57 protein-coding genes and 1 pseudogene are annotated in these 56,029 nt (G+C 49.5%); 24 read left to right on the top strand and 34 right to left on the bottom strand.

The window, feature by feature from the left end; genetic code table 11:
• The 3 genes from EQG79_RS31245 to EQG79_RS28530 form a co-directional block, all read left to right on the top strand.
• A partial coding sequence (locus EQG79_RS31245) for a hypothetical protein (protein ID WP_206445618.1) occupies window positions 1-210 on the top strand: 210 nt, incomplete at its 5' end.
• A 1,663-nt stretch (window positions 211-1,873) separates the two neighbouring features.
• On the top strand, window positions 1,874-2,812 hold the full coding sequence (locus EQG79_RS28525; protein ID WP_129606302.1) for a helix-turn-helix domain-containing protein: 939 nt from the start codon (window positions 1,874-1,876) through the stop codon (window positions 2,810-2,812).
• A gap of 100 nt (window positions 2,813-2,912) precedes the next feature.
• Complete coding sequence (locus EQG79_RS28530; protein ID WP_129606304.1) at window positions 2,913-3,833, top strand: SDR family oxidoreductase; 921 nt, start codon at window positions 2,913-2,915, stop codon at window positions 3,831-3,833.
• A 324-nt stretch (window positions 3,834-4,157) separates the two neighbouring features.
• On the opposite strand, the gene EQG79_RS28535 is transcribed toward EQG79_RS28530, so the two are convergent.
• The 4 genes from EQG79_RS28535 to EQG79_RS31140 all read right to left on the bottom strand — a co-directional run bounded on the left by EQG79_RS28535 (window position 4,158) and on the right by EQG79_RS31140 (window position 8,102).
• Window positions 4,158-4,997 (bottom strand): nucleotidyl transferase AbiEii/AbiGii toxin family protein, encoded by an 840-nt coding sequence (locus EQG79_RS28535; RefSeq protein WP_129606306.1) that lies wholly within the window; start codon window positions 4,995-4,997, stop codon window positions 4,158-4,160.
• Entirely contained in the window at window positions 4,990-5,997 is a 1,008-nt protein-coding gene (locus EQG79_RS28540; protein ID WP_240699491.1) for a type IV toxin-antitoxin system AbiEi family antitoxin, read from the bottom strand. Before EQG79_RS28540 ends, EQG79_RS28535 begins: the two co-directional genes overlap by 8 nt.
• Before the next feature lie 91 nt (window positions 5,998-6,088).
• Window positions 6,089-7,171: a hypothetical protein gene (locus EQG79_RS28545; protein WP_206445619.1), complete on the bottom strand. Its 1,083-nt coding sequence runs from the start codon at window positions 7,169-7,171 to the stop codon at window positions 6,089-6,091.
• Window positions 7,155-8,102 carry a hypothetical protein gene (locus EQG79_RS31140; protein ID WP_165358975.1) on the bottom strand — a complete coding sequence of 316 codons (948 nt, stop codon included), beginning with the start codon at window positions 8,100-8,102 and terminating at the stop codon, window positions 7,155-7,157. Before EQG79_RS31140 ends, EQG79_RS28545 begins: the two co-directional genes overlap by 17 nt.
• Window positions 8,103-8,307: 205 nt before the next feature.
• On the opposite strand from EQG79_RS31140, the gene EQG79_RS28550 reads away from it, so the two are divergent.
• From EQG79_RS28550 to EQG79_RS28565, 4 genes are all read left to right on the top strand, one after another.
• Complete coding sequence (locus EQG79_RS28550) at window positions 8,308-8,526, top strand: hypothetical protein (RefSeq protein WP_129606313.1); 219 nt, start codon at window positions 8,308-8,310, stop codon at window positions 8,524-8,526.
• A gap of 20 nt (window positions 8,527-8,546) precedes the next feature.
• Window positions 8,547-10,466, top strand: coding sequence for a nucleotidyltransferase (locus EQG79_RS28555; RefSeq protein ID WP_129606315.1), 1,920 nt, complete (start codon window positions 8,547-8,549; stop codon window positions 10,464-10,466).
• 167 nt (window positions 10,467-10,633) lie between these two features.
• Window positions 10,634-11,209, top strand: coding sequence for a 3'-5' exonuclease (locus EQG79_RS28560; protein WP_129606317.1), 576 nt, complete (start codon window positions 10,634-10,636; stop codon window positions 11,207-11,209).
• A gap of 453 nt (window positions 11,210-11,662) precedes the next feature.
• Window positions 11,663-12,142, top strand: coding sequence for a DDHD family phospholipase (locus tag EQG79_RS28565; protein ID WP_240699492.1), 480 nt, complete (start codon window positions 11,663-11,665; stop codon window positions 12,140-12,142).
• A gap of 27 nt (window positions 12,143-12,169) precedes the next feature.
• Here EQG79_RS28565 and EQG79_RS28570 read toward each other — a convergent pair whose 3' ends face one another.
• The 3 genes from EQG79_RS28570 to EQG79_RS28580 form a co-directional block, all read right to left on the bottom strand.
• Window positions 12,170-12,943, bottom strand: coding sequence for an ImmA/IrrE family metallo-endopeptidase (locus EQG79_RS28570; protein ID WP_129606319.1), 774 nt, complete (start codon window positions 12,941-12,943; stop codon window positions 12,170-12,172).
• Complete coding sequence (locus tag EQG79_RS28575; RefSeq protein ID WP_129606321.1) at window positions 12,940-13,359, bottom strand: hypothetical protein; 420 nt, start codon at window positions 13,357-13,359, stop codon at window positions 12,940-12,942. Before EQG79_RS28575 ends, EQG79_RS28570 begins: the two co-directional genes overlap by 4 nt.
• 170 nt (window positions 13,360-13,529) lie before the next feature.
• Window positions 13,530-14,129 carry a hypothetical protein gene (locus EQG79_RS28580; RefSeq protein WP_129606323.1) on the bottom strand — a complete coding sequence of 200 codons (600 nt, stop codon included), beginning with the start codon at window positions 14,127-14,129 and terminating at the stop codon, window positions 13,530-13,532.
• A gap of 121 nt (window positions 14,130-14,250) precedes the next feature.
• Between EQG79_RS28580 and EQG79_RS28585 the strand changes: the two genes are divergently transcribed.
• The 4 genes from EQG79_RS28585 to EQG79_RS28600 are packed head-to-tail and all read left to right on the top strand — an operon-like array spanning window position 14,251 to window position 16,897.
• A complete protein-coding gene (locus tag EQG79_RS28585) occupies window positions 14,251-14,952 on the top strand; it encodes a multiubiquitin domain-containing protein (RefSeq protein ID WP_129606325.1) in 702 nt (233 codons plus the stop codon).
• A gap of 12 nt (window positions 14,953-14,964) precedes the next feature.
• A complete protein-coding gene (locus EQG79_RS28590) occupies window positions 14,965-15,300 on the top strand; it encodes a hypothetical protein (RefSeq protein ID WP_129606327.1) in 336 nt (111 codons plus the stop codon).
• Window positions 15,301-16,638, top strand: a complete 1,338-nt coding sequence (locus EQG79_RS28595) for a ThiF family adenylyltransferase (protein ID WP_240699493.1) — start codon at window positions 15,301-15,303, stop codon at window positions 16,636-16,638.
• A gap of 25 nt (window positions 16,639-16,663) precedes the next feature.
• Window positions 16,664-16,897 carry a hypothetical protein gene (locus EQG79_RS28600; protein ID WP_129606329.1) on the top strand — a complete coding sequence of 78 codons (234 nt, stop codon included), beginning with the start codon at window positions 16,664-16,666 and terminating at the stop codon, window positions 16,895-16,897.
• A gap of 98 nt (window positions 16,898-16,995) precedes the next feature.
• On the opposite strand, the gene EQG79_RS28605 is transcribed toward EQG79_RS28600, so the two are convergent.
• The 10 genes from EQG79_RS28605 to EQG79_RS28660 form a co-directional block, all read right to left on the bottom strand.
• Window positions 16,996-17,667 carry a hypothetical protein gene (locus EQG79_RS28605; protein WP_129606331.1) on the bottom strand — a complete coding sequence of 224 codons (672 nt, stop codon included), beginning with the start codon at window positions 17,665-17,667 and terminating at the stop codon, window positions 16,996-16,998.
• A gap of 1 nt (window position 17,668) precedes the next feature.
• Window positions 17,669-18,883, bottom strand: coding sequence for a hypothetical protein (locus EQG79_RS28610; protein ID WP_129606333.1), 1,215 nt, complete (start codon window positions 18,881-18,883; stop codon window positions 17,669-17,671).
• On the bottom strand, window positions 18,880-20,220 hold the full coding sequence (traM, locus tag EQG79_RS28615; protein ID WP_129606335.1) for a conjugative transposon protein TraM: 1,341 nt from the start codon (window positions 20,218-20,220) through the stop codon (window positions 18,880-18,882). The genes EQG79_RS28610 and traM overlap by 4 nt, the downstream gene beginning before the upstream one ends.
• Window positions 20,217-21,227 (bottom strand): DUF4138 domain-containing protein, encoded by a 1,011-nt coding sequence (locus EQG79_RS28620; protein ID WP_129606337.1) that lies wholly within the window; start codon window positions 21,225-21,227, stop codon window positions 20,217-20,219. The genes traM and EQG79_RS28620 overlap by 4 nt, the downstream gene beginning before the upstream one ends.
• A gap of 24 nt (window positions 21,228-21,251) precedes the next feature.
• Window positions 21,252-21,890: a hypothetical protein gene (locus tag EQG79_RS28625; RefSeq protein ID WP_129606339.1), complete on the bottom strand. Its 639-nt coding sequence runs from the start codon at window positions 21,888-21,890 to the stop codon at window positions 21,252-21,254.
• A 41-nt stretch (window positions 21,891-21,931) separates the two neighbouring features.
• Window positions 21,932-23,080, bottom strand: a complete 1,149-nt coding sequence (locus EQG79_RS28630) for a hypothetical protein (protein WP_129606341.1) — start codon at window positions 23,078-23,080, stop codon at window positions 21,932-21,934.
• Window positions 23,081-23,092: 12 nt separating this feature from the next.
• Window positions 23,093-25,564, bottom strand: coding sequence for a TraG family conjugative transposon ATPase (locus EQG79_RS28635; RefSeq protein ID WP_240699494.1), 2,472 nt, complete (start codon window positions 25,562-25,564; stop codon window positions 23,093-23,095).
• Window positions 25,565-25,855: 291 nt separating this feature from the next.
• Window positions 25,856-26,152: a hypothetical protein gene (locus tag EQG79_RS28645; RefSeq protein WP_240699495.1), complete on the bottom strand. Its 297-nt coding sequence runs from the start codon at window positions 26,150-26,152 to the stop codon at window positions 25,856-25,858.
• A gap of 744 nt (window positions 26,153-26,896) precedes the next feature.
• Complete coding sequence (locus EQG79_RS28655; RefSeq protein WP_129606349.1) at window positions 26,897-27,274, bottom strand: hypothetical protein; 378 nt, start codon at window positions 27,272-27,274, stop codon at window positions 26,897-26,899.
• A 3-nt stretch (window positions 27,275-27,277) separates the two neighbouring features.
• Window positions 27,278-27,937, bottom strand: coding sequence for a ParA family protein (locus tag EQG79_RS28660; protein ID WP_129606351.1), 660 nt, complete (start codon window positions 27,935-27,937; stop codon window positions 27,278-27,280).
• 260 nt (window positions 27,938-28,197) lie between these two features.
• Between EQG79_RS28660 and EQG79_RS28665 the strand changes: the two genes are divergently transcribed.
• The 3 genes from EQG79_RS28665 to EQG79_RS28675 all read left to right on the top strand — a co-directional run bounded on the left by EQG79_RS28665 (window position 28,198) and on the right by EQG79_RS28675 (window position 29,842).
• Window positions 28,198-28,476 (top strand): hypothetical protein, encoded by a 279-nt coding sequence (locus tag EQG79_RS28665; RefSeq protein WP_129606353.1) that lies wholly within the window; start codon window positions 28,198-28,200, stop codon window positions 28,474-28,476.
• Between the two features lie 89 nt (window positions 28,477-28,565).
• Window positions 28,566-29,213: a hypothetical protein gene (locus EQG79_RS28670; protein ID WP_394343329.1), complete on the top strand. Its 648-nt coding sequence runs from the start codon at window positions 28,566-28,568 to the stop codon at window positions 29,211-29,213.
• 257 nt (window positions 29,214-29,470) lie between these two features.
• A complete protein-coding gene (locus EQG79_RS28675) occupies window positions 29,471-29,842 on the top strand; it encodes a DUF3846 domain-containing protein (RefSeq protein ID WP_129606357.1) in 372 nt (123 codons plus the stop codon).
• Between the two features lie 363 nt (window positions 29,843-30,205).
• Here EQG79_RS28675 and EQG79_RS28680 read toward each other — a convergent pair whose 3' ends face one another.
• Both EQG79_RS28680 and EQG79_RS28685 read right to left on the bottom strand, forming a co-directional pair.
• Window positions 30,206-30,622 carry a hypothetical protein gene (locus EQG79_RS28680; RefSeq protein ID WP_129606359.1) on the bottom strand — a complete coding sequence of 139 codons (417 nt, stop codon included), beginning with the start codon at window positions 30,620-30,622 and terminating at the stop codon, window positions 30,206-30,208.
• Between the two features lie 374 nt (window positions 30,623-30,996).
• Window positions 30,997-31,386 carry a hypothetical protein gene (locus EQG79_RS28685; protein WP_129606361.1) on the bottom strand — a complete coding sequence of 130 codons (390 nt, stop codon included), beginning with the start codon at window positions 31,384-31,386 and terminating at the stop codon, window positions 30,997-30,999.
• 1,060 nt (window positions 31,387-32,446) lie between these two features.
• On the opposite strand from EQG79_RS28685, the pseudogene EQG79_RS28690 reads away from it, so the two are divergent.
• The 4 genes and pseudogenes from EQG79_RS28690 to EQG79_RS28705 form a co-directional block, all read left to right on the top strand.
• Window positions 32,447-33,103 (top strand): annotated as a pseudogene (locus EQG79_RS28690) (recombinase family protein); the annotation flags it as partial.
• A 116-nt stretch (window positions 33,104-33,219) separates the two neighbouring features.
• Window positions 33,220-33,495 carry a hypothetical protein gene (locus tag EQG79_RS28695; protein WP_129606366.1) on the top strand — a complete coding sequence of 92 codons (276 nt, stop codon included), beginning with the start codon at window positions 33,220-33,222 and terminating at the stop codon, window positions 33,493-33,495.
• Window positions 33,496-34,157: 662 nt separating this feature from the next.
• Window positions 34,158-34,631 (top strand): hypothetical protein, encoded by a 474-nt coding sequence (locus EQG79_RS28700; RefSeq protein WP_129606368.1) that lies wholly within the window; start codon window positions 34,158-34,160, stop codon window positions 34,629-34,631.
• 119 nt (window positions 34,632-34,750) lie between these two features.
• Window positions 34,751-35,431 (top strand): hypothetical protein, encoded by a 681-nt coding sequence (locus EQG79_RS28705; RefSeq protein WP_129606370.1) that lies wholly within the window; start codon window positions 34,751-34,753, stop codon window positions 35,429-35,431.
• Window positions 35,432-35,803: 372 nt separating this feature from the next.
• Here EQG79_RS28705 and EQG79_RS28710 read toward each other — a convergent pair whose 3' ends face one another.
• Window positions 35,804-36,631 (bottom strand): hypothetical protein, encoded by an 828-nt coding sequence (locus EQG79_RS28710; protein ID WP_129606372.1) that lies wholly within the window; start codon window positions 36,629-36,631, stop codon window positions 35,804-35,806.
• Between the two features lie 717 nt (window positions 36,632-37,348).
• On the opposite strand from EQG79_RS28710, the gene EQG79_RS28720 reads away from it, so the two are divergent.
• Together EQG79_RS28720 and EQG79_RS28725 are read left to right on the top strand one after the other, a co-directional pair.
• The gene (locus EQG79_RS28720) at window positions 37,349-38,452 is read left to right on the top strand and encodes a replication initiation protein (protein ID WP_129606374.1); all 1,104 of its coding nucleotides are present in this window, start codon (window positions 37,349-37,351) and stop codon (window positions 38,450-38,452) included.
• A gap of 156 nt (window positions 38,453-38,608) precedes the next feature.
• Window positions 38,609-39,580: a site-specific integrase gene (locus EQG79_RS28725; protein ID WP_129606376.1), complete on the top strand. Its 972-nt coding sequence runs from the start codon at window positions 38,609-38,611 to the stop codon at window positions 39,578-39,580.
• 396 nt (window positions 39,581-39,976) lie between these two features.
• Here EQG79_RS28725 and EQG79_RS28730 read toward each other — a convergent pair whose 3' ends face one another.
• The 5 genes from EQG79_RS28730 to EQG79_RS28750 form a co-directional block, all read right to left on the bottom strand.
• Window positions 39,977-40,444, bottom strand: a complete 468-nt coding sequence (locus EQG79_RS28730) for an RES family NAD+ phosphorylase (protein ID WP_129606379.1) — start codon at window positions 40,442-40,444, stop codon at window positions 39,977-39,979.
• Window positions 40,445-40,447: 3 nt separating this feature from the next.
• Window positions 40,448-40,822, bottom strand: a complete 375-nt coding sequence (locus tag EQG79_RS28735; RefSeq protein WP_170315672.1) for an antitoxin Xre/MbcA/ParS toxin-binding domain-containing protein — start codon at window positions 40,820-40,822, stop codon at window positions 40,448-40,450.
• Window positions 40,823-41,095: 273 nt separating this feature from the next.
• Window positions 41,096-42,148 carry an alpha/beta fold hydrolase gene (locus EQG79_RS28740; RefSeq protein ID WP_129606382.1) on the bottom strand — a complete coding sequence of 351 codons (1,053 nt, stop codon included), beginning with the start codon at window positions 42,146-42,148 and terminating at the stop codon, window positions 41,096-41,098.
• 18 nt (window positions 42,149-42,166) lie between these two features.
• Window positions 42,167-42,742 carry a hypothetical protein gene (locus EQG79_RS28745; RefSeq protein ID WP_129606384.1) on the bottom strand — a complete coding sequence of 192 codons (576 nt, stop codon included), beginning with the start codon at window positions 42,740-42,742 and terminating at the stop codon, window positions 42,167-42,169.
• Window positions 42,739-43,791, bottom strand: coding sequence for a serine hydrolase domain-containing protein (locus EQG79_RS28750; protein WP_129606386.1), 1,053 nt, complete (start codon window positions 43,789-43,791; stop codon window positions 42,739-42,741). The genes EQG79_RS28745 and EQG79_RS28750 overlap by 4 nt, the downstream gene beginning before the upstream one ends.
• Before the next feature lie 108 nt (window positions 43,792-43,899).
• Between EQG79_RS28750 and EQG79_RS28755 the strand changes: the two genes are divergently transcribed.
• Window positions 43,900-45,093: a helix-turn-helix transcriptional regulator gene (locus EQG79_RS28755; RefSeq protein WP_129606388.1), complete on the top strand. Its 1,194-nt coding sequence runs from the start codon at window positions 43,900-43,902 to the stop codon at window positions 45,091-45,093.
• Between the two features lie 282 nt (window positions 45,094-45,375).
• Here the strand turns inward: EQG79_RS28755 and EQG79_RS28760 are convergent, their stop codons facing one another.
• The 7 genes from EQG79_RS28760 to EQG79_RS28790 form a co-directional block, all read right to left on the bottom strand.
• Window positions 45,376-45,912 carry a cupin domain-containing protein gene (locus tag EQG79_RS28760; protein ID WP_129606390.1) on the bottom strand — a complete coding sequence of 179 codons (537 nt, stop codon included), beginning with the start codon at window positions 45,910-45,912 and terminating at the stop codon, window positions 45,376-45,378.
• A 31-nt stretch (window positions 45,913-45,943) separates the two neighbouring features.
• Window positions 45,944-46,501 (bottom strand): DapH/DapD/GlmU-related protein, encoded by a 558-nt coding sequence (locus EQG79_RS28765; protein WP_129606392.1) that lies wholly within the window; start codon window positions 46,499-46,501, stop codon window positions 45,944-45,946.
• A 7-nt stretch (window positions 46,502-46,508) separates the two neighbouring features.
• Window positions 46,509-46,904 (bottom strand): (R)-mandelonitrile lyase, encoded by a 396-nt coding sequence (locus tag EQG79_RS28770; protein ID WP_129606394.1) that lies wholly within the window; start codon window positions 46,902-46,904, stop codon window positions 46,509-46,511.
• Window position 46,905: 1 nt separating this feature from the next.
• Window positions 46,906-49,146: a xanthine dehydrogenase family protein molybdopterin-binding subunit gene (locus EQG79_RS28775; RefSeq protein WP_129606396.1), complete on the bottom strand. Its 2,241-nt coding sequence runs from the start codon at window positions 49,144-49,146 to the stop codon at window positions 46,906-46,908.
• 2 nt (window positions 49,147-49,148) lie between these two features.
• Window positions 49,149-50,168 carry an FAD binding domain-containing protein gene (locus EQG79_RS28780; RefSeq protein WP_129606398.1) on the bottom strand — a complete coding sequence of 340 codons (1,020 nt, stop codon included), beginning with the start codon at window positions 50,166-50,168 and terminating at the stop codon, window positions 49,149-49,151.
• The gene (locus tag EQG79_RS28785; RefSeq protein ID WP_129606400.1) at window positions 50,165-50,812 is read right to left on the bottom strand and encodes a (2Fe-2S)-binding protein; all 648 of its coding nucleotides are present in this window, start codon (window positions 50,810-50,812) and stop codon (window positions 50,165-50,167) included. Before EQG79_RS28785 ends, EQG79_RS28780 begins: the two co-directional genes overlap by 4 nt.
• Before the next feature lie 64 nt (window positions 50,813-50,876).
• Window positions 50,877-51,374 carry a cyclophilin-like fold protein gene (locus tag EQG79_RS28790; RefSeq protein ID WP_129606402.1) on the bottom strand — a complete coding sequence of 166 codons (498 nt, stop codon included), beginning with the start codon at window positions 51,372-51,374 and terminating at the stop codon, window positions 50,877-50,879.
• Window positions 51,375-51,581: 207 nt separating this feature from the next.
• On the opposite strand from EQG79_RS28790, the gene EQG79_RS28795 reads away from it, so the two are divergent.
• The 3 genes from EQG79_RS28795 (at window position 51,582) to EQG79_RS28805 (ending at window position 53,971) form a co-directional block, all read left to right on the top strand.
• Window positions 51,582-52,469: a helix-turn-helix domain-containing protein gene (locus tag EQG79_RS28795; protein WP_129606404.1), complete on the top strand. Its 888-nt coding sequence runs from the start codon at window positions 51,582-51,584 to the stop codon at window positions 52,467-52,469.
• Window positions 52,470-52,844: 375 nt separating this feature from the next.
• Window positions 52,845-53,408 (top strand): Crp/Fnr family transcriptional regulator, encoded by a 564-nt coding sequence (locus EQG79_RS28800; protein ID WP_129606407.1) that lies wholly within the window; start codon window positions 52,845-52,847, stop codon window positions 53,406-53,408.
• A gap of 101 nt (window positions 53,409-53,509) precedes the next feature.
• The gene (locus EQG79_RS28805; RefSeq protein WP_240699497.1) at window positions 53,510-53,971 is read left to right on the top strand and encodes a RidA family protein; all 462 of its coding nucleotides are present in this window, start codon (window positions 53,510-53,512) and stop codon (window positions 53,969-53,971) included.
• A 607-nt stretch (window positions 53,972-54,578) separates the two neighbouring features.
• On the opposite strand, the gene EQG79_RS28810 is transcribed toward EQG79_RS28805, so the two are convergent.
• Together EQG79_RS28810 and parS are read right to left on the bottom strand one after the other, a co-directional pair.
• Window positions 54,579-55,079, bottom strand: coding sequence for an RES family NAD+ phosphorylase (locus tag EQG79_RS28810; protein ID WP_129606409.1), 501 nt, complete (start codon window positions 55,077-55,079; stop codon window positions 54,579-54,581).
• 17 nt (window positions 55,080-55,096) lie between these two features.
• A complete protein-coding gene (gene parS, locus EQG79_RS28815) occupies window positions 55,097-55,534 on the bottom strand; it encodes a type II RES/Xre toxin-antitoxin system antitoxin (RefSeq protein ID WP_129606411.1) in 438 nt (145 codons plus the stop codon).
• Window positions 55,535-56,029: the final 495 nt, after the last annotated feature.

The raw sequence follows: 56,029 nt of genomic DNA on the forward strand, positions 1-56,029 counted from the left end.
GCCGATGACCTCCTAAACTATCCTTTACGGATTCACTCACTGACGGAGCAACCCGCTTCGGCAGACTCGTTGGCTACCCATTCTTCTGGGGCGATTGTGACGCACTACGATGACGTTGCTTCATTGCGGGTAGCCTGGCGCAAACACCAACTAGAGCCGGGCATCATCCTGTTTAAAGGACCAGATACGGACCAGACTGGAATAAGCTAGACCTAGCTCAGTCAGAAGCGAAGTTAAATTACTGAATCACGCTGGTTCTACGAATCAGCCCCTTCCCCATAGTGACCACTTAGTGATTAACAGCCAGATGGCCTGCCGCTAGTTAGAGTAATCAACATACTTGATCAGATGGAGCCGAGTCGCCGGGCCGTCTAACGGCTCGACTACCAGAAACAGGGGCATCAGAACGCCAGGATGATGGTATCCAGTGCGGTTTGATTGGGTCTGGGCACGTGTCACCTCAATTAATTCCGGATCATGGGTCAGTAACTCCTGTTGTAATTCAGGTTTCCTGACCTTCATAAGACTCACGACGTAGCCATCTGGCAGCTGCTGAGGGCCAGATGGCTTGGACAAGACTAAAAAAGGTAACTAGTCATAAGGCAACTACTAAAGCAAATGAATAAGGGCTTCTTCGTTTAACCTTGAGAAGCGTTTACCTAAACGCCCGACTACCTGAAGGATGCCTACTAGCAGGTTAACGCACCCGATAGCCGGACCCTCAATCGAACCCCCTGGAGGATGGCCGTTAACTGTACGTAGTAGGGAGGGAAGGGTGGGCGTAGTCAGGCATTCTATAAGCCGACCCGCGGTAAGCTCATTCACCAGACTGGCTATGAGATGCCAGTTGACCTGTCAGGGCCACTCTACAAGCTACTAAGCATCAGCTAGATGCGTAGCTGTAGGTTGCCTCCCATGTACAGCAACTACAATAAATGATAGCCTACTGACATACAGCTGTCACCAACTATCTGTCCTTTGCGTTACTTACCAACGCAAAAAAATGACAACATAAGTAGTACCAACCTTCATTACGACTTAGCCTAAAGAGGTGAGATTGAAAAGATCCATGAGGAGCTATAGGCTTTTCGTGCTGTGAGTATCGAACCTGACAACGACTCACAAGTATTACGCCAAGAGGAAGGATTAGAGGTCAGGCGGCAAAAAGAGCGTTTTGAGACATAGTACATCAATCATTATGACCACTTCAGACGCCTCCGTGGCCCGGCCCGGTCGACAATTTGCGCCTTACCCAAAATGGCTTATCAACCACCAATTTGTCCGTATCGTTTTCATGCCTGGGTGTTTTCTTCGCGAACGCAATACACTCATTGGTGAGCCAATTATCGAAATGCACCTGTTATGCTGGCTGATGCTAGTAAGCCCCAGTGGTCAGTGCCTGTACATCGGCTTTGCGCTGACCTTACCCCTATGCTTCATTACGCCCTGAAGTAGGCCTTCTTCTTCCAATGGGGCAGATTCACACGCTAAGCAACGGCTTTTATAGCTAATAGCTGGATGGGTATTGACAATCAGTCTGTTATCAAAAAGGCCGGGCCGCCCGTGCGGTATATTAAAAGTAGCCACAAAAATGGTCAATCAGTTTAATTAGAGGGCGTTGTTTACCTTATCAAATCGGGTCGCCGAAGCGAAGGATTTCCTAATTGGTATCTACTCACTAACTACTTAACAAACAGAAGTGAACTAAGGACTTAGTTAACTAACGTATAAATCTGCCCCGTTGTAATAAGAAGGCAATTCACGGAGTACCCGTTAGACAAACCACAACACCTACTGCTCGCTATACCGACGACATCGTTGTTTTTGGTTGCAATAGCTCCACAGGCTATCTTTGATTTCTACAAAACCTTTTATGAAATCAACTTCGCTTGACGAGCTTTATACGGTCCTTGACCCCGCTGGTGATGCAGCCGATGCCTTGCAGCCGCCGGACATCCAAACGGAGGTTGGACACTTCAACGTGTTCAAGGTGTCAGACCTCATGCGCGGATACCACAGTAAGCCACCGATGGCGTTCGACCGGCGAGCGTTCTATAAGATTAGTCTGATTCGCGGTCATAGCCGGATCGAGTATGCCGACAAAGTCGTTGACGTTGCCCAGCAGGCTCTGTGGTTTGCCAACTCGCAGGTTCCATACCGATGGCTTCCCGATGACGAAGCCCAAACCGGCTATTTTTGTATCTTCACGGAGAATTTCTTGCTTCCTGCCCAGGTAAGAACACGACTGAACGAGTTGCCTATTTTTCAGTCGGGTAGTTCATCGGTCCTGATGGTAGATAACGACGATTTTGCTCGCATAGAGACCATTTTCGAGCGAATGTCGGACGAAATTTCGTCCAGTTACCCCTACAAATACGATTTACTGCGGGCCTATTTGCTGGAGCTAATTCACCAGGGTCAGAAACTTCAGCCCTCCCCTGTATCGGCTTCACCCCACACCGCATCAGTTCGGGTAACGGCCCTGTTCACTGACTTGTTGGAACGACAATTCCCCCTGGCAACCCCGCAACAGCAGATACGCCTGCGTACGGCCAAGGAATACGCTGACCAACTAGCCCTGCATGTTAACCACCTCAACCGGGTGCTGCGCGAAACAACCGGCTATACAACCACTAAACTGATTGGTGATCGGGTGACGCAGGAAGCTAAAATGCTGCTCAGGCAAACCAACTGGTCGGTTTCTGAAATTTCGGACAGCCTTGGGTTTGCCGACGTGGCTCACTTCTGTAATTTCTTTAAACGGCAAACAGGCCAGGCACCCAGTACCCTACGGGATAGAACAATTATTTGATTTATTCAGTAAGCCGTTTGACTCGCGCAAACAGGCGCCGGTTGAAAAAGCAGACCTTTGTCGTGTCGTTAGCAATCACATTCTGCTAGCAACATTAATTATGAGAATCTTTGTTACCGGGGCTACGGGATACATTGGCTCGGCCCTTGTTAAGGAATTGATCGGAGCAGGTCACCAGGTGGTTGGTCTTGCGCGCTCAGGAGAATCGGCCCAAAAACTGGTTGCGGCTGGCATTGAGCCGCACCTGGGTGCGCTTAACGACTATGACAGTCTACGTCGGGGTGCTGCCGCTTCGGATGGGGTCATCCACCTGGCGTACAATCACGACTTTTCGGCGTATGCCACCGCTGGGGAAACGGACCGACGGGCGGTCGAAGCCCTCGGCACCGCGCTCATCGGCTCCGATCGGCCGTTTGTGATTACGTCGGGCATCACCGTGCTTACGCCCGGTCGTGTTGCTCACGAAGGCGATGCATTCGATCAAAAAGCACCGTCGGCCCCGCGCATTCCCTCGGAAGAAGTGATGGAAAGGCTGGCTTCCCAGGGTGTGCGGACATCGGTCGTGCGTCTGTCGCCGTCTGTGCACGGCGAAGGAGACTACGCTTTTGTGCCAACGCTGATCGGTATTGCCCGCGAAAAAGGCGTATCAGCCTACGTGGGTAACGGAACGAACCGTTGGTCTGCTATTCACCGGCTTGATGCCGTTCAGCTCTTTCGGCTGGCGTTGGAAAAGGGAACCGCAGGAGCCAAATTTCACGGGGTTGCGGATGAAGGCGTACCTGTCCGCGCTATTGCCGAAGTGATTGGTCGGCATTTACATCTACCGGTCGTTAGTAAGCCCGTTGAGGAGGCCGCTGACCATTTCGGCTGGATTAGTGCCTTTCTGAGTGTCGATTGTCCGGCTTCCAGTGCGTTGACGCAACGGCAACTGGGTTGGACCCCCAGCCACCCTTCGCTCCTAGCCGACCTGGAGCAGGGGCATTATTTTGACGGGAAGGAAAGTGGACAATTGCGCGGCTGACGGTGCGAAGGGTCAGGTTGTCGGTAGTGGTACCGGTTGCTGCACCGCACAACCTGGCTTTGCTTGAAAAAGGCTCATTCTGAATCCAATGAAACATTCTAACAAAGCCGTTGTCTCAACGCAAATTTGAAATAGTGAACAACGGCTGATTCATCTGGCTACGAACACTAAATAATTAATTGATGTAAGCCTTCTTCTGCCAACGGGGCAGATTTACACGCCAGGAAACCGGGTGATTTGAGTAGCACAGTCAATAGTGGGAAAAAGCCGCACCTGTATCAAACAGGTTAGAATACTTTCAATAATGATTATTTCGCCACAGCTTCATTCTCCCATTCCCCTCTGCAATTGCCGCAGAAGATTCAGCGCGTAGGTGATTGACCAGCGACTATCACGCACGAGTAGTTCGGCGACGGGACTCTGCTCATCAAAGCTGATTTGGCGGTCTATGATTCGGTCGATACGTTGGTGGAGTGCGTCGGAGAGAGCGAGAATGGTAGCTATCTGACGGCCCATGACCCGCGCGGCTGTTAGAGTGATGTCGAACTCTTCATCGTTGAACAGATCGTTGTGGTTTTCATAGATGTCATCATCAACAATATCGAAGTAATGTCGAAGGATTGCCCCGATGTCAAGTATGTCCTTCGGACGGTGTTCGGGTCGGTCATCATAGGCAATGAATTTAAGTAGCACGATGCCGGCCAGCGTACAAACCCGGAAAGCTTGGTTGTCAATTTCGACCGATTCGGTTCCTGCCTCGTGCACTTCCTGAAAACCATCGATCCGGATGGTCGTCAGGCCCTGCCCCGTTATACTGACGGACTGTTCCATCGACAAAGCTCCAAACGGCAGCAGATCCACGGGCCGACCGTCCTCGAAGATGAGCGTGTACGCATTGTCGCGCCGGGCGACGAACCGCCCCGTCCCGATCAGCCGGTCACGCAGGTGTTGATATTGCTCTTCATCGGCTAGTAACACTGCCAGATCGAGGTCGCGGGTAATGCGGCCCGGTTCGATGCCGTGTAGGGCCGTCAGCCAGATGTCGCGGGCGATGGCTCCGATCAGATAGAAGTCGATACCTTGCGCCACCAGTTCGGCTTCCAGCACGGCAAACAGTTCGCCGAGATTTCCTTGCCGTAGTTGCCCAAACGTGATTTTATGCATTGGTCATGTAGTCCTGGTAAATTCGCCGGGCGGTGTCTGTCGTGCGGGGATCGTCAATGGCCAACAGGTCGGCATAGAGGAGTAACGGTGGTACGGTAGGTACGTCATCACCAGCAGAGATTTCCTTCCAAAATACCTCGTTGACCTCAACCGGACCGTTGGGATCGGGCAGCAGCTTATACGTTTTGAGCAAACCCGTTCGGTCCTGATCGGTGTAAAGCGTCAAGGTTGCCGGGCGAAGGTTACCCGTAAGCGCATCCGCAGCAGGCTCCCCGCTCCAATATGTACCAGGTAGTAACGTCAGTTGCCGCCAGTCGGCAGGGGAGAGACTTTTGGGCAGGCGGAAGTGTCCTAGGGTCAGGCTCGGTTTGAGGGTTGTTGTGAACCGGCTAACCCACTGTTCCCGCAGCTTGCCGATGTTGGTCAGCTTCTTTCGTTTATCGTCGATTGCTGCTACGTAGCCTGATTTTTTAAGGTAGTCGATGGTCTGTTGCGCCGTACCGACTGATACGCCTGTTTGCTGGGCCAGATCCCGAATGCTCAGGTTGATCGCATCGGGTTGAATAAGCAGGGTGAACAGCACCCGCAGACCACTCTTGCCGAAGGGTTGCTTTGCCACTGTCGGTGTTTGCGTCAGTTTGCGGCCCTGCACGATCAGCAGCATACCGGCGACATGGATGTAGCAGTTGCCCGCTCCATCCAGATAGTTTTGGTGTGTCTGCCGCAGTGTTTGTTTGAGCGTGTCGGAAATGTGTTCGGCCAGCAGCAATGTGTCGGGTTGCGACTTACCTAACCGACTCAGTTCATTCAGTTGATGCACCATTGCCCGTCGTTTGACCTGGACCGCTAACCGAATGACTTTGCTGCCCGTATCAATAATTAGATAGCCGTCGAATCCGGTGTCGTGAATAGCCTGAGTCGCTTCCCATGAAGTGCCCAAATCAGTAGCTTGCCTGAACCCCTCGACGGCCTGATCAACGATTTGCTGTTCTATGTTCAAAATTTTGAGTAGTTCACTTTTATTGAACATCTAAAATTATTGAACAAATTGATCAAAAACAAGAATTGAGTAACAGACGAATAAACAACTACTACGGGAAGGTCGGGCGTAGCAGGCGTTGAATCAGTAGAGCCAAACTATCGGCATCGCTATTCATAAGCAGCAGCATGTTTTTACCGGTCAACTTATCGACTAAGATGCCCTGTTTGTAAGTTTTGACACTGACGATGGTATTCAGTTTGACGGAGGTGGTTTTTTCCTGACCCTCGAAAATAAGCCGCTTATTAGTTAGATAAAGATCCCCGGTATTGATGCGTTTGATAATGTTAAACCTCTCTTTTTGGACCGACGTATCGTTCGATTGCAAATCGACGACATCGAACGACTTGTGCTGTTCATAATGGTCATCGTAATTGGTGCGTCGTGCTGTTGCCCGTTCTTCATACCACTGAACGCCTTCAGCCTGGAAATGACATTGTTCCAACTTTTGTAGGGAGGTAGTCACTTCGATTATTGGCAAAGAGGTGTTTTCAATGGCCCAATACTGCTTGAACCGTTTGACGGTTTGCTTCGATTCAGCACTCAGCTTCACACCCAAATTCTTACTGATAGCTTGCAGTCGTTGATCTTCGTCAGGGGTAATTCGTGCATCTACACCAAATGCCTGTACAAACTGATTCAGATGCGCTTGGCAAACTTCTCTGTATATGGTGTCCGCTAATTCGGAAGGGAGCGAAACGGCCTCCTGTAACCCGACAAGGGCCATTTTGTCGTCAGCAGTTATCTGACCGTCCCGAATTGCTTTCTCAGCCCGTTGCCGGTAGGCAATTTCACCAATGCGGGCATGCAACATCTCCACGGATTGAACCGGGAGTTGAAACAGCGTCCGAAGATGAGCCAGATCAGCCAGGCCCTCATTCGACAAGAGTTGGTTAGCTAACTGGTAGTTAAGATGAACGGCGTAAAACTCTTCCAGATTGAGCATAAATTGACTCAGTGACAGGTTATATCGTTGTTTAATAGCTGCTATGTCGGCTGAGGTAATGGACTGAATTGATTGAGTAGCCAGCAAATTGTTTAACTCAATGACAGCGTTTTCAGCTGGGTGCTGGCGCAGAAGCCGCTGCATAAAACTTTGAGCAATCATAGGTCTGCTCTCAAAGGCCGTTGACATCGTATTTCCGGTAGGTTTCGTAAATCGGTTTATTCCAGTTGCAAACGCCCCCGTGATGAGAGCAGGCACCCCGACCCTTAGCATTCGACGGGCTATCACTGCCATCGCAACACACAGTCTGGTAATAAAGCAGTTTGCGGAGTAGCGGATTCTGCTTATCATAAAGCCTGGTAGCCGGTTTGTAGCCTGCTTCGGAGGCCCTGTATAGTTCGGACAACGCTTCTGATTTACGTCCGACCTGCTGATAGCATAAAGCTCGCTGGTATGTTTGCTCACCAGTTAACGAGCCTTGACGGGCTAATTCGTCGTACTGCTCAATGGCTGCCCGGTATGCTTTGGTCCGAACATAGCCAGTGGCCAGCCTCTCGTGAAGTCGACGTTGGTCCTCAGATTCATTGGCTGTAGCGAACCGTGCCGACTGATTATAAAGCCAAACCGCTTTAGCATAAGCTCCTTTTTTTAATGAGGCATCGGCCTGGGTTAAGTAGATCCGCAGACTGTCGAGCCGTATCGCTTCCTTGCGTTTGGAGTTAGCGATAGCCTTTTGTTCAGCGATAATGGCTAAACGCTCTCTTTCGTTGTTTTGAGCGACGCGATCTTTATACTGAAAACCGGTCAGAACCGACACAAACGATAGCACTCCCAAAACCCCTGCCTTTAACGAGGGAGTAAAGTGGAACTCCAATGCCTGTTCAAGTCGTCGGTTACCCCAGTTGGACGCAAAGAAGGCAAATACTACCAGGGATAGGCTAAAGCCAAGATGAATACCCAAGACGAGCAGAGCCACCAAGGCCGCTACAACAGATAACGCATTCCACAATAAACTTCCGGCTGATACATTTCGCTTACTGTCTTTATGGGCTGATTTTTTGAAATAGTCTGGTAGAACCCGATGGTGCGCGGATATCAGGTTTGGCACATATTGTTTCATGGAAATAAAATAGAGCTACTTCGATATATTAGAGGATTTCGAGCCACAAATACATTGACGGTACAAGGGCAAAAAAACGTATTGTTACTTATTGAAACAGATGCTGAATCATACGTAGATACAGAATTTTCAAGACAAACGACATGGTAAAACCTGAAAATGTCTCTATTTAGGTGTAATTTTGAGTTTTAAATCAATCGACTTTATGGAAAATATACAAGGAGACAAGTTAGGGCCGCACGTCACGGTAACACCCGAGGCCCTCGTAGTGGACTTCGATGCCATTAGGGAAGATACTATTGAGCGGTATGGGTTCGCCGAAAAACCGGCTGACGAGCCGTGGATCATCGGTAAGTTGAGTCAGGAAGATTTTGCCCTGCTGAAGGAGGAAGAGGAGCGGTCCGACGTATCGGAAAGCAATTAGTAACCGTACCGAATTAACCAATGACCCGCGATCAGGAAGAGTTTTTGCAGGTGCTCAACCGGCACCAGGTGGAGTATGTTGTCATCGGGGGAAAAGCAGTTCAATCATACGGAAGTACCCGAAAGGCCGACGACATCGACGTTTGGATAAATCCGTCGGCCGACAACGCTAACAAGATGGTATCGTCGGTTAAAGAGTTCCTGGGGGCCAACATGCACCCCCGCGATTTTACCGACGACAAGATTGTGTATTTTGGGCGCAACCCGTACCAGATCGACCTTCATAAGGACGTGCCGGGCCTCGGCCAGTTCCCCGATCATTATGCGAATCGCGTTCTGGCCCGCACGAAAGACGGTACCGACTATACAGTTGTTTCGCCCCACGATCTGGTTGCCAGCAAGAAAGCTGCCGGGCGACCGAAGGACTTACAGGATATTACGTATATACAGGAGCGTGTGTTGGGAGTTGCCCGCCAGCCGGAGCGTACAAGGCATAATCAACCAGCCTACGAATCCCAGCGGGGCACCGCCCGAAAAGTTGACTTTGAGGAGTTTAAGCAACGAATCAACCTGGTCGAGTACGCGATAGATCAGGGCTACGTCAAAGACCGGCAACGCAGTGGAGGTAACTCCGTAGCCTTGTATAAGGATGATGCCCGGTCTGGAGGGATCAGGGGCCGTGACAAGATCGTCGTCTACACCAACCAGCGGGGCGGAATTGATATATACTTTAATCCGAACGATGGAGCCGATAAGGGTACGGTCGTGCAGTTTCAGCACCGGCGCGGTACGGGTGAATGGAAAGACACCATCGAAACACTGCAACACTACATCGGTCAGGTTCCCCAGCAGCAACGGCCAACCCCACCGCCTGCCGATAAACCGGCACCTACCCGCGAACAGGCCATTGTTCGTAGTTTTGATTTGAAGCCATTAACTGATGACACGTACCTGAGAGGTCGGGGGCTATCACCGGCGACTGTCAACGCCCCGGAGTTCGAGAACACGGCATTTAACCGGACGTATTTCGATCGCAGCCGGGGTAAGCAGTACACCAACACTGTGTTTCCAATCAAGAATGAGCAGGGAACAGTGGCCATTATCGTGCGAAACGACGGGTTGAAAATGGTTGAAGGGCCGCGCGGAGACGGTGTCTGGATTTCCAATCCGAAGGTCATCGAACCAGGTGGCCGGGCTGATCGGTTAGTTATCGCCGAAAACCCCATTGACGCGATGAGCTTTCATCAATTGAAACCACCGGTAGAAGGGGAAAAAAGGTTGTACCTCGGTACAGCAGGTAACCTATCATCGGGTGCACCCGATACGGTGCAGAAGTTGATCGACCGTTACCAGCCCAAACAGATTGTGCTGGCCAACGACAACGATACCGGCGGTTTTCGTAACAATATCAACCTGGTGGGGCGGTTGCGGTATCCGGGTGTCGAGGAGAGCAACAACATTCAGGCGCAGTTGGCCGTACCGACACCGAGCCAGCTACGGCTAACCGTGTCAGTCAGCTATCCCGATCAAGCGACGGGTAAGCAGCAGGTGCAGCAGTTGACCGAGCGGTTTTCGGCAGCCCTTAACAAGAACGTACCCGACGATGAGCCGGAGGCCCGCATCAACGTAAGGGGTTGGCAGAGCAACCGTACCGAATTTGAAATGTCGATGCCCAATACCCGGCAGAATCTGATTCGGACACAAAACGAGTTGGTAGCGGCAAAAGGGTTAAATGATGTGATTGCGATAAAGCTGCCTGTTCATAAAGACTTCACGGAGGACTTACAACGGAATGAAAAGCTGACATTACCCGCCCTGCCCGGCGAAGCGAAACAGCAGGTGGCGCAAAGCCAATTCGCTGACGGACCAAAGATGATGCCTAAATTCGATACACCTGTTCTGTCGAACGGTCACAGTACCTCAACTGGAATGAAGCGATGATAAACCTGTCGATGCTCCTGCAAATGAATTTAGCTGAACGCCTTGAGAAAGCCGTAAGGCACTATCTGATAGGGGTTTTATTGATTACACTTTTGTGGTTTGGCGGATGGATTTTGCTCGATTTTTTGTTAAGAAAGAGCGACCCATCGTCACGGGAATAATCCGCTATGACCTACCTAATCATCGACACCGAAACCAACGGCCTGCCACAGTCGTACCACCTACCTGTAACCGACCTGACCAACTGGCCCCGGCTTATTTCCGTAGCCTGGGGGCTGTATGACGAGCAGGGTAAGGAGCTATGCCGGCACTATGCGTTGGTGAAACCGGATGGCTACCGTTGGAACAAGGTGGCTCAGCAGATTCACCGCATTACGCCGGAAGAGGCCGAAGTTAAAGGGCATCCGTTGGCCGACGTGCTGAATCAGCTAAGACCAGCTATGGAACGAGCCGATGCCTGGGTAGGACATAATATAGATTTGGACTACGGCGTAATTGGAGCTGAGTTTATACGCGCTGAACGATTGCAGCCCGGTCGGGTGGGGGAGTTCCCTGCCCGACCGGTACTATGCACGATGGATGCCAGTGCCAAGGTTACGCCCAACGGGGAGCCGGTACGCTTAAATGAACTGTACCAATTGCTGACAGGAAAGAAAATGAAAGGAATGCACGACGCGACCGCCGACATGCTGGCTACGGCACACTGTTTTTTTGAGTTGAAACGCAGAAACGTATTCGCCTGATGCTGGATAACAAACCCGCTGAAGAGTGTTATGCTCGTTTACTTCTAGGGAAGCCAATTCCTGATTGGGCGTATGAGACGATCCGACTCTTTGACGCAAACGCCTATGATATCAAAGAAGAAAGTATCGAGACCGTTCCACTTGATAGAGTCGTCGGGACGGATCACTGGAGCTACGGTAACAAGCTGACCTGGCTCCAAATGCTCTTGTATTCTAAAAAATGTAACAGATACACGCCCAAGCGTTTTGTGCTGCCACTGTCTGACGCTTTCGAGCCACATAAGCTACGTTACTATCGTGTTGTGCAAAGCGAAAACTACTACATCGCCGACGGTAATCACAGAACGGCGCAACTCAAACTTATGGGTCTTGAATCGATTCAGGCTACTGTACTGATCGTTTCTCCCAGACCAAACCCGGTCGAGCCGGTGTATATTGAACTAGAACAACCTCATGAAAAAGATACAAAGTCTCTTTTTGCTTGGCTCGCTCATTGGAGTGCTGTCTTGTCAGCAAAACTCCTCTGTTGAGCCGGACTTTCCTCTGACGAAAGCATATTACTCATTCCGGGTCTTTCGGCCGACCGATCCGCGTCAGCCCCGTAACGAGGTAGGCTTCGATACGTTGGCATACCGCGCCGAGGATGGCAGCATCCGCATCTTAACAAACCGGACTGTTTATTTTACAAACGAGTACGACACGACCATCTACGCCAACGTACCTGCCGACCGTGTATTAGAGGGATATTTGTCAGCCCGAAAAGCGCAAAACGTTACTATTGAAGTGGGCTTAATCGACAAATCCGGTGCTAAGCAAAAGCAAGATTACCGCTTAGTGGGTGTTGAAAATCAAGACCCGACCGTTCTCATGCCTGTACGGGTGAAGGTGCGAACAGAGGTGCCGCTGGCGGATGTAAAAGCTATAAACAAATAAGGCAATCTTACTAGATTGCCTTATTTGTTATTCTAAGCGGAGGAAACTTAACACCCCACTGTATCGTGGAAGCGGTAATATAATTTCTCGTATCCGTTGTCGGCTAAAATTTTGTTGATTATAATCATGGAAGAACCAAGTCCAGGAATCTAAAATCTTTTGTTTTGAAATACCAGTGTTAAACCAGTGGCGGGAGGCTGATTCTGGTGGTGTTTCTGCTCCAATTACTACGTGTCCGAGTGGGAATGACCGATTTTTTGCAAACCACTTAACTTTCTTGTTCTCAGAATAAACAATGGCGATTGGAAAAGGGCCTTGCTCAACTATACGTAAAGCAGTGGCTGTCTGACTGGTTTGAAAGCGATCCGCCAAATGCGCGATGAGATCGAGGGAAAATTCCTGATTAGCACACGCGCCAGAAAATATTTTTGAAGGCATTAGAAGTTCTGCCGCGAATTCATTTGCCTCTTGTTCTTGCTCTCCTTTCTTAAGCCATAGCTTGAAAGAATCCTCATCGCAATTAAATAATGGCTTTATTCCAGCATGTAACTCAGCATGACCAAACTCGTGCGCCAATACAAATCTTGATTGGCCGTAATGTTGGATATTGGAGTTAATTGTAATAAGAGCAAGTGAGCCTATAAATAAAATTCGACCTTGTGCGCCCACCATAGGGTCTTCCTTTACATAAGGCCCGAAATTTTGGACAACATCTTTCAGAGAAAGACCCGTTAAATCACTGACATTGAGTTTTGTTAAAATCTTTCGGGCGGCTGATCTTGGGTCTCGACGTTGCATCATGATTCTGGTTGTTGAATCTTCTTTAATTCTATCAAAACAGCTTCATCTTGCATAATGCTTTTTAAATCTTCTGGAGATATTTCCTTAAACTTGTTACAAAGCATCGTAAATACCTGCTGTTGTGAACCTATTTGACCAGGCAGAAAGGTAGAAGAAATGGTTACCGACTGTTCTTGTAAGTAATTAGTTACCTTTTCTGACAATGACTGTAGAAGAGATGTTTTTTGATTAGAATTATGAGCTAGTCGTTTACGTAACAAATACTTTTGATACAACTCTTGCCCATCACGTTCGATTTGTTCTGGATCACTCCCATTGTTTATTAAAATTTCGTTAGCCAATTCTTCATCGTGACTAGTGGCTTCCGAAAAAGCACAGAATAGGCTCTTAGCCTCGTTTTTGCGGGTCGGTTTCATGTTCGTGATTGTCGATTGTTGGGTGGTTTAGGAATAATCAGTCCGCGTCACTTGCGATAGGATTTCAGCGCGGCAGGTGGCTTATTACTATCATCTGTTAGGCAAACTACTACTATTTGTTAGGGTCAGTATTATCATCTGGCAGGCCAAAACTACTAACTGTCTGGTTGCTAGACGTGTAATTCTGGTTCTTTCACCTGTTGGGCTGCACGATGAATACGCTTGATTGCGCTATAAACCTTCTCAATAGTCAAATTATTACCCTCAGCTATTTCTTGTGGTTTTTTCCCATCACGTAACTCCTCCAGAATAAGCCAAGCTTGTTCGTCAGGCTTTGCAAGGAGCTTTTCGCCAACTTGGTCAAAATAGGCAGTTATGGCCTGCTTGCTGTTTAGCTCAGCTTCTGCTGTTGAGGGTGTTTGGATTATGTAGTCAAAGAAAGCTTCATCTGACAGCACTTCACTATAACTATAGGATGCCGTAGCACGAACTTCTTTTGACTTTACGATAAGCTTAACAGCATTATTAATCTCTCCTCTGATTCGTGCACGAAAATTACGTACACCTAAATCGCTCACTTTGAGTGAAGCTGGGTCATCCAGAAACTTAGAAATCACGCCCACAGCAATGTCGTGTGCTTCGTTCCCTTTTGAATTACACTCGTCCTTACGAAAAACGCTTAAGCGTTTGACCGCTATCGCTTCAGCAAATTTTAGTTCCCTCCCCCAATTTAGCGAAGCGATGAAGGAGTCAACAGATTCTTTGTTCATATCATAAAGGGGTTAGGTGATGTGGGCCTTTAAAGACTACTGTACACAAGTTTCCAAAATTTGCCATAAGTATTAAAATATTTTTAGATGGAGAAAAACAACCCCATTGGTACAGACAATAATGAGCGGTTATCCAACGCTTCTCAATCCAATGTCAGACAGCCAAAGCAATCGGGGTAACGATGCAGGACGTATCGCCCCCCTCTCCATCACTTTCCAAGACAAGAAATTTACTTGGCCTCACCAGTACATCACTGGTTTAGAGTTAAAGAAGCTCTTCGGTATGAAACCAGAGCAGCAACTTTACCTATCTCTGGTTGATCCGTGGGATGATGTACTCGTTGCCGATGACGAAAGCATAAACCTCGCTCGGCCGGGAACCGAAAAGTTTTACATCCGCCAGCCCCTTGAATTCCGGTTGGAGGACGATAAGCATACGTGGGACAAGCCCTTCATTACCGGGGCGGAGCTTCGTAAGCTGGGTGGTGTTGATGAAGGTGATGAAATTTGGTTGTCCGTGGCCCGGCCTCACGATGACGAGTTGGTTGTTGATGCTAACCGGGTTGACCTGACACGAGCGGGCTTGGAACGCTTCTACGTTGTGAAACTGGAGGTTGTTATCCGTATCAACAACGTAGAGTTTAAGATCAAGCGCGGTGCATACACGGTGGCCCAACTCAAGAAAATTGGTAACGTGAAAGCTTCGGATGAGATGGATGCGCTGGAAGGACACAACCTAACTCCGCTTGACGATGCGGCTACCGTTGTCATCAAAGGTGGCGAACAATTTATTGCCCATGTTCGGGACGGATCTTCTTCTTAAACAGTTGCCGCCATGCTTTTTTCTGAAGCAGAAATTGATGAATTAAAGACTATAGCCCCTAACCTGAGCGTAGCCCAGGAGGGGGGCTATACCTATATCCATATTAGTGGATTGGTGTTGCCGAATGGTTGTCAACCCGCAGTTGTGGACTCACTACTATGTTCAACTCAGCGAGATGGATATAACTCCCGTCTTTTCTTTTCGGAGCAAATAGCCAGTGGGTCAGTGCGTAACTGGAACGGCAATATCCGGGTGCTGGAACGGAACTGGTATGCTATATCCTGGCAAACTCAACCCGGACTCCGATTGGCAGAAATTCTGAGTGTTCACTTAAAAGCACTTCGTTAAATGAAATTCAAAAACCACATCATTCGATTACGAATACCCCAGGCATTGCACCAAGTGATGCTCGAAGATCTACGTCGGCCCCACGCCTTCGCTGATGAACGAGTAGGGTTTCTGCACACAACGTCCAAAGTTCTTGCTGATGGTACAGTGCTTGTCATTGCTACAGAATATAACCCTGTAAATGACGAACACTATATTGAAGATGACCGGGTAGGGGCAAAAATAAATTCAGCCGCAATTAGAGCGGCTATGCAGCGAAGTTTAGAGAAGCAGGGCGGTTGCTTTCACGTTCATTTTCATAACCACCGGGGTCAACCTGGTCCCAGCCGAACAGATAACAATAGTTTGCCCAGCGTTGTCGAGAGCCTTGGCAATATTGCTCCTAATCAGGCTAACGGGTTTCTTATACTCAGTCAGAATTCGTTTTATGCGTCAATTAAAATTCCCGGCGAGAAGGAGTTTTTACAACCAGAAGCAGTCTCGGTTGTCGGAAAACCGATGATGTTATCGTTCACCAGCAAGGAAAAGCTAAAGAACAGGATGTATGACCGACAGTCATTTTTAGGCGAATCGTCTCAGTTCTTGTTCGAAAATATAAGAGTTGGTATCATCGGGTACGGAGGGGGCGGCTCGCATATAGGCCAGCAATTGGCCTATATAGGGGTTAGGAATGTTGTCATTTTTGACGATGACAAAGTCGAGGATACGAATCTGAACCGATTAGTGGGCGCTTGGTTCAGTGATGTAAAAAATGCCGTACTTAAAACGGCCGTTGCGGAGCGGGTTATCAGAGGTATTCTACCCACAGCTAATATTATTCGTGTAAATAGCCGTTGGCAGGATAACCCGGATGTGTTACAATCCTGTGATGTAGTGTTTGGCAATGTTGATTCCTACGCAGAAAGGCAACAGGCAGAGGCTGAGTGTCGGCGCTATATAATACCATACATTGATATTGGTATGGACGTTTATCAGATAGATAACGATCCCCATGCCATAGCAGGGCAGGTAATTTTATCGTTGCCAGGCTCTCCGTGTATGAGTTGCTACGGTTTCCTGACTGAGAAAAAGCTTGCCCAAGAAGCGGCCAAATATGGCAAAGTAGGTGGGCGACCCCAGGTAGTTTGGCCTAACGGCGTATTGGCTTCAACGGCCGTTGGGTTATTTGTCAATTTAGTAACGAACTGGACACAAGATAATGAAACCCCGGACTACCTATCCTACAACGGCAATACTGGAATGATTCAACAACATGTTCGTGTTCAGTACCTCAGCAGTAAAGATTGTTTGCATTTCCCGCTCGATCAGGTAGGTACACCCGTCTTTGTAAAACTGTAAACCATCAAACACTTATTCACAGATCATGAATAATCGAAAGTTTTTCCTTGGCATTTTAATTGGTGCTGCCGTCTTTGTTTACCTAATCGGGGCGTTTCTGATTGCGTCATTCAACATTGCCCTATGGAAGGATGGACACCGATTTTTTGCTGTAGTGGTCTACTTGTTTTTAGTATGGAGTAGTCTAAAGGCATTGGCAGAGCCAACTAAAAATGAACAATCGAAGCAGAGAGAGTTAGAAACAGACTATAATGCTTAGGCTTGAAAAGGTCCCCTCAGTACTATTAATGAATAGCTTTTCGAGCCTATGCATTAACAGTGCTGAAGGGACCTTGTAGGTTGTTTTGACTACAAAAATTATTTGCTGTACGTCAACCCTAACCGCCACTGCTCTTTCTCGTACACCAGCGGCTGATACCGTTTTTCTTCCCTTCCATTCTCATAGCGTAAGGCTACCTCAACGACAACCGAATCGGTAGTGACTTCGCGAAGGCCCACAGACTCGGCCCCGGTGATGGTGCCCCCACGTGTGGCGGTTTGCATTGAGAGGGGAAGCAGGCCCGGTAGCTGCCGAACCTCTTTTCGGAAGGAACGCGACAGATAGGGGTGAAGGTTGGTGCCGTTATTCCGGGCATACTGGTTGGCCACAAAGTAGGCTTCCTCGGCCATCCGCTTCGCTTTCCAGTTCTTGCCCTGATAAAACGTTTTGAACAGCACGACGACCAGCAGCACCGCCAGCAGTCCACCTATAGTCTGGAATGGGTATTTGGCGATGTAAGTGGAGATCTTAGCCGATAAAAATTGAGCCGGTTTCAGGTCTTCTTTCTGTTCCGGTTTTGCTGCCGGTCGAGTTCGTTGATCGGGACTGCATCGACTCGTGGTGTCAGTCGGTTTTGAGTGTTTGGTGCGTTCCTCTTCCTGAGTTGCCTCCTCAGCGGGGCTCGTTGAGCCGTTTCGTTTCGTCCGATGGGCTGCCCCGGTTCCGTTAGGGCTGACAGGCGGAAACTGATCGTTGTTATTGTTTTTCATGTCACAGCGAGAGGTCTAAGTACCGATACGATTCCTGCATGTAAGAGCGTGCCCGTTTCATCTCCAGTACCTGTTGAAGAGGTGTTTTCTCCAACGCTTCTTCCATTAGCTTATCGCCTTTTTGCCGGTACTCGACCGATTGAGAAGCCATATCCATCGCGGATTTTTGCAGCGATGCCCGTTCTCCAGTCGACAGACGTAGACCACGAGGAGCATTCTGATCGGCGAAATAGCCCATATCCGGTGAGTTTGGGTTAAACATCGGTGTACTCTGAAACGCACCGTCCATGCTTGACAGAAAGCTTTGCGCGTCGTTGTTCACCTGGTCGATCATGCTCTGTAGCTGGCTCTGCATCTCAGACGGGAAGCCGCTCAGATCGCCGAGCGACATCAGGTCGAAGCCGGAACCGATGTTGGGCGGGTCGGCGATCAACTGCTGAATGCTGGATTCGGTCATCCGTTGCAGCACCGTTTGCCGCAAACGGCGGGCGATGTCGATAGCCGTGCCGTTCTGCTCATCGTTCAGAGCGTTGTTGAGCGTAACAGACTGTGCGTAGAGTTCATCAGCCAGTTTGTAGTAAAGCAGCGATTGCACAATCTTCTTTTTTTGCGCGGCTGTCTGGAATTGCAGCAGGTGTTGTGCCTCCTCACCCCGCGCCGTACCAAGGTCGGTTAAATTCGCTGGTTGCCGGGCATCAAGACCCGACTTGCCGAAGAACATATCGTAAATCTGCCCGCCGTTGCCCTGCGCCATTGGGTAGTTACGAGCTGCTCCATCGGCGATCTGCTTTTCCAGTTGTTGCAGAAAGAGGGTGGGTACGTAACCACTCAGGTACTGGTTAACTTCCTGCTGAATCTGGTTAAAAACGACCAGGTCATTGAATTTAATTTGTCCGTCACGCGACCGAATCGCCTTCAGCTCCGATACTGAGCGCATCAGGTCTTCGACACTCCGGGCAATCTCCAATTGCGCCTGCGTATAGAGTTCAGTGCCCTGACTGCTTTCGTCTATACGGGCCAGCTTCCCCAACTCTTTTTTATTCTTGTCCAGAATCTTTTTCAGTTCAATCAGTCGCGCTTTAGCATAAGGATCTTTACCGCCTTTGAGGCCCAATAGTGACAGTCCCAGATTGACAATGGTTTCTACCTGGCTATTGCCTGGCACCGGCACGATCAGTAGAGTGGCCAGCAGGGTTAGAATGATTGACTTTTTCATTTGACCGGAACGAAGAACACTTTAAAACCATCCTGTAAATTCAGTTTCTGACGTACCTCCCGTCGTCGGCCTGTCGTTGCTGCCGATGCCAGGCCAGCCCCGAGTGATGCCAGCGCATTGCCGGCCACCGGTACACCGGTTGCCTGATTGATCGAGTAGCCCGCCGACCAGGCGGCTTGACCGGCTGCCTGACTTATGGCATTGCCGGTAGCCTGATCAACCTGCTGCCGGGAGGGTTTATCCGATTGCAAGGCAAGTCCTTCGTTCATGTCGGGGTCCAGTGCCCGCAGACGTACCGGCACGGCTTCACCTGTACTGAGCCGCAGTGTGGTGATATTGAATATAGCCCGATCGCTGCCAACCTGAGCAAAACCGACCAGGATCGAACCTTTCGGAGCGAAGCGGTCACGGATTTTTGCATCGGCCAGCGTTCGGAACATTACCCGCGTTCCATTCATGATGGTCTGGTCGCCACTGACTACGCCGGGTATTGGCTCATTGTCCTCCACGTCAATACTGGCCAGTGACGGGGGCGGCAACGTCTGTTGACCGGCATACGAATTAGTACCGCTTCCCTCTGCTTTCACCGTGTTGAATCCCGCCCGTAACAGTAAGTCTTCCCGGGTTGGGTTGGCATGATACGGATCGCCGTAAGCCGATGAGCGGCCCGAATGGTCGGAGCCATACGAATCGGTTTGATAGCGACGTTTCGGGGTATTGCCGTAAGAACTACCCGATAGGTTTTGCCGATTGCCGGATTGCCGCGCTAACTGCCGGGAGCGGTCCAGCCCACGTTGAACGGATGTATTCTGATGAATCGAATCCTTCGGCACCCGATTGGCTTGCTGTTGTTTGAGAGCTAGTCCGTAGATATTGTTTACACCATCGTAATTCATTGTTCGCATTTGTTCTTCGTCGGCGTAATCGGTTGGCTGATTTTTTCGGTTGCTTTCCCGTTCGGCAACGTCGATTGGTTCGGTGGGAACGGGAGCTTTAAAGCCATTGGTCGAAATGGTCATTTTCCAAAGCAGACCGACGATGCCCAATACGGCGATCAGGCCCAGCAGGACACCGATAACCAGTCGCTTTCGCTTCGACTGGTCGGCGTTATCTGATGCCGGGCCAGCTTGCGTTGAGGCTGAATTCTCTGCCTCATCTTCGTCTAATTCGTCAAACTCGTCTTCGACCTCGTCCATTTCTCCAGCAGAGTCATTGCCTGACGATGCTGCTGGCTCTTCATGGTCAAACTGCTCGGCTGACGTGTCGGCCTGCCCGAGGGCATCATCGTCTAAATGGGCTCCCGGTTGAGTCTTTCGGGCCGCGTTCGGCTTGCTCATTTTCGTAGCAGGGTTAGGATGGAGTCTGTCTCAAAAAAACGGCCCTTGAACAGGCGTTTCTGCGATGGTGCAGGCTTGCGCCGGGCGTATAGTACCTCACGCATCGGCAGGCTCAGCGTGACGTTCCGGGTGCCGGTTTTTTCGCGGATATTGATGACGAACCGGCTGCGGCTCTGCGGAGCGAATTGTGGCAGTGTAAACCGTAGCCGCGCTTCCTGACCCGCTTCGACTCGTTCCGGTATGGTCTCGAATACCGGTTCCATCGGGTAGGTTTCCCCGTCGAGGTAAGCTCCCTTGCGCTTTTTGGCTTGGTGCTGATACCAGAAACTAACCTGATCAAGCAGGAACGGCATGGCTGTTTTGTTATTTACCGTCAGCTGAATGTACGTGTTCGTCGAGTCGTGCAGCAGGTGGGTCAATTTGACCGAAATACCACTGTTTCGCTCCCAGTCGTGATGTGTAGCGGGGCCACTTAACAGCGAGTCCATTTGTATCTGCAACGCATTTTTGACCGGGCTTACAGGTACGCTCACAAAGGCCGGTCGTTCCGCGCTTTGTGGGGTTACACCCGACAGGGGATTCAGGGATGCGAGTAATTGACCGTTGAACGGAAGTGCTGCTTGAGAAGCGGGCGCAGTAGCCTGATCAGGTTGCCCGGTAATGACCGATTTGGTGGTGGGCGGGTTGAGCATTTTGGCCACCTCAATAAAGGCAGGTGGCGTTTTGCCCGAGACGCTCAGATAGCCGAGGTAGGTACCATTATCCGTCCGAACGAAGATCGGTGATTTACGAGCTGACGTAAGGCGTGGCCGGACGAATACGATGTTACCGGATTCGATTTTGACCAGGTATTCCGGGCTGATGTCCACCAAGGCGACTTTCGAGGGGAAAATAAGATAGGTTGTTGTCAGACGGTTTACCCGGATTGTATCGGGCAGGTAAGTTTGTGCGTGGCCGAGTCGGGATAGTCCGAACGCCAACAGTAGGGAAATGAAGTATTTTTTCATCGCAGATGTTGTTGGAAGTATCTGTTACCTATTTGGTCGTATCACGTCTGGCTTAGAGCCATCGGGAGCCGGACGACTATATTCGATGAAATTGAAGCCGTCGATCAGCAGACCATAGGGATTGATGTCTGACCGGAGTTGGCGCGATAGCGTGAAGCGGGCCGCAACAGGTTGAACGGCAATCTGGTTGTCATATACCACTTCCTGCGCTCCCCACACAATACCCTGGTACGGTTCAACGCTCATATCGACTGATACCGAATCGCAGGTCCAGTTTGTGTGCGAGTTATACCGGTGGTAGTTTTCAAGTACCTGTCCACGTTTGAACGTTTCGTAGATAGCCCGTCCATCGTTGTGATCGACTAGCTTCATACCGTGATTGACTCGTTCCCGAAACGTGCTGGCATCGTGCTGGAACATGAGTTCCATGAATGACCGCACCAGATTCCGGGCCTCATATTGGGTGGGCTGTGCCTGCCCGGCAGCAATGGCCGAGGTCGTTCCGTTATCGGTCGTTACATAGACCCGTTCAGCGTTTTGACTGGCTTCCCATACATAGGCATATAGCCAGGCGACATTGCTCAGAGCCAGTGCGATAATCAACCCTAAACAGATGACCTTGAGGGATTTGATTAAGGTAGAGACGTTGTTTGCCTGTTGCATAAAATATTGTGATATTAGTACAGAAATATTTCAGTTTACTGTTATATCAGTGAGTAGTCATCGTATCGGTCATCATCTAGGCCTCGGTGCCCTTCGCTCAATGCCGGTGCATCATAGCTTGGTTCAGGTTCCGGCTGACGACCGACGCGGGCTTCGTAGCTCTCTTCCCGTTCAGCCCGTGTTGTGTGCTTGGCTGCTTTTTCAGCGCTTGTTTTCGATGTATTGTTAGTCGCCGAGCGCGATGTCGATGTGTTGCCGCTCGTACTATTCCGACTCATATTTTGACCCGCCCGCATGGCTTCGCCCGGCAGATTGGCTCCTTTATTAGCTGCCCAGCCTGCTAGACCACCCGCCGAGGTGATACCCCCGATAAACGTATTGGTCAGAAAGGGCGTAGCTAAATAGGCTCCCATGACGCAGTAGTGGACGACGACTAAGTTGAAGATGGCTCCGAATCGCTGTTCCAGCGTGGCATTGTTCATCATGTTATCGACGTGCGAGTCCACGAGATTATCCACGTAGAAATTGACGATGTTGTCGAGTACACCAATGGTCATCGCCCAGAATTTGGCGTGGAGCAGGTTACGGAACCAATAGGCCATGGCGCCCTGAAAACCGGGAATCATCGAGATCAAAATGGCAATCGGGCCGGTGATCGCCAGAAAGACGACGACTAATACCTGCATTTTGGCCACGAAAGCCCGGACCAGCAGCGTCAGCCCCTCAGCCACCAAGCGCACCAGTTTCAGAATGACCATTTCCATCGAATTGCTCATTACACCCAGCACGATGTCGATGTCCTTCTTCATCTGATCGGTGTCCCATTTCAGATCGAAATCTTTCCAGAGGTTGGAATTGGCCGTTGTGAAGGCCCCGTCCACCTTAGCTGTCATCGCTTTCAGCGAAGACAGCACCTCCTGTGGATCTTTGGGAGAAAACAGACCGGCTACGTAATCGATCATGCCGGTGGCAATAGACAGCAAGTCGCTGTAAAGGGTCAGTACAATAGTCAGGATGATTGCCCGAATGACCGGCGTATAATCGGTCGTCAAGTCAGAAGAGACCAGAAACGTTCGGCCCAGTGCCCATAGGAAATTGACAAGCATGAGCGCAGCCGCCAGCCCCAGTACTTTGGTACGAATCAGGTCGCCGTTGTTGGCCATCAAATAGCCAAACGAAGTTTCGTTCATAGGGGATAAAGTTTAGAAGATACCGCCAGCCGAATCGCCGGACCGCCGGTCTTCGTTGAACTGTCTGACGGCATACACAATGTTGCCACGGTATTCCCGGGTGAGGTCGCGCAGGTGTTCCCGTTCAGCAGGCTTTGAGGTCAGTAGCGGGTAGATGTTCGGAGCCGCTTCGAGCCGATATACTTTACCGTATTCACCCTGTCGGATGAAGATTTCCCGCCACGTCTTCGACACCCGGATCGAGCGCATCTTGTCCAGTTCGTGTCTGGTGAAGCCCAGCACCGCCGACACCCGATCAAGCTGTTTACTGTCCTGATGGTTGAGGATGATTTTGGTGTCCGCGTTGGCCACAATCACCGGCCCAACGGATGAATCTTCAATCTCTTTGACCCCCTGCGTAATGATGCACATTGACCCGTTATTTTTCCGGATTGTCCGATACATCATTTCCACAAAATCGCCCATCCCTTCAGACAGCATCGACCAGGCTTCGTCCATGTAGAGGTACTTCACATCTTTCGGATAGCGCCTAATGACATCCAGCGACAGCTCGGTAATCAGCATCGTGACCACGGCCTTTAGCAGTTCGTTGTCTTTAATTCGGGCCATATCGAAACAGACGAGCCGATAGCCGCTGATATCTTCATTCTCTCCGGCATCCAGTACGTCGCGATAGTGACCCACAACGAACGGCTCCAGGCAGGTAAAGAATTCAGCAAAATCAAATGCTTTGTGCCAGCGAACTAACTCTTCGGTGCCTTCCTTCTCTTTCAGGTACTGGTACAGAAAATCGTAGAAACCAACCAGACTTGGCACCGGTGTCGGTGGGTTACCTGGATCGCGCCCGATCTGTTCGTTATACCACTCGTAGTACATCGGAATCAGCCGAACCAGCACCGACCGTTCAGCCTGACGCACTGGACGTTTGTAGCCTTTCCAGATGATAGCCAGCAGTGTGGACAGGAAGTTGATCTTATCCCCATCCGGTACGTATCGGCCGGCACTGTTCACCAGAATCCCGAACGGGTTGAATTTGATCGGATTCTGCGGGTCGTACTGGTAATAGCGACCGCCCAGAGCTGTCATGAGTGAGTAATACGTACCGCCCACGTCGATGATGATTTGCCTGTGCCCGGCTTCATACCGTTGAAGCATAAAGTAGCCCATCGTGAATGACTTGCCCGAACCCGTAGGCCCGACCACGACGCTGTTCTGGTTGTTCAGATCCGTATTGAACAGGTTGACCAGCACCGGATTCCCGTATCGGTCAGACAAAAGTTCGCCTTGATTCGCCGTCCGGTAATTCGTCGCACAGTTGAGGTAACAGGCCGCGTTATCGCCTGACATCAGTAGCCATCGGTAATTCTGATAGCCGTTGCCGGGAGCCAGCGCGAAGAACAGATTAGTTGAGTCCATTGTCTCTACAAATACGTCGGCCCCGCCCATTGCCCGGAAGGAAGCAATGCCCCGTTGTACCAATCCTTCACGTAGCTTATTGTCGGTATTCCAAACCACCAGCGACAGATTGACGCTGATCAGACTTTTATTGTCCGTCCGTAGCCCGTCGATGTAATCCTCCAGTTCAAGCATCTTGATTTTGTTCTCGTGGGTCATCAGGAAATCAAGGTTGCGGTTGATTTTCTGCTCGAACTCCAAAGAACCAATCACCTTTTCGGTATCCTCGATCAGAAAGCTCGTTACCAGCAGGTGCGGGACTTGTAAATCCAACGCCAGATTCGATACGAACGGAGCATCGACCCCCGTCCTGCTCGGTTGGGTGTTGTAGATGACCGAAGGCTGACCCGTCATGGTCAGAATATTGACCTTCTTTTCACCTACGGCCACAAAGGTCGCGTCAGGTTGTACGGACCGGTTCAGCGTCGTCGGTTGCCGGTTGAACTCCAGGTTAAAATATTGAAAATACACATTCTCCAGGCCTTCGATGGTCAACCGGGTAAGTCGGAGCCGCCCCAGCGAAATACTTTGGGTAAACTCCTCAGCCGCCCGTTCCGCCCGCTCGACCAGTGCGTTTATACCTTCAAATGGATCTTTGAGCATCGGCAGGCCCAGCCGGGCCCAAAGTGTATTGGCCGCGTTTGTGCGCGGTTGCCGCTCATTGCCGAATGAAATGAACAGATAAGCAGCATGGTGTAGTACTGACCGCTCCTGTAAATGCCCATGTTGCAGCTGGGTAAAGGGCGCATTTGCTTGCTCCCGGATGCTTCTAGGCATCCGGTGGCGTTCGGTATAATACGCATCCATCCGCTGAACTACCGTACCAACCGGTAGCGTTCGGGTAGCCCGGTAGAAGGCTGATCCCAGCGCATCGTATTCTCCGCTCGTTATACTTTCGGCTTCGACCCCCTCAAACCGATAGCCGATAGCTACCCGTCCATCCTTCAGCACCGCGATCGCACCGCCATCGCGGTTATCTTCGATGCTGAAGACGGGAAATATTGCGTCGTAATTGACCGTCTTTGCCACGAAATTTGATGGTTACATGATTGACCTGCTTTGGTTGAAGCCAGGCCCAGGAAATCATTGAAATCAGAAACGAAGGATGCTTGTGGCGTTCCCCCCACCGGAGCACCAGCCATGACAGCACTAGTAGGATCAGAATGACCGCATATACGGCACGGGGAACCGGGACTATAGTCCTGGCCAGGGAAGCCAACGTAATCAGTCCGATGAGCAGACAGACGTACAGCCCCAGTTCCTGCATCCGCATCCCCAGAATCCGCGTTGGCTTCTCCAAGGATTTTTGTACTTTCATCCTTATCGCGTTAGGGTATAGCCACCCGTCGAAGCACCTGATGTCGCCTGTACGTCATTGACAATCAGGTTAAAACCAAACCAAATAATGGCTCCTACAACGAGATACAACAGGTTCCGAACGGAATTTGGTGAGTTGCTGATGAAGGCCGAAACTACCTTCACCACACCAACAACCATCAGAATACCAAAAATGATATTACCAATGGTAACGATGGTGTTATAGTAGCCCGTCAGGGCCTGCGAAACGGCTCCATTTCCGCCCGGTTGGGCCAATAGATTAAGAGATAGAAGGCACATTAGTGCCGTAGTCGTAAAAATTACCGACTTTTTCATGGTAAGCGATTTGTATTGGTTTATTTAATTGGTTGTTTCCGGGTCGCCGGTGCGAATGCTGCTCTGGATGCCTCATCTTAGGGCATTGTAATTCCTAACGCATACATATATACGTTTTACTTGTCGGCAGTACGGCTAACCTTAGACGCACCGGAGTTTCAGGAATTGGTATTGTCCGTTAAGATAGGGGCGGACGAGGGAAGTACTTTTTCTTCATAGCTGACTGTTTCGGTTGTATATGTCCTTAAACTGGTCGGCCGCATCCTGCAAGGCTGCAAACCTCGATCGGCCGGTGTTCCGGCTACGATTTACTTTCTCAATAGTTGTCGAATTCTGGTCTGGCGTCAACGCTGAACCTAAGTCTTCACCAAACCCATTTTCTATTGGCTCTTCAGAAACTGGAGTGGGCCGGGTTTCTTTGGGTGGCTTTACCAGTTCGGGCGGTTTGGATTCCGATACGCTCTTCAGCTGATTTCGCCGTTCAGCAACGGCCCGCTGTTGACCTTTTAACAAGGACGTTCGGTCTATCCGTAGTGGGACCGTCGCGGGCTTTCGTTTTGGCTGAATTGATTTCTTATAATCCCGATAGAAAAACAAGATTAATAGGCCAAAAAAAAGACTTGTACCCAAGTATGCGGCTGTTATAAGCATCATCTTGAGTACAAATCTAAAACACAAAACCTGAAAACGTCTCTAATTAGAGACAAATTAAAGTTTATTTTTTTCGAGTAAAGCCACCATATTTTGAACTCGCGGGTCAGCAGCTAGGGCTTCAGAAGCTATCTCTCTGATTTCTATGCCATAATGTACCGAAGCCATTTTAAGCAGCCGGTGTACTGACCGACGGATAGTGATAACCTGGTAGCCATCCTCATCCTTTGCTTTTTTGCCTGACTCAGAATTACTGGTTTCAGGCAGTGTATTTTTGGCTTCAGCGGTTGGCTCAGGAGCAGGTATAACGGCTGGTTTCTCCGGTGCAGATTCCTGGCCCGGTAACTGAGCAGGGGCGTGCAGCGCTTCCTGTACTGCTTTATTGGTATCCGGGTTCTCCAAAAACGAGGAGAAGGGGCGTTTATTTTTTGCCATGAATTACGTGATTTGGTATCGTTGTTTAAACTCCTGATAGAACGCTTTGTACACCTCGGCAATGCTCGAAAAATCCGACGGGCAGTCAATAGTGCCTACGCGCATGAAATCGGCCCGATTGGGTAGGGCATTGTCGAAAATGGTAATGTCAAGCATTTCGGCATACCGATGGATGTCGTTGTTTTCACGTAGGTTGGGTTGCCGGAAGTTCTGAACCCCGAAGATGTTGAAATCGAATCCTCTTTCCCGGCGAATGTCGCCCATCTTCTTGGCTGCCTTGATGAACTCGAATGCTGACAATACGTCGGAGTCACCGAGACGAATAGGAACGAGAATACTGTCACAAAATGTAAGCGCCATCACCGCTTCGTCGGGGCCGGTCATCCGGGGTAAGTCCAGGAAGATGACATCGAAGTCTTCGTAGCGCTCATCAAGTACGGTTGCTACATCGTCAGTTGCCATAACCTCGCAGGCGTTTTCCGGTTCACCAAGCCGGTCAACCTCGCGTCCTCTGAGCTTGGCAATGGTTCGCTGACCATCGGCATCCAATACCAATACCCGTTTACCTTCCCGGCTAAGGCTATTGGCCAGCCAGGCTGTAATCGCTGATTTCCCACTGCCCCCCTTCTGTGAGCAGACCGATATGATTCGTATATCTTCCATTGAAAAAGGTTTATACAGCTGCAAGTAAAGCAATATATTGATATAATGGCAATGTGATTTATCAATATAATCGTAAAAAAACTTCGTGCTAGTTGACTAAAAAGATAGTAATATACTTATATACAGTACCTTATAAAATGAGAATAGAAGGGAAGAAAAAGTTAGGCTTATGCATGTTAGTCTTACATTCATTATATCAATATTTTATTATCACAATATAATGACGTATATTTATAGAGTCAAAAATGATAACAGCACGTATGAAACTCTATTTGAAACACAGCATTGCTAACTTCTTCTACGCTGTCGATGTACAAAACCAGCAGGTAGAACTATGTAGCACAGTAGGAGGGAGGGAGCGTATCGAGCGCTACGAGGGTATCAGTGGAGCGCTACAAACTGGCAATGTCCTAATTACGGAAGAGGAATATAGCAACGCTAAAAGTTTTACCCTTCGTCAGTTAGGATTAGCTACGCAGCAGGAGAAGACAAATCCTATGAGCTATATAACGGACTTTCTTTTCTCTCCCCTCAACTGATGCCAATACCTCCTGCCCCGGCATAAGCTACCGGGGCAGGAAACAAAATCTACATCACAATTACAATGCAGTCTACTATTCTCAAACTTATGGAAACTGCCCGCGTCCTTGACCCTCAAACAATGGAGCCTGTAACTGGCATCAAATCATGGCAAACCGTTAACCTGCAAACCGGCGATGTCATTAGCAAATACAAGTATCTGGAAGGCCATCCGAGAAACTACCGTTTCGATGCCAGGGAAGGCTTTTTCTCCATCAATGGCACCGAGAAGATAGGCGGTCCGTCGCACGGCCGGTCGCTGACCTTTCAGCCAATAGCATGGCGCATCTTTACCGATAGCATATTAGGCCAGCCTTCCAGGCAATGGGCCGAATTGTTCTTTATCGATGAACAGAAATGCGTTGCTACTGTCCTGTTTCACGGGTATTCTGTCGATAATATCTTCCGCCTGATAGAGCCATTGTATTACGATGATTATTCATTGGCTGATGTGGTGTTGACCGCTACCGCCGAGCGTAAGGAGAACACGAAAATTCAGCCCAAAGGGGTGTATTACATTGCACGATTTCGCTACGAGTTAGCTGATGCTGACCTGACTAAGCAACGGCAGGAGTTCGCGCAGGAAAATCCGATTTTTCGGCAGGATACCTTAACCAACCCCATTCGTTTCAAGACCTCTCACCTGTATAGCTTTTTGACCATTGACCAGCAAAAAGCCTTTGCGCCGGTAGCCTAACAGTCCAGTCAATGACCGGGGCAACTCGTCCCGGTCTTCTTTCTTCAGCCATGCACGCATTTGCCAGAAACGGCTGGTATGCCGGAGCGGAAACAGCTTATCGGACAGCTTTCAGCCCGCGCGAGATAGCCGGGATATACTGCCGGTGCGCCGGGCTGATATGATGCTTGGGACGATACAGGTAACTGCTGTATCATCCTGACTGTGACTGACGAGACCGATTTCAAAACTTTTGAGTACCAACAGTAAACAACCCCATGAGCCGACTAATTAAAGCCATCAGTATTGACCCTGCCAAACGAACTATTGAAGAGGTCGAAATTGAAGCGAACAACCTGGAAGTTTTATACAATCATATTGGGTGTACAACTATCGACTTTGTGTGTCGGATGCCGAACGGCGACGCTCTAATCGTGGACGACGAAGCCTTGCTGACTCAACCGCAGCCGCCCGCATTCAAATTTGCTTATTTCCAGTACCCGGTTCACGGAATCGCGCTGGTAGTGGGGAGTCGCAAAAGCGGCCGAACCATCGCGCCAAAACTGACCTTAAGGAATGTCCGAAATCTGGTCAAGTTTCTGGGTGACATTCATACAGAACCAATCATCAACGTACTATCGTGGGACTGACTTTCAAGAAACCGGGTGGCTACTCCGCTGCCCGGCTTTTTCTTCCCTTCTATTCTTCCCTCTTTTATAAATAATTACCGCAGCTTACCCCGAATTGCCAATAACGACTTAACCGAACTCAACTAGCGCCCGAGGGTTTTTCTACAGACGGAAGATTGATAGTCCTAAACTTGTCTGGTTTTACCTTTAAGACGGGAAAGCGTTCTTGCAGCTCAGTTGATGCACCGTACCAGTAAGGTATTTGAGCGAAAGTTTGTGTTGAAACACAAACAGCTACTACGGTCACGAAGCATAATACGGAAAATAGACGTTTTTTCATGAAGTGGACTATTTATGTTGAGTATTAACTTTTTGGCTTAATAATCAGCCTTTGTTGTGCACGGCCAATATTGTAATTTGGGGTACAGAATCGGAAGATCCCCCTATTTGATCACAAGCAGGCTGATTGAGGCTAGCACGTTGATAAAAATCAAAAATGTACGTCTTGGTGGAGTCTTGGTAGCGGCTATCTAACGTGTAAGCTTTTACCACATTCGCATATATTTTTCCATTTACAACTAAGCGACTACCATAGGAAGCAGAACCGAGAGGTTGAAGGTTAATCAACCAAGCATTTAATTTATTGTCAGTACTGCATTTCTCTCGTCCAATGATCGTACCGGCTGCGCTTTCGTAATCAATTCTAGCAGGACCTTTGCAGCGCCATTCGGTCGTAAAAAATAACAATACCATCAAAAGATTTTTGAAATAACTGGTCATTTGATTCGTGCTTGAACGCATAAACGTGGTGTAATTACGATTGACTAATGTTGGGTTGATCTACCATTGACCTAAGACTGATTCATTAGGTTGGATTCTTTGCCTCCTGTTACAGTAAATTTATGATAATTGAATTTTCAATTATAAATTATTTATTAGAATTAACAAATAATTTATAATTACCGAGTGATCTTTCTTAAGTTGACAACAGGCAGGGAGGTTATCTTGTTAGTTGCAACCTAAATTAGAATAATACACTATCAGCATCCGCTTATAAATGTAAGAGGTGTTGTACTATTTTGGGATTGTTTTATAGCTCAGATTATGTAAAGGGAATAAATTGAGAAAGGAAACAATTCGTTACAGGGGTTACTTTCTTGGTTTTGTTTTACCTCTCACTGTACCGTCTGGGCTACTTCCTTTATTTTTATTTGAGGAACATCAACGGTGTTCGTTGTAGAGAGGTTGCAGCTATGATTGGCAATAACATCTGTCTGGTAGAACATAAAGCTATACCGTCTAGCTGAATCTAACCGGCTCGCTTCTAGACTGTACGTCTTGACTACATTCTTAAAAGCTCTCCCATTAAAACTTACATCTCTTCCAAAATTTCCCCTTACCGAGTTGGTATCCAAGCTGATTAGCATGGCATTAAGCGAATCATTTGTGTTGTAGGTTTCTCGACCAATGACTCTGCCTGATACCATTTCAAAATCAACTGTGGGCAGTCCACATCCTGAAATTAGTTGGCAGACAACAGCTAATGATATAAATCCCTTTTTCATAAGATCGTCTTTATAGCAAGACTCTGATTAACAAGGAAAGGTAGGAATGGCTGTTGTATAAGTGCGTTTATGTTAGCTACTACCCCTCAAGTAGGTATCTGCGTCATTTTGGTAGTACTCGGGGTTTACTGCTTCAATCCCCGTAGTTTTTTTTGGGCATATATCACTTCTAACTGTACAGGAAAAGATTACACAATTCTTACATTTTGACAGATAGTGGTAGATAGCCCGTCTATTTTTCATCTTTCCTCCCCCTACAGATAAGCCAGCTTATCTGGATTGATACCTTTGAGGATAACAACAAGACACATTGCCATCGAAAGAACTACCAGAACATATTTAAATGGCCCATCTACTCTAATGGCCATTATTAAGATAATCAGTCCAATAATTAGTAGAAGCTTACTGTATCTCATTAGTCATTTCCTGTTTAACGTGTTGTATAATCTAGCTTATGTAATTCGACTAAGAATAAAATCGACTGCATTTGCGGAATCACCTCAATCTTAGAAAAAGTTTACTCTCGTAGCTTAATGTCAGTTATTTCAAAGAGCGCATTTGCAGGACTCACCAATTGAGATCCTGGGCGAGTCAGCTTGTAGCCACTAATTGTAACAAATAAATTATCGCGTTGAAACTGGGTTGGTAAATTGCAAGCAACCCAAGAAACGGTGTAAGAACGATAGGCTTCTGATAAGGGAAAAATAACGTAACCCTCGGCCGTTTGCCCAGTGGCTTTCTGCAAGATGACTACGGCATGTTCGTTATCCACGGATTGGGCCCGTGTATAATTAGGACAGGCTGATGTGAGGGCAGGGGATTCTGGTTTACAACTAATCAAAGTAGCCAAACCTGCCAAAAGGAGTAAAGCGTGCCGCATATATTACTGATTTTTGACAAGACTCTTATTTAGTGTAAAACGTTCGTTTGCTGGCGAACAGCCATCTTTTACAACCGTATGATGTTGGTCGTACGTTTGTAAAAGAGCTTTCTTTGGGCTATGTTCCGGCCATGAAACGACCGGCTACCCCCCCTTACTTCTCAGTATGTACTCTATTACCGCGTGAGCACCAAGCGCCAGGGCGATAGCGGGTTGGGCTTGGACGCTCAACGCGCTTATATCGAGCACTATTATTCCGATAAGCCGATCTTGGCCGAGTTTACCGACGTCCAGAGCGGAAAGGACGTATTTAACCGTCCTGAACTGATGAAGGCTTTAGCCTTGTGCCAGGAGCAGCAGGCTATCCTGGTGGTGGCCAAGATCGACCGGCTAAGCCGTAACACCGAACAGGCTTTGGCGATCTATCGGGAGCTGGCCGGACGGCTGGAGAGTTGTGATATCCCCAACCTGGATAAATTTACCCTGACGCTGTTCATGGCCATTGCTGATCGGGAGCGGGAGTTAATTAGCATCCGTACTACCGGCGCGCTGGTGCAAAAAGTAAAGCGTTCTGGCCAGTGGCGGAAAGGGAGCCAAGCGTTTACAACCGGGCGAGCCGCCCGCTTAGGGCACGCTACGATCAAAGCCCAGGCCGCTCAGAATGGGCAAAGCCGCCCGGCTAGTGCGATGATTAACCAGCTCAGACAGCAGCACTACAGCTGGTCAGCCATTGCCCGGCACTTGAATGCCGGCGGGTTTAAAACCCCCAAAGGAGGCCACTACCAGGCGGTACAGGTGCAACGGCTATACCAACGGGCCCTAGCTGAAGCTTTATAAGCCTTTTTATGGAGAGACCTTTTCCAACAGGCAAGCCCGCCATTAAACGCATCCAGACCACTCTACCGATAAACAGCCTCGCTAATTCGTACTTTTAAGGCTTCAAGGCGAAGCGTATGCGAACCGATAGTGGAATTAAAAATGTCGTGACCTTTCGGCTCACCGGAACGCCGGACGGGAACTTACTGGTGCGTTTTTATCACCTGGATGTTGCCAGCCAGGAGGCCGTCAATTGGCATATTGCCGAGCAATTGGTGGCCGGTCAGATGAGTGCCGAGGTCTTATACGAGGGGAATTTGCAGAACAATACCGTTTATCCAACTGCGATTTACAAGCTTTTGGACCGGGTCGAGGTCTACGTTAACTGCGTCCGGATTGAACGGGTAAAGTAGGGTCATTTTACGCTCTAGTTGTCATAATTCAGATTATACAACCGCAGAATTATGAAACGTTTCATGCTAATGGTATGTTTACTGCTCCTTAACTGGTTAACGACAACAGCACAAACAGCCAACCTCTGGCTTGGCTTGACTCCACTCAACTCAATCAGTCGAAAGATCCCCTCTATATTGTCAATGGCATTATTGTTAAGCCAACGGAATTAAATGCTGACTTCATAACAAGTATATATGTTAGCCGCGACAAGCAAGTCAATAGATGGTTAGGACCTTTAGCCGACAATGGCTGCGTTTATATAAGAGCGGATCAGCAGTTTGATGTGATTACACCCCGCCTATATCAGGGCAAGAAACGATTTCCTGATTCTATTAAAACTGTGGTCTTTATGCTCAACGGTCATCTTATTTCAGATACACTCCTAATTTCAAAAGCCTCTATCCGAAAAGTAGATGTTTTGGTAGGATTAAATCGGCCAGGTCTTAAGCCTGATATGGGCTGTCTGAGTATTTGGACTTTAGACGATGAAGAACGGGGGCTCCCAATAGATAAAAGAGTAATTCATATTCGTGGTGAACTGAGTCCTAGTAAATGAATCGAACGTTCTCAGGTTCACATAACGTCACTTGTACAACAGTTTTTGACCAATTTCTCTGCTATGAAATACTTCCTTTTGTGGCTCCTTCTAGTGGCAGTTATTTCCTCTACGCGCGGGCAAGTAAACCAGTCTGCTTTGATCAATAATCCTGACTTTGGTCGAGCAGTTGCAAAAAGTGTACGATTTCCTGCTGTTGCTCAAAGACTTGGTAAATCCATCAGAGTCTATGTGGGTTTTACTTTAACCGATAAGGGAGGTTACCAAGATATTGCTGTTATCAATCAGAATCCTATAGATGAATCCCTTAAGTTAGAAGTAGATCGCCTTTGGCATGTTTTACCCGATCAAAACCCTAAATGTGCTGGCAACTATGTCATTCCGATTTCTTTTATGCTTGGTGAAGGTGGTCCAAATAAATTAAAGCAGATCTCCAATCAAGACGATAAATTTATCAAGCAAGGTGACTATACATTGCTCAAGGAGGTATCTGTAATAGGCTATATTGAGTGCGAGTTAAGGTCTCTATCTAATTAGCAACTCTTGTACAATTCTCCGAGCCCCCAATTCTATTATTCCAGCATTTCTAGTTTTATTTTATTAACATAAGCAAGATTATATAACGATTTTTCTGCTTTTGTCTAATCGTTCACACTATGAAATACATCTTTCAATCTATCACCATGGTTATTCTATGTGTCTGCTTAGATGGCTGTTTTCTGATACTTGATCCGTGTCCCAAAGACCAGAAATTAGGAGATCTTCAACTCACCAATCCCAATTTTTCTCCATATCGAGGTGATGAGACCTTAGTTTTCATCAACCAGACAGGGCAAAAGATTTCACTAACTAATTTTGAGTACAGCACTCTATCCACACGTCAGCGATTAGTCGTTAGTACTCCTTGCTACAAAAGCGACTGGGTTAAGCAGCAGGTATATTATGACGTGCCGAGGGTATTTATTTCCTATCGGCTCAGTAAGACCAATTACCTGACTACGCTTGATTATTCGTTTGGCATTCAGGATTTGAGAATGGATCAGGCCAGGAGTGATACTATCCTAGCCGAGGATATGACGATTAGTAACACGTTTGTTAAACCCGGTACTCTACTACGGGTACTCGTTTCGGACCGGGGTAACCGGGCCAAGTTTGATACAGTCAACGGCCAATACCCACGACTTATCCAATATCGAGTAATAAGTGATACGGCATTCAACGGTAATCTTTACAAACAGGTGTATTGTTCTAAGGAATTACCTACTATTTATTTTACTACTAAAGATGGCATTATTGCTTTCAAAGATCAACAACAGTGGTGGTACAAAAGCTACTAACACCGTATCTTCATATGACTTCACTTATACAACAATTTTGCTGCTTTGATAGATTACGCAATTATAAACCAAGTCAATCTTTTGCTATGAATCATAATCCGCTTTTCGCTTAAGCATTCCACATGTTTTTGTTAGGAGCTCTGATAGTCGTAGGAGGATGCGCTTTGCTTATTTCAGGTCATCAATTAATAGGCAGAACACTGATGCTTATCGGGGTATTCTGGGAAGGATACACGATTTACAGTTACTTCAGAAATCGAAGACAATGTAGAGCCTACACCCTTACTATAAGCCTGTTACACTACACGTTACTAAAATATTATATAATAATATATTAATCTTTTAGTAGAATACAATACTGTTAACATATTATTATATTATACCAGTTGAACTGAATGATTTAAAGGCATCGGTTTCAGGCCGTGAACGGGCATAGATAGTTTGTCTGCCAGTTTCGGATTTGATCGGGAAATTATTCAGGTAGCTTTCTATCTCCCGATTTTGGTAAGGATGATCCCGAAGAATTTCGATAGGGTCAATAAACAGAATATTATAACGAACCTGCGTGATGTTGCCTAATCGATCTCGCTGCGTGTTGAGTAAATGTTCCTGCTCATTAGCAAAATCCCCGGATGGTAACCGATACTTGTAGTTGACCGTAACGTAAAAGTGCTGCCTGCTGTAGTTCGATATCGCAATCTCATACTGCCCGGGACTAGCCAATATCGCACGCCAAGTATTGACCTGTTCCCAGTATACACCAATCTGCCCTTTTGCTTCGGCCTGTTTTTGGGGTATCATTTTGTCAAGCTTAGATTCTAAAATCTGAGCTTTGACTGTCAGGTCATTTATATAAGCCTGAATCTGCTCAACTTTCTGATCAATAGGTAAATCCTTGTCTTTTAACAACCAATACCTATGTTTTCTGTAAAAGGTGATACGAACGGCTGGTCGATCCATATTAACCAGTTTAATTGTTCGGCAATCAAAGCTGCGGATTGTCTCGAATAAAGGTTGATGAACAGCATCCACAAAATAGATTGTGCCGGTAGCTGCCCAATCACCTTCTATGTCCCAAGCGTCACGATCCGGCCGTAACTTTGGAACCTCTTCCATTAACTGAGTTAGGTCAGCCAACAAACGGGCGTAAGTCTGCGGATCATAGTGTTTTCGTTTAGTATGGGATGGTTGCTCTTCCATAGTAGCTTAGCAAATAGTACGTGCAAATATATTTCCCTTTAAGGGAAACTTAACTATTTCGCTGCAGATTTTTTCTATGATTTTTTTGTTCTCTCACCTTTTACAAATTTTAGCTGGGCAATCTTCACTTTCAATGACCTTATAATCAGTATCAATTTAAAATTATAAAAATCATTTTTCAATGATTGATTAGATTATTAAGATATTATAGCCTGTAGACAGCACTCTTAACCAGTTAAATATCAATTTGTTGTATGTGGATAACTTGCTTATCCCTAACAGATGATAGTCGTAGCCTAACAAATGATAGCACAAGCCTAACAGATGATAGTTGTAGTCTGACATTTAGTAGTCGTAACCCTAACAGATAATAGTCCTATCCCTAACGGATGATAGTCTTGATCCTAACGGATGATAGTCGAAAGCTAGTGTAACAGCTTAATAATCAATACTGGATAACTACACTACAAATACCCGAAGAAATCAGACGAAACATAGAATATTATAGATAAACAGGGGGGATGGGAATAGGCAAAATGGAACTACCCTAACAGATGATAGTCAAAAATGAGTTGATTATTAGCTTTTAATATCATGAATTGCATCTCACCCATTCTTTTATTTGTTGAAAATCAATGAATTAATCCTAACAGGACATCTATCCTTTGTTAGGGTTAAAAAAGGTTTTATCTTGCATCAGCTATAATTTGTTAGGCAATGCGTCAGCCACCAAGTTCCAATAAATCGCTTCACCTTTCCAGCAATCAGCTTTCACTGATTTTTGAGAGCACCACTATTACTGCTCCGGTTGAGGTAAATCCGGAGACGATCGTACTGCGTACGCCTAACAACAAAACCATACTGATTCGAGAGCCGCTGAAGCTGCTTACCAGCACAACGGAATTCGGCTTTTTCGAGCGTCGTCTGTACTGGCTTGTTCTTCGCGAAATCCGTAATATTCAGGCAATTGATAAGCTAAAGATTAAGCCGTATGAGGAGTTGAAATTTAGATTTCACTATTCGGAGGTTATCAAAGGACACCCAAATTCGTCTATAAAGAAGGTTACTGACCTTATTCAGAAGCGTACTATCAGTTGGGAGGATGAGAGTGGAAAGCACACCAACGTGGTCGTTTTCCCTATGGCTGAGTACTGGCCCAAAAAAGGCATAATCGAGCTGACAATGTACCATGCTGTCATTCCTGTCTTTCTGTACCTGGGTAGTGGCTACGCGCAGTACGGGTATGAAGATGCTCTGATTCTGAGTAGTGAGTATGCTCAACTCCTGTTTACGAACCTCGCCCGGTTCCGGGGAACAGGCATTTGGCGGATCACGCTGAAAGATCTACGCCAACTAATCGGGGCTCATGAAAAGTCATACAATAACTACTCGGCGTTCCGAACGCGCGTAATCGACCTGTCGCTGCGCCAGATCAATGAGCATACCAATTTGCTGGTGACGTACGAACCGGTTATGCAGGGCCGGGCCGTTGTTGGCATCGAATTTAAGATTCAGTCAAAGACACCACCGGAGGAATTAGAAAAGGAAACAAAGAAAGCGGAGATGAAGCAGCGTTTGGATGAATTGATGCAATTAGACATTGCGGAGATCATTGGCTACGTGGGCAACAAACTGCATCAGTATTATCCTTCGTTCACGCATCAGCAGAAGAAATCCATTCTTCAAAACGGCGAACACCTGAAATCATTCCTGCGGGCTGATCTATACGCTGACTATGGCTTTGCCGATAAAGACCCGGAAGCCTACGTTGCCCAAAGCGTTTTTAATTACAAGAAAAAAGGAGTTGAGCCGGGAAGCTGAGACGAGAGTTACCATTAAGTATCTTAGACGCGGTGAGAATAGAAGGGAAGAAAAAGCAACCGGCCTTATATTATTCAACAATTGGTTACGTCCAATAATAAAGGTTTATTGGACGTAATACGTTAATCCTTATCTTGCTTCTAAATCCATTTGCCTATGAAGCCCTTTACAGACCGTCACGCCCGGTCCCGCTCTTCGACGACCACACTTGTTTCTTCAGCGGAGCAACTCACCCAGCAAACGGCGGCTTACTTCCGCAAAGGCCTGGAAGGCGCCCGCAACACCCGTCTGGCTTACACGGCCGATATCGACGGTTTGCGCGACTGGCTTCACCAGCAGGGCATCAATGACCTGCCGATCAGTTCGGCCACACTGGCTACGTATGTGTCGGACCAGGCCACTAATCATAAGTGGAGTACGATCACCCGGCGGCTGGCGGCCATTCGCAAGTGGCATCGACTGCAAGGCCATCCCGATCCATCCGCCGACGAAACGGTAAAGCTTGTCCTGGACGGTATCAAGCGGAGTATTGGTACCGAAGCCACGCAGGCACCCGCGTTTGATATTTATGAGTACAAAGAGCAGGTGCGGCCTATTCCACCCACCCCCACGGGTACACGCGACCGGGCTTTGTTACTGGTGGGTTTTGCCGGCGCTTTCCGACGCTCGGAACTCGTCGCCCTCGATATCGAAGGCGTCCAGTTTACCCGCCAGGGAGCCATCTTAAGTTATCAGGGCAGTAAAACCAACCAGTACGGTAAAACTGAGCAGAAAGCCCTGTTCTTCAGTCCCGATCCCGATACCTGTCCGGTTCGCGCGCTACAGGATTATGTAAGCCTGTTGGAACGCCCCGCAGGGCCGCTGTTTGTACGCATCCGTAAAGGAGAACAAATTACGCAAGACCGCTTGTCAGACAAGCAGGTAGCTCGTACCGTAAAGCTGTATCTAGGAAAGGATTACTCAGCTCACTCCCTGCGAGCTTCTTTCGTGACCATTGCCAAACTAAACGGAGCTGATGATTCCCAGATCATGCAGCAGACTAAGCATCGGACCCGTACTATGATTGACCGCTACACCCGTGTTCAGCAGGTCGTCAAGCACAATGCCGCGATGAAATTAGGCTTGTAATCCCTACCTTCATCTGGCTCATCCTTACCCTGTTTAGCTTACTGAGCGAGTCGTTCTTATTTATTGCTTACTGCTGAAGACTAAACCTGATTAGCCATGGAAAACCAAACCAATGCCGAACTGGTCAAACTCCTGCAAGCGGTGCAGCTTGACCTCGACACGGCGCTGTCTGACCTGGTAATTTCAGTCATCGAGAGCACTGTAGTTCGCGAATAACTAACCAAGGGTCACAAAAGAACCATTGGCAACAAAGGACTGATATACAGCCGTGTATCTTGGTCAGTTTATCGTGGAACGCCTGGGCAGTTTACAGCGAAACGAGGTGGTCAATACCCCCGAAACTCCCAGTCTATACAACCCCTCCCGCTTGAGACGCAGGGAATGCTGTTGGCTTGGCTATTTCGACCACAGACGGGGATCAATCAATAGAGGCTTCTCGTCAATTAGCCGTATAGAGCCATAGGCACTATGGGCCGGATGCAGTAAGTAATTGATGCCGGAGGGCATCATGGAGGAAGGTACACCCAAGGCTAACACATCCGGCTTGGCTAGCCAATCGGCCAGAAGGTGCTGACTCCGGTGGTAGGTGTTCTCCTGCCAGTAAGGCGGTAGGCTACTCGTGTCCACGACCCGCTGGCTATGCTGAGGCAACTCCAAACTGAATAACCGGTAGGCGGGCAGCTCATCATAGGGTACTTGCGGCATGTGTGCCAGAATCTCGACTAATGTCAAAGCGGGATGCTCAGCGGTATAGAGGATGCCAACACCCGGAGGATTCCAACGCCCGCCATTGAGCCATGTACCGGTAACATCCAGGGGACGGTCGGCATACTTCTGCCGCACGACACGATAAACGATGGCCATAGCTTACCCAAAGATGCCATAGTCGATGCGGCCCAGTACCCGGTCAACTAACGTATAGCCTGTAACGGTATCCAGGGCCTGTAAGGGGGTTTGGTAGTCCAACTCCCGTAGGGGGGAGCGCAGCCAGCCCAGGACGGTTTTGTGTCGTTGCTCGAAGGTATCCAAAGCGTGCAGGAGAAGATTCTCCAGTAACAGCAACCGCTCAGAGGCATCCTGACTAATACGCTGCTCCACCTTCAACCGGTGCAGGTAAGAAGCGGATAGGCCCAGGGCCGCGGCCAATTCCTTATCGGTTAAGCCGACCAAAGCGGCCACGCGGTCGGCCTCGGCGCGCAGCACGCCTTGTCGACTGCGGGTGATGATTTCCTGCTCGGTCACGCAAGCTACTGATAAGATTTACCCGTAATAAATGTCTCCCTAAAGGCTCCTCCTTGAGACACGGAAACATTCATGAATAAGCTCCCACCCGAAACGAAGAAGTATTCATGTATCTGCTCATTAATTCGGGCGATTCAAGAGACGGTTATTATTTATGTACCAAACATGCTTTACCAAATTGAACAGCCTGTAGTGGAAAAATCACTCTTCCCAAAACTCATGGCAAACGGTACAACCATGACTTTTCTCTGCACCCAAGCAGGCAGTAGTCACTTATCTATTTTGTTCCACAAACCGTTGAACGGCTTCTCTGAACAGTTCCGGTTCGGACTCCTGAGGGTAATGACCTGATCGGGCAAAAAAAAGCAACTCTTTCTGTGATGATCCGTACTGCGAGAAGGCCTGCCGGGCAATGGCCGGTGGAACAATAAAATCCTGATTCCCCCAGACCAACAACGTCGGAATCTTGATTTTTGGTAAGTCAGGCGTCAGGTTGATCCGGGCCAGTTTATCCTTGAACGCCGTGACGGTTTGTTCGTTATTCTGCTGAAAGGCAAACAGGGAGAAGGGCGAAAAAAATACGATTTGGCGGGTAGTCAAGGGTAATTCTTTGTCAATCAACCCATCGGTTAGTAGCTGATCGACAGCTTCGCCGGCCAATTTATTAATGTCGAGCGTTTGATCACCGGTAGCATTCGTTACGTTGACGGCGTTTACGCGAGTAATCAATTGTTGCCACCGACTGACGGACCTGCCCTGCCGGATTTGCTCGGCACCTACCTGATTAATCATCTGCCTGGTTTCAATGATTATCTGGGGGACATCATGCCCCCCATCGATTTCAATCCATCCCCTGAACTGGGCCTGATTCCGGGTTGTCAGGTACGCGATGCCCAATGTGCCGCCCCAACTGTGTCCCATCAAAAATAAACGGATGTCGTCACCATACCGCGCCTTGAGTAAGACGACGAGTTTGTCCAGGTCATCGACGTACTGCGCCAGCGACAGTTGGTTGTAATCGCACCTGCCCTGCGAGATACCCGCGCACCGCTGATCGTAATAAACCATCGCATAACGCTGCTCCAGTTGGTTGAAAACGTGACGGCTGTTTTCGTTGTCTACGATGCCACTAAAGCCCGGCCCACCATGCAGGAACAGCAGAAATACCTTTGATGCGGTGTTCCCCTCGACAAAGATGGGCATGGTGGCCTGCTGGTTCTCCAGAAAAAAATGGTCTTTGACGGCCGGACCGGACGGATTCGTTTGCTCGCAGGAAAGCAGGGCGAGTATTCCCAGACAGACCAGGTAGTTGTAGTTGAGAGGCATTTTTGAATAGCTATCAAATCAGAAGAGTCGGGAAAGGCCAACATCCACAAAGGGGTGGATCAACGCACGGGTGTTGTAGGGGTATTCCCAAAGGAGTTTAGGCTGAACAAACAAGCCCGTTCGTCGGTGTGGACGGTGACCAACATCCCAACCCGCCAGAAGTGAAAAACCGTACGCCACCGCGTTATTGCCGGCCCAGGGTCGCTCGCGAACCCGCCCCTGATCGTCAACGCTGAACGTTTCTCCGTCATAAAACCGACGCATGTAGCCGGCCTGAACCGAGAGCCCGGCTCGTAAGCCAGTCGGTGCTACATAGGTATAGCCCAGTTCGGGTAGGGCCAGGATACCGATGTAGTTTTTCTGGTGGCGGTACCCCGTCAGGTTGAGGCCGTAGAACAGACGGCTCCGGCGGGTTTGTGCGGCTGGAAAATAGCGTTGGTAGGCGAGGTTGACACCGTAATGCGTAATCGTCTCACCCGAATACGCGATTGACAGGCGGTTTGTCAGGGATGGCGGTGTTTCCTGGGCCAGGCCAGCGTGATGGATGAAGGACAACCCCAGCACCAGGAGCGATTTCAGGCGTAGGCCGTTCATTGTTTCGCGGCAATAATCTTTTTGAGGAGTGAAAGAATTTTGTCACCGCTAATGGTTCGGTTATACCCCCGATGAACAATCACCAACCGCCGGGTAGGGTCGACCAGAATAAGCTGCGACCAGGTGCCCTGGGCCGAGAAGGCCTGTTTGGACAAACCAGCCTCGGCCAGTTTGCCCGAGTCATGCACCCACCACATATACCCGTAGCTGCCTCCTCCCTCACTTTCCGGCACAACAATCTGAGGAGCCGTACTTTGGGCCAGCCAGTCAGCGGGCACCAGTTGTTGACCCTTCCATTGGCCCTTATTCATCACCAAAAGCCCAAAACGGGCCATATCCCGGGCTGTCATATCAAAATGATAGGCCGGATGCTCCGAATAGTCACTGTAGTCGTAGTGGCCATCCTGTTGCCAGTTGAAATCCTGCATACCGATAGGCTGGGCAATGCGCTGGTTGAACACCTCATATATTTTCGCACGGGTTCGCTTCTCGAAAATGGTCCCCAGCGCGTTGAAGTCCCAGTTGTTGTAAAAGAACGTGCTGCCCGGCTGCGCACTATTGCGGAGCGGCAACTCGTCATTATTATCGGCTGCGGCTGCTTTGTGGCACACCCCCGAGGAGGCCGTTAACAAATCCTTCACGGTGGCCTTCAGCTCCGGGGCGTTCAAGGGTGGATTTTTGTCCTGAATACCATACTCGCCCAGGGTGGCCGATAAGGAAATGGACTGATTCACGTAAAAACCGTACAGAACGCTGAGAAGACTTTTCCGTACGGAAGCCACGTAATACTTTTTGTCCGTGTTGCCCCAGGCAGCCATCAGCCGACCCTCATCAATGACCATCACCGTCTCTGATTTGATGCTACCGGCGTATTGCCGGGCTTCATTGAGCCGCGAGGTCGACCAGCCGTATGTTTCGGGGTTGGCCACTTTGACCCACTCCTTGTCCGGAAAGGTTGGGGGTTGTGCGTCCGTCCGGAAGCCATCGTCCGTTAACTCATGACAGCCAGCAACCAGGAGCGTCGCCAGCGAGAAGATTAAATTTTTCATAACACTGACTTAGTTTCGGGCAAACCTAGTCAATGCAAACGCACCCAGCGTCCAACTGGGTAGAGTCGAACCACATTGATTCGGCTGATCCACTCGTTAGTTACCCGTATGCACGTATCACTTACCTCCGCTCTGTATCTGGTTGGCTTTGTCCAAAGTGTTTACCTGCTGGTGACGACTCCCGTTCACCGGGGCCGGGCGATGCTACTGCTGTTTCTGGGGACGATAGCCCTGTTAACTACCGATTATTTTATCTGGGAAAACAACTGGCTTTCGCCAACGACTCAGTTCTGGGTGAATCGGTTTAGCCACGCCAGTCTGCCTTATCTGCTGGGGCCAAGTTTGTACCTCTACATCCGTTTGCAGACTAGTGAGTCCTTTCAGCTTACGACTCGGCATTTGTGGCATGGGCTACCTTATGCACTGGGACTGGTGGCCGCCATTTTTCTCATTCCTTATTATCTACCCAACTACCGGACGGCCACCGAGCACTGGCTTTTTCCGGCTACCACCTGGCCACAACTGGTACGGGGTACACACCTGGTGGTGTATGTGGGGCTGGCGGGTCAATTCCTCTGGCAGCAGCGCAGGCAACCCCATGCTCAATCGTTCGGCCATACCCTCCTCGTGCTGATTCTGGTGCTGGGGTTAGGGAGCGCCCTGGTGGGGACAGGTACCTATCTGTTAGCGGATGCGCAGCCAGCAAAGCTCCACTGGCAGCAAGTCAGCGCTCTATTTGCCGTTGCAATGACTTACCTCCTCAACCGGTTAGTGATTGAGCACCGCTTTAATCAGTTAGGGCTATCTCCAGCGAGGGGAACCCATTCAGCCGGTAACTACGTGGCGTTACCACAACAACCCAGGGAGGTGGCGGATGCCCACCCCGCCGATTCGGTCAGCAACCCGGCAGAGGCCCCGCTCAAGTATCAACATTCGGCTTTGGACCCTACGTCGGCTTTTCAGTTATTTGAACGACTGGAAACGTACCTGGCCACCACCCGTGCTTATGAGGATGCCGACCTGACGTTACCTCAACTGGCCCAGACGTTGTCAGTATCTGCCAATCACCTCTCCCAGGTCATTAATCAGGTGGGCAATCAACCATTCTACGAATTAATAAACCGTCACCGCATCGAAGCCGCTTGTCAGTTATTGTCAGACGCCCGGCAGCAACATTTAAGTGTGCTGGGCATTGGTTATGAAGTGGGCTTTCGCTCGAAGAGCACATATTATGCTGCTTTTCGGCGGGAACGGAGTATGACCCCAAACGCTTACCGCAAGCAGATGAACAACCGCCTTTGAAACAGAACTATACAATAAGCGGGAGAGGCAAGTAATGAGTCGTCCGTTTTGAGCTGCCTGTTTGTGTAGTTGCGTTAACCCGATGACGAAAGTGTACGAATCGACAAAACAACATTTCTCAAAAAACGCTCCTCCTAGAGACGAGGAAACGTTCACGAATAGCCTCCCGCTTGAGTCGACGAGGTATTCATGAATCTGCACCTTAAATGGGGCTTCTAAAAAGACAGCTTGTTCTCAGGCCTGCCAACTACTGTCAGTAGCATAAGACGTGTAAAACTCTACTTATTTTTGACCATATTCCGCATCCGTGACGGCCTGTAGCCATTCAACAATACCTTTTTCGGTGTTTGGAATGATATACAGGTGGGTCATTTTACTCTCGCGACTTGCTCCGTGCCAATGAACCACATTAGGCGGGCATTTCACGACGTCGCCTTTCCGAATCACTTGCCTCGGCTCTCCTTTTATCTGGTGATACCCGATCCCATCTGTAACAATGAGTATTTGCCCGGCCGGATGAGAATGCCAGTGCGATCGGGCACTTTTTTCGAAAGCGACGCTGCCCGAAATAGTCGTAAAGATCGAGTCATTGGGGACCAAGCTCGTAACCCAAACGGTTCCCGTAAACGTGTCAGCAGGGCCTCTGGTCGCGGCCTGCGGACCTGTCACGGTGTTAGTTGTCTGGCCTAGGGCCAAACCAGGCTTAGCGACTAAGATGATAAGTACGTACAGCAGGTTGAATGCCAGGCGGGTAAGCTGCGGACTGGCTACCGGACGACCGGTAAAGTGGGTTATCTCGTTATCAATTGAATCGTTCATGATCGTTTCGTTCGTCGTTCTATCGCTCAAACTAGAATGTCTTCACCACCTTCGCCGGTATCCCGGCAACCACCGTGTTGGGCGGTACGTCCCGACTGACGACAGCTCCGGCGGCCACCACCGCGTTTTCGCCCACCGTAACGCCCGGTAAAAGGGTGGCACCGGCACCAATCCAGGCATTCCGTTTGATCAGAATGGGTTGGAGAAGGACTGTTTTGCGATCAGCGGGGTCCAGCGAGTGATTTTCGGACGTAAGCTTGACGCCGGGACCAATCTGCACTTCGTCTTCAATCGTAATCCTGCCAATGTCCAGAAACGAACAGGTATGGTTAATAAAGACGTTTTTGCCCAGGCGAATAAACTGACCAAAGTTGGTATAGAACGGAGGGAAAATCGTTGTCGATTCGTCGATCTCAGTACCAATGATGGCACTCAAATGGCTGCGAACCTGATCCAGTTCGGTGGCCGTGGCGTTCATCTGGACGCATAACCGAATGGTACGGGCCACAACCTCGCTAAACCGGGCATAGTCAGGATCATCTTTCCGGAGCGGTTCACCAGCCTGCATCCGTTCAAAAATTGTTGTCATGGTGGTGTCATATTGCATACTCACGCTCGCTTACCTTTTCCAGCCAGGTTACCACCTCACCGTTTACCTCCTCCTGAATGGCTATGTGGCTCATGGCCTTCGCTGGCGAAGCACCGTGCCAATGCTTTTCGTTGGGTTCGAACCAGACGACATCGCCGGGATGAATTTCTTCAATGGGGGCCCCTTCGCGCTGTACCCATCCCATCCCGGAAATGACCACCAGGGTTTGACCCGCCGGGTGGGTGTGCCAGGCCGTTCGGGCACCCGGCTCGAAGGTGACCAGGACTCCCGCCCCTTTGGTTGCTTCTTTTTTGGCGAACAACGGGTCAATGCGCACGGCCCCGGTAAACCAGGCTTCCGGGCCTTTGACCGATGCCTGCATTCCATTTTTACTAATCTCCATACTACGTCAGTTTTTGCATGACTTTATCCGGGGTAATCGGTAGCTCACGAACGCGCTGACCCGTGGCGTTGAAAACCGCGTTTGCCACCGCTCCGGCAAACCCGATCAGGGCAATCTCGCCCATGCCTTTGGCACCCATCGGATTGATGATCGGGTCAGGTTTGTCGATCATGATCGTTTCAATGGCGGGTACGTCAGCATGAACCGCTACGTGATAATCGGCCAGGTTGTTATTGACGAAACGACCGAAGCGGTGGTCAATGATCGCTTCTTCGGTCAGGGCCATGCCGATGCCACCGGCCACGCCCCCAATCATCTGACTGGCCGCCGTTTTGGGGCTCACGATCCGGCCCGAGTCCGCTACACTAACCGCTTTGGATACGCGCACCACGCCCGTCAGCGGATTGACACGCACCTGTACGAAATGCACCGAGAACGAATACATCGAATACTTCTCCTGTTCCGGGCTTCCCTTCGAATCCTTCGTTTTGTCGATTACGGTCAGCTTATTGGCCTGCATCAGGTCGCTGACAGCCACCTTTTTCTTCGGCTCGGCTGAAACCGACAGCACACCATCCGCCAGCGTCAGCTCATCGGTCTGTTGGCCAGCCAGCGGACCACCCGCTTTGAGGGCCAGCTGCATCAGCTCCGTTTTAATGGCCGTGCAGGCATCATAAACCGCCGACCCTACCGCTGAGACAATGGCCGATCCGCCCTGGGTAGGTGCCTTGGGCAACGAAGTATCACCGTATTCGATCCTGATGCGGTTCAGGGGCACACCCAGCACGGTATGGGCAATCATTGTCAAAGCCGTTCCGGTACCCGGCCCGATATCGGTCACGGCACTTTGAATGGTCAGTGACCCATCCGCTTTTAGTAAGGCGCGGGCGCTGGCTTCCCAGCGGAAGGCGCTGAATACGCCCGTACTCATGCCGTAACCAATCTGCCAGCCGCCGTCACGGGTGCTGCCCGGCTGGTTCCTGCGCTCTTTCCAGCCAATGGCGTCGGCCCCACGCTGATACGCTTCTTTAAGGTTCTTGCTCGAATAAGGCCGGTTTCGTTCCGGATCGGTTTCGCTGTAGTTACGCAGGCGGAAGTCGATAGGGTCCAGGTTCAGTTTGTGGGCCATTTCGTCCATGGCCGACTCCAGCGCAAACGCACCCGTGGCTTCACCGGGGCCCCGCATCCAGATCGGAACGCTCCGGTCCAGCCGCACGATGCGGTAGCGGGTGCTCACGTTGGGACAGGCGTACATGAACTTGGTCATGTTGACGGTCGCTTCCGTAAAATCTTCGTAGCTGGCCGTTTCAGCGGTAGCCGCGTGGGCAATCCCGATCAGTTTCCCGGCCTGGTCGGCCCCCATATTGATCGTCTGCACGGTATACGGCCGGTGACCCACCAGGGTAAACATCTGGCTCCGGTTCATCACCAGTTTCAGCGGACGCCCAATTTTACGGGCAATGGCGACCACCGCCGTTTCCTGCGGCCATGTACGCAACCCCATTCCAAAGCCTCCTCCCATGAACTCTGTATGCACGTGAATCGTCTTGGGGTCAATCTTAAAGGCCTGCGCCATGGCGTTCTGCGTCGCATTCACGCCCTGTGTTTTGGCGTAGATCATCAGCTGCTTGTCGTCCGTCCAGTGGGCCAGAATACCGTGCAGTTCCATGGGGTTGTGCACTTCTACCGGGATCGTGTAATGGGCCTCCAGGGTGACCGGAGCGGTTTTGTAACCGTCGGCTGCTCCCCGCAAGTAATTGCCGCCCTCGGCTCCTTTCGGCGCAACGCCTTCCGACAGATGTTTCTCGAGATCGGTACGGGGGGCTTGTTTGGTATACGTCACTTTGACGAGGGAAGCCGCATAGGTGGCCCGTTCGTAGGTATCGGCTACCACGATGGCGACAGGCTGACCATCGAACAGGATTTTGGGACTGCTTAAAATCCGGTAGGTCTCCTCCGTTTTTGGTTTGGGGGCTGGCCCGTCCGCTTCACCACCAACCGGGGCGTCCCAGCCGGGAATAGGCGGCATATTCTGGTGCGTAAACACACCCACTACGCCGGGGGCACCCTGCGCTTTTTGGGTATCGAGGCTAGCGATAGCTCCTTTGGCGATCTCACTGCCGACGATGACACAATACGCCGTATTGGGTAGTTCAAAATCGGCGAAGTACTTAGCCCCGCCGGTCACTTTCATCCGCCCGTCGATTCGGTCGATGGGCGGATTTTTTGTTTTATTCGTCATGATCAGGCGGTTTTAGTGGCGGTTTTCAGGGCATCAACAATTGCGTTAGGGGCGAGCGTCAGTTTGAAATCATTCTCGCCGTAGCCTTTCGCACCCTGCATGGCCAGCGTGGCGGCCTGTTTAAAGTTGGCTTCGGTGGCGGGCTTCCCTTTGAGAAACGCTTCGGCCGCCGTCAGTCGCCACGGTTTATGAGCCACCCCACCCATCGCCAGCCGAACGTCTTGAATCGTGCCCCGCTTCATGTCAATTCCAACGCCGACCGATAACAGCGCGAAGGCATACGAAGCCCGATCGCGCACTTTCAGGTAGTATGAATTATCCGCAAATCGGTTCGTCGGTAAGTCCACCGACATGATCAGTTCGCCGGGTAGTAGTGTGTTGTCTTTCTGCGGCAGGTCGCCGGGTAGCCGGTGGAACTCGCTGAACGGAATGGTACGGTCACCCTTTGGCCCCGACACATTTACCGTTGCATCCAGTGCCACGAGCGCAATACACATGTCGCTGGGGTGAACGGCGATGCACTTGTTTGATGCGCCAAAAATGGCGTGCATCCGGTTGTGACCGCCGATGGCTCCACAGCCAGATGGCCCGTTAGCCCGCCCTTTGTCAGGGCCAGCCTGCACGGGGCTACGCTTGTTGCAGGGCATCGACGGATCGTAGAAATAGGGGCAACGGGTACGTTGCATCATGTTGCCCCCCACCGTGGCCATATTCCGAAGTTGCGCCGAAGCACCCGCGTTCAGTGCCTGCGATAAGAGCGGGACGTGTTTCTTCACCAGCTCATTATCGGCAACGGCCGCGTTCTTTGCCATAGCCCCGATCCGCAGACCAGTGGCCGTTTTTTCAATCGTGGCCAGGGGAAGCCTGTTGATATCGACCAGCCGTTCAGGTAGGATGACCTCACGCTTCATCAGGTCGATGAGGTTGGTGCCGCCCGCCAGAAAATAGGTGCCGCTTTCTTTTGTGACCGCCGAAATGGCCGCTTTAGGGGTCGTAACCCGCGTAAACTGAAATGGATTCATACCCTGGCTCCTTTCTTTTTTACGTCCATAATCGCATTGACAATGTTGGCATAGGCCCCGCAGCGGCAGATGTTGCCACTCATGTACTCGCGGACCTCTTCCGGCGTGTTGGCGTGTCCTTCACGAATACAGGCCACCGCCGACATGATCTGGCCGGGCGTGCAGTACCCACACTGAAAACCATCGTGTTTGATAAAAGCCTCCTGCATGGGGTGTAATAAGGTGGTAGCTGGGTCACCGACCGTCAGGCCTTCAATGGTCGTTACCGTGCAGCCTTCCGTCGTCATGGCCAGGGTCAGGCACGAGTTGACCCGCGCTCCGTCGACATGGACCGTACAGGCTCCGCACTGGCCGTGGTCGCAGCCTTTCTTGGTGCCGGTCAGGTGGAGTTGTTCCCGGAGCAGGTCGAGGAGTGTAACCCGCGGTTCGATGCTGAGCTGCTGGACTTTTCCATTGATGGTCAGCCGTAGCGGCATCTGCTCAAGGGCAGTGGCTATTTTTTCCTGAATACCAGTGTTAACGGCGGCTACGGCCGTTGGCGGAGTCATAGCCAACGCTGCCAGCGCAGACGATTGCTTCAGAAAAATCCGTCGGGATGACGTTGAGTTACCTAACTCGCTGTCCAGGTTTTCCGTATCATTCATGGTGCAATTTTTTAACGTGAGTAAACTATCCCCCTACGCTTGAACGCGGCTGATGCCGTTTAGGTTAGAGCAGTTCGAAACTGACAGTTACATTGCCCGCGCCTAATGCTCGTTGTAGACTAGTCGGGTTGTCGATCTGACCCAGTCTGGTATAACGATACGAGGTCTGGAACGTTTCGTAAAAGAGCACCAGGGTACTGGAACCGTAGAGCATCAGATCCCCCGCCTGAATGGTGCCAGGATTGGAGACACTGATGGGCAAGCTGGTGGGCAGATCCACAAACTTTTCGTTGCCGTTGAGCTCCTTCATAACGATCGTCAAAGGTAACCGCGCTTTGAAGGCCGTTACGGACGGGTTATCCAGTAAGGTCGCCGTGAACGTGTGCGTACCAACCCCAATACGTAACCGATTGGAGAGATTCGAATTGCCGGGGTTGGTAGCCGCTGTGTTACCGGCTGGCGGAGTGGAGCTCTCCTGGGTCATCGGATCGTCGGTTTTGCCAGCCAGGATACTAAGGACAACCAGCATTAACGGCAGTAGCAGCATCTGGGTTTGTTTCATGGTCGTTGGATAGAATGAAGTTTCCTAAACAAGCTATCCACCCGGCAGACTCATCGACAGGTGTTTGCGTAACAGTTCATTCAGTGGATTCAAAGGTACCCGGTGCCGACCCACGCTGTTTTATACATTTTACGGTTTTGCCTACCACTTTTACAGGTAGCCTATAGGGGCCCGATCTTCGTCCATAGATTTGACCAAAACAGAGCCATGATCCAGTACGACACGATCAAAAAATATGCGGATAGGTTCAATAATCGAACCCAGCATCCGCTCATCAGTCTGGTTGATTTTAATCAGTCGAAGCCCCTTCTCCGGGAGAAGTTTACGCTCAACTTTTACGCCATTATCATCAAAGAGACAAACTGCGGTGATCTGCGGTACGGCAACCAGTATTACGATTATGCCGACGGGACAATGGTCTTTTTTGGGCCTGGGCAGATCATCACCAATGAGCCGGAAGGTGAACCGCACCAACCGTATGGGAAGGCCCTGGTTTTTCATGCCGACCTGATTAAAGGCACCAGTCTAGGTAAACAGATCCACGACTATTCGTTTTTCAGTTACCAATCCCATGAAGCCTTGCATCTTTCCGACACAGAAAGAGCCGTTGTGACGACTTGCTTTGATAATATAACCAGCGAAATCAGCCAAAACATTGATCGCCACAGTAAGCAACTGATCGTGGCGAACCTGGAATTGCTTTTAAAATACTGTCTGCGCTTTTACGATCGGCAATTTATCACCCGGGAGCACGCGAATCACGGCATCCTGGAGCAGTTCGAAGCGAAACTAAACGAGTACTTGTTCGGCGAAAAATTAGGTACAGAGGGCGTGCCCACCGTCGCCTACTTTGCCCAAGAACTAAACTTATCGCCCAATTACTTCGGCGATCTGATCAAGAAGGAGACGGGGAAGTCTGCCTTGGAATTCATCCAACTGCATCTGATTGACCTGGCGAAAGAGCGGCTGTTCGACACCCGTAAATCGGTGAGCAAGATAGCTTATGAACTAGGATTCAAGTATCCCCAGCATTTTGCCCGGTTCTTCAAACAAAAAGTGGGGGTTTCGCCGATTGAGTATCGAGGTTTGAACTAAACACCCTTGTCTCGCAAAAAGGCTCCTCTAAATGAGAGGATGGGACTTCCATCTATATGCTTCATAATTGGGCGTTGGTTGACCGGGTTACCGGCCCTGTCAGTCAATGACTTTCTGATGAGAGTGCGGGACTTGGGCCACTTTTGTCACCGCTCACCCTAAACGCGCTGGTTCACACGAAGGCAGGTTTATTAGCCGATCATTTCTATGAGACTAGACCTGCCTACATGGCAACCCGGTTCAAGCCTAATCCCACATTTAGGGTAAGCTTTAGAATGAATAACTCGACATGTTATAACTTGCATTGATGCGAACCTTTACTCAAGCGATGAGCCCGACCCTACAGGAAGGTCAGGCTTTTTTTTATAGCCAATAATGGAAGAAAAGTTAAGAGAACACATCCAGAAACGAGTACCGCTAACCGATGACGAATTTGCGTTTGTACTCGCTCATTTTACACCCAAAAAGTATAAAAAACATCAGTTTTTGATTCAGGAAGGCGAACTGGTAAGCTACTCCTACTATGTGGTCTCGGGGCTTTTAAAGCTGGTCTATTCCGATGAATCAGGCAAGCAACATATCGTTTCGTTTGCCATGGAGGACTGGTGGGAAACCGATTTTCAGGCCTATTTCACCCAGACCAAAGCGACCATGTCGGTAGACTGTTTGGAAGATACGGTGGTATTCTGCCTGTCACTGGAAAACTATCATAAGTTATGCGCCGGTCTACAAAAATTTGAGCGCTTCTTCCTGCAACTAACCATTTCTGGTTCGATGGCGGCTCAGCGACGCATCTTGTCGTTGCTTACTACCCAAGCCAAAGAGCGGTATGAGCAGCTACTCAGCCAGTATCCTGCTTTAATTCAGCGGGTACCAAAAACTCTACTGGCATCCTACTTGGGTGTGTCACGCGAAACCTTGAGTCGGTTTACTGATTAGTGTGATATACATCACTCGATACTTGTGCTATAGGTCACGGTCAAACCCGGCTAGGCTTCCAAACTTTGCCCTGTAAACTTTACTCGGCAGGCATGAAACGCATGGCAACAATTCTAGCCAGCGCTTTCCTAACTATGGTGCCTGCATGGGTACAGACTAAACAAGCAGAGCAAATGGAAAAACGAATCATCAATCCTTGGCAATGGCAAGATCAGCGCAGTTATGTACAGGCCGTAGACGTGCAACAGCCAGCCGGCACGCTCTATGTTTCGGGACAAGCCGCTGTTCAGGCGGATGGTCAATCCAGTACCGACGACATGAAAACGCAACTACTTCTGGCGATTCAGAATTTAGAACAAGTGATCGGCGAGGCTGGCTACGAATGTCGAAATATTGTGCGGTTAACGATTTATACGACTTCTCATGAAGAGTTTTGGCCCAACTTTCCTATTCTACAAACTTGGATAGCCCAGCACGGAATAAAGCAAGCTACTACGTTACTGGAAGTAAACCGTTTATTTGAAACCTTAAAAGTTGAATTGGAAGCGACGGTAGTCAAATAGGTATTGACGAAGCCTAAGAACTTCGAATGTACTTAAAAAATGGATTAAATCTGTCACAGTCTGTTGGGCTTTATGGCGAACAGATTGCCATCTGCTTAAAAGCTTAGGTCCTTAAAACCGAAACTAAGTGGTTCAGGGGATGGAACAGGCTAACAAATAGTGGCAATTACCCCAGCACACTTGTCCGCTAGCCAAAGCCGCGTCCGGATTCAACGGACGCGGCTTGTTAGTTTACTACAGCTTGCTCTTCTACAGATACCCTGTTACCTTTTCGGGTATAGGTAGTCTCACTGCGCTTCAGCAGATAAAAGGCATGGTAGGCCGGTGTGCTATCGGCTATGGTGACCGTGTCCAGAAAGGCCGACGAAGTGTCGGAAATTACTCAGAAGAGTCTAGCCATTTCTTTTTTTGTATGCCCAACTGTCTCATCATAACGCTCGTTGGTGAGACAATTAATCAAAGCGTGGCGGTCGGTAGTAGGAAGCGAGACCCTTTGTAGCTGAAGTATTTAAAGATATTGCATGACGATGGGGTTCGTCCTTTAAGGAGCTTATACCTCACTATATCGTCAGTTTATCAATAGACATACTTTTTGTTCGCTGCTCCATCAACTCTCTTCTGAGAGAGGACCATAATTGGTCGGTAACACCAGTCGACCATCGACGGTGAAGGGTTGGATCGACTCAACACTCACCTGTTCGAATGCCGCATGACTGCGATGTAGGATGACATTAGTCGAAAAGGGAACAACAGCTGAGGGAAGGGCTACGGCCAGTTCCTGAGTGCCTGCTAACCATTCGCCCAAAAAGGTTTGTAGCTGCGTGGTTCGCACTGGCGTGTTCCAATCAGGCGGTAGCTGATCCACTCGGTACACCTTCAGCGCTTGCGCGTTGGGTAGGTGTATGGTAATCAAGTAGTAGGTGGGTAGTTCATCCAGCCGAATAGGCATCAAGTTGGCCAGCACCTCCACCAAAGCTAGTTCAGGGGAACTCGAGGTGTAGAGCACATCAACGCCAATCGGGTTCCAGCGCTCGCCCCGTTTGGCCGAGCCACCCGCCAGGGGCGTATCCAGGAAACGCTCTTTGATTAAACGATATACACGAGGCATGAAACTAACAATGGCTACTAACTGATCATGCCTTCTTCAATGCGGCTTAACTCATCGTCAACAAAGCTAAAGCCCGCTATGGTGTCTAACAAGGTTACCGGTGCCACGTTCCCCAGGGCAGGGCGCGGGGTGCGTAGCCAGCGCACAAACACCGCCTGGCGATCATCGAAGGTGGCCAGTCCATGTTCGATCAACTGCTCCAGGAGTAGTAGGCGCTCGGTTTTGTTAGAATCCAAGGTCTTATCTCCGGCTTGCCGATGCAGTGAGCGTTCGGATAGATTAAGGATGCGGGCCATCTCTTTATCGGTCAAGCCAATACGGCTAGCCACTTCATCAACCCGACTGCGGGCTTCGCCCTGGCGGATACGGCTGATGAGGGAAGGCCGGCTTTCACCCCGCAGGGCTTTCGGTAAAAAATCGGTTCGCGGACCGGTCGTTACGGTTTTAGTGGCCATAGTAAGAGATGATATAAAAACGTCACTAAGATAACTGACACTTGTCAATTTATCACCATACTGTTGCTTAGAGAAGAACAAGTAGGCAGAGAGGAGATAAGGCTCCGTGCGGTCGCTCCGGCTGGGACGCGGCTAGCCTGCTTGTGGAAGAATCGATGAACAGGTATATGAAGTTTGAGGCCGTAGGGTCAACGTATACTGTTTATTTATTCTTTCAATCTGGTCATTTGTCAAATGAACCCTCCACAGTTAGAGGCTGTCTGGGGGGGCATTGACACTATAATGCATATGCCACTAACCGGAGTGAACATGTACTAGCAAAAAATCATCTCTAAAAACGCTCCCCATTGAGACGGGGAAACGTTCATGGATGAGCCCTCGCCTGAGACGACGAAGTATTTATACAGCTGAGCGGATGATCGATGGCCAGACAGCCCGAGATCTGGGTTATTTTGTAGGTTATCAGATCTGCAAAAGCTATTTTCAACGGGCAAT

Origin of the sequence: Spirosoma sordidisoli (genome assembly GCF_004138325.1) — a bacterium.
Lineage (GTDB): Bacteria > Bacteroidota > Bacteroidia > Cytophagales > Spirosomataceae > Spirosoma > Spirosoma sordidisoli.

What these genes read in the sequence shown, in the direction of transcription:
- EQG79_RS28745 (WP_129606384.1), bottom strand. Translation starts at nt 42,742, where the DNA reads ATGAACGGCCTACGCCTGAAATCGCTCCTGGTGCTGGGGTTGTCCTTC.
- EQG79_RS28725 (WP_129606376.1), top strand. Translation starts at nt 38,609, where the DNA reads ATGAAGCCCTTTACAGACCGTCACGCCCGGTCCCGCTCTTCGACGACC.
- EQG79_RS28795 (WP_129606404.1), top strand. Translation starts at nt 51,582, where the DNA reads ATGATCCAGTACGACACGATCAAAAAATATGCGGATAGGTTCAATAAT.
- EQG79_RS28785 (WP_129606400.1), bottom strand. Translation starts at nt 50,812, where the DNA reads ATGAATGATACGGAAAACCTGGACAGCGAGTTAGGTAACTCAACGTCA.
- EQG79_RS28630 (WP_129606341.1), bottom strand. Translation starts at nt 23,080, where the DNA reads ATGAACGAAACTTCGTTTGGCTATTTGATGGCCAACAACGGCGACCTG.
- EQG79_RS28775 (WP_129606396.1), bottom strand. Translation starts at nt 49,146, where the DNA reads ATGACGAATAAAACAAAAAATCCGCCCATCGACCGAATCGACGGGCGG.
- EQG79_RS28720 (WP_129606374.1), top strand. Translation starts at nt 37,349, where the DNA reads ATGCGTCAGCCACCAAGTTCCAATAAATCGCTTCACCTTTCCAGCAAT.
- EQG79_RS28645 (WP_240699495.1), bottom strand. Translation starts at nt 26,152, where the DNA reads ATGTGCCTTCTATCTCTTAATCTATTGGCCCAACCGGGCGGAAATGGA.
- EQG79_RS28570 (WP_129606319.1), bottom strand. Translation starts at nt 12,943, where the DNA reads ATGATGCAACGTCGAGACCCAAGATCAGCCGCCCGAAAGATTTTAACA.
- EQG79_RS28765 (WP_129606392.1), bottom strand. Translation starts at nt 46,501, where the DNA reads ATGACAACAATTTTTGAACGGATGCAGGCTGGTGAACCGCTCCGGAAA.
- EQG79_RS28545 (WP_206445619.1), bottom strand. Translation starts at nt 7,171, where the DNA reads ATGTCAACGGCCTTTGAGAGCAGACCTATGATTGCTCAAAGTTTTATG.
- EQG79_RS28580 (WP_129606323.1), bottom strand. Translation starts at nt 14,129, where the DNA reads ATGAACAAAGAATCTGTTGACTCCTTCATCGCTTCGCTAAATTGGGGG.
- EQG79_RS28700 (WP_129606368.1), top strand. Translation starts at nt 34,158, where the DNA reads ATGAAATACTTCCTTTTGTGGCTCCTTCTAGTGGCAGTTATTTCCTCT.
- EQG79_RS28660 (WP_129606351.1), bottom strand. Translation starts at nt 27,937, where the DNA reads ATGGAAGATATACGAATCATATCGGTCTGCTCACAGAAGGGGGGCAGT.
- EQG79_RS28525 (WP_129606302.1), top strand. Translation starts at nt 1,874, where the DNA reads ATGAAATCAACTTCGCTTGACGAGCTTTATACGGTCCTTGACCCCGCT.
- EQG79_RS28750 (WP_129606386.1), bottom strand. Translation starts at nt 43,791, where the DNA reads ATGAAAAATTTAATCTTCTCGCTGGCGACGCTCCTGGTTGCTGGCTGT.
- traM (WP_129606335.1), bottom strand. Translation starts at nt 20,220, where the DNA reads ATGAGCAAGCCGAACGCGGCCCGAAAGACTCAACCGGGAGCCCATTTA.
- EQG79_RS28595 (WP_240699493.1), top strand. Translation starts at nt 15,301, where the DNA reads ATGAAATTCAAAAACCACATCATTCGATTACGAATACCCCAGGCATTG.
- EQG79_RS28755 (WP_129606388.1), top strand. Translation starts at nt 43,900, where the DNA reads ATGCACGTATCACTTACCTCCGCTCTGTATCTGGTTGGCTTTGTCCAA.
- EQG79_RS28770 (WP_129606394.1), bottom strand. Translation starts at nt 46,904, where the DNA reads ATGGAGATTAGTAAAAATGGAATGCAGGCATCGGTCAAAGGCCCGGAA.
- EQG79_RS28620 (WP_129606337.1), bottom strand. Translation starts at nt 21,227, where the DNA reads ATGAAAAAATACTTCATTTCCCTACTGTTGGCGTTCGGACTATCCCGA.
- EQG79_RS28535 (WP_129606306.1), bottom strand. Translation starts at nt 4,997, where the DNA reads ATGCATAAAATCACGTTTGGGCAACTACGGCAAGGAAATCTCGGCGAA.
- EQG79_RS28605 (WP_129606331.1), bottom strand. Translation starts at nt 17,667, where the DNA reads ATGAAAAACAATAACAACGATCAGTTTCCGCCTGTCAGCCCTAACGGA.
- EQG79_RS28805 (WP_240699497.1), top strand. Translation starts at nt 53,510, where the DNA reads ATGGCAACAATTCTAGCCAGCGCTTTCCTAACTATGGTGCCTGCATGG.
- EQG79_RS28695 (WP_129606366.1), top strand. Translation starts at nt 33,220, where the DNA reads ATGCGAACCGATAGTGGAATTAAAAATGTCGTGACCTTTCGGCTCACC.
- EQG79_RS28675 (WP_129606357.1), top strand. Translation starts at nt 29,471, where the DNA reads ATGAGCCGACTAATTAAAGCCATCAGTATTGACCCTGCCAAACGAACT.
- EQG79_RS28565 (WP_240699492.1), top strand. Translation starts at nt 11,663, where the DNA reads ATGAAAAAGATACAAAGTCTCTTTTTGCTTGGCTCGCTCATTGGAGTG.
- EQG79_RS28730 (WP_129606379.1), bottom strand. Translation starts at nt 40,444, where the DNA reads ATGGCCATCGTTTATCGTGTCGTGCGGCAGAAGTATGCCGACCGTCCC.
- EQG79_RS28585 (WP_129606325.1), top strand. Translation starts at nt 14,251, where the DNA reads ATGAGCGGTTATCCAACGCTTCTCAATCCAATGTCAGACAGCCAAAGC.
- EQG79_RS28760 (WP_129606390.1), bottom strand. Translation starts at nt 45,912, where the DNA reads ATGAACGATTCAATTGATAACGAGATAACCCACTTTACCGGTCGTCCG.
- EQG79_RS28600 (WP_129606329.1), top strand. Translation starts at nt 16,664, where the DNA reads ATGAATAATCGAAAGTTTTTCCTTGGCATTTTAATTGGTGCTGCCGTC.
- EQG79_RS28625 (WP_129606339.1), bottom strand. Translation starts at nt 21,890, where the DNA reads ATGCAACAGGCAAACAACGTCTCTACCTTAATCAAATCCCTCAAGGTC.
- EQG79_RS28590 (WP_129606327.1), top strand. Translation starts at nt 14,965, where the DNA reads ATGCTTTTTTCTGAAGCAGAAATTGATGAATTAAAGACTATAGCCCCT.
- EQG79_RS28610 (WP_129606333.1), bottom strand. Translation starts at nt 18,883, where the DNA reads ATGAAAAAGTCAATCATTCTAACCCTGCTGGCCACTCTACTGATCGTG.
- EQG79_RS28740 (WP_129606382.1), bottom strand. Translation starts at nt 42,148, where the DNA reads ATGCCTCTCAACTACAACTACCTGGTCTGTCTGGGAATACTCGCCCTG.
- EQG79_RS28665 (WP_129606353.1), top strand. Translation starts at nt 28,198, where the DNA reads ATGAAACTCTATTTGAAACACAGCATTGCTAACTTCTTCTACGCTGTC.
- EQG79_RS28550 (WP_129606313.1), top strand. Translation starts at nt 8,308, where the DNA reads ATGGAAAATATACAAGGAGACAAGTTAGGGCCGCACGTCACGGTAACA.
- EQG79_RS28555 (WP_129606315.1), top strand. Translation starts at nt 8,547, where the DNA reads ATGACCCGCGATCAGGAAGAGTTTTTGCAGGTGCTCAACCGGCACCAG.
- EQG79_RS28810 (WP_129606409.1), bottom strand. Translation starts at nt 55,079, where the DNA reads ATGCCTCGTGTATATCGTTTAATCAAAGAGCGTTTCCTGGATACGCCC.
- EQG79_RS28680 (WP_129606359.1), bottom strand. Translation starts at nt 30,622, where the DNA reads ATGCGTTCAAGCACGAATCAAATGACCAGTTATTTCAAAAATCTTTTG.
- EQG79_RS28790 (WP_129606402.1), bottom strand. Translation starts at nt 51,374, where the DNA reads ATGAAACAAACCCAGATGCTGCTACTGCCGTTAATGCTGGTTGTCCTT.
- EQG79_RS28780 (WP_129606398.1), bottom strand. Translation starts at nt 50,168, where the DNA reads ATGAATCCATTTCAGTTTACGCGGGTTACGACCCCTAAAGCGGCCATT.
- EQG79_RS28560 (WP_129606317.1), top strand. Translation starts at nt 10,634, where the DNA reads ATGACCTACCTAATCATCGACACCGAAACCAACGGCCTGCCACAGTCG.
- EQG79_RS31140 (WP_165358975.1), bottom strand. Translation starts at nt 8,102, where the DNA reads ATGAAACAATATGTGCCAAACCTGATATCCGCGCACCATCGGGTTCTA.
- EQG79_RS28710 (WP_129606372.1), bottom strand. Translation starts at nt 36,631, where the DNA reads ATGGAAGAGCAACCATCCCATACTAAACGAAAACACTATGATCCGCAG.
- EQG79_RS28530 (WP_129606304.1), top strand. Translation starts at nt 2,913, where the DNA reads ATGAGAATCTTTGTTACCGGGGCTACGGGATACATTGGCTCGGCCCTT.
- EQG79_RS28575 (WP_129606321.1), bottom strand. Translation starts at nt 13,359, where the DNA reads ATGAAACCGACCCGCAAAAACGAGGCTAAGAGCCTATTCTGTGCTTTT.
- EQG79_RS28685 (WP_129606361.1), bottom strand. Translation starts at nt 31,386, where the DNA reads ATGAAAAAGGGATTTATATCATTAGCTGTTGTCTGCCAACTAATTTCA.
- EQG79_RS28655 (WP_129606349.1), bottom strand. Translation starts at nt 27,274, where the DNA reads ATGGCAAAAAATAAACGCCCCTTCTCCTCGTTTTTGGAGAACCCGGAT.
- EQG79_RS28800 (WP_129606407.1), top strand. Translation starts at nt 52,845, where the DNA reads ATGGAAGAAAAGTTAAGAGAACACATCCAGAAACGAGTACCGCTAACC.
- EQG79_RS28705 (WP_129606370.1), top strand. Translation starts at nt 34,751, where the DNA reads ATGAAATACATCTTTCAATCTATCACCATGGTTATTCTATGTGTCTGC.
- EQG79_RS28670 (WP_394343329.1), top strand. Translation starts at nt 28,566, where the DNA reads ATGGAAACTGCCCGCGTCCTTGACCCTCAAACAATGGAGCCTGTAACT.
- parS (WP_129606411.1), bottom strand. Translation starts at nt 55,534, where the DNA reads ATGGCCACTAAAACCGTAACGACCGGTCCGCGAACCGATTTTTTACCG.